This window comes from Cellvibrio sp. ATLC23 (genome assembly GCF_057196725.1).
Map to the genome: position 1 here is coordinate 1 of NZ_JBXUOS010000016.1, position 57,671 is coordinate 57,671.

The 57,671-nt window shown below is 47.2% G+C and carries 39 protein-coding genes and 1 pseudogene (1 of these 40 running past the window's edge); 16 read left to right on the forward strand and 24 right to left on the reverse strand.

Translation table 11 applies throughout. The features are described 5' to 3' along the window. Positions 1–264 precede the first annotated feature (264 nt). The 5 genes and pseudogenes from AC2CG4_RS19475 to AC2CG4_RS19495 all read left to right on the forward strand — a co-directional run bounded on the left by AC2CG4_RS19475 (position 265) and on the right by AC2CG4_RS19495 (position 5,549). Positions 265–1,850: pseudogene (locus tag AC2CG4_RS19475) on the forward strand (IS1182 family transposase). A gap of 177 nt (positions 1,851–2,027) precedes the next feature. Continuing rightward, a complete protein-coding gene (locus tag AC2CG4_RS19480) occupies positions 2,028–2,636 on the forward strand; it encodes a hypothetical protein (RefSeq protein WP_484487847.1) in 609 nt (202 codons plus the stop codon). 626 nt (positions 2,637–3,262) lie between these two features. Further along, on the forward strand, positions 3,263–3,574 hold the full coding sequence (locus AC2CG4_RS19485) for a chorismate mutase (protein ID WP_484487848.1): 312 nt from the start codon (positions 3,263–3,265) through the stop codon (positions 3,572–3,574). Between the two features lie 292 nt (positions 3,575–3,866). After that, positions 3,867–4,052, forward strand: coding sequence for a hypothetical protein (locus tag AC2CG4_RS19490; protein WP_484487849.1), 186 nt, complete (start codon positions 3,867–3,869; stop codon positions 4,050–4,052). Positions 4,053–4,742: 690 nt separating this feature from the next. Next, positions 4,743–5,549, forward strand: coding sequence for a type 1 glutamine amidotransferase domain-containing protein (locus AC2CG4_RS19495; protein WP_484487850.1), 807 nt, complete (start codon positions 4,743–4,745; stop codon positions 5,547–5,549). Positions 5,550–5,711: 162 nt separating this feature from the next. On the opposite strand, the gene AC2CG4_RS19500 is transcribed toward AC2CG4_RS19495, so the two are convergent. The 4 genes from AC2CG4_RS19500 to AC2CG4_RS19515 form a co-directional block, all read right to left on the reverse strand. Next, the gene (locus tag AC2CG4_RS19500; protein WP_484487851.1) at positions 5,712–6,482 is read right to left on the reverse strand and encodes a Crp/Fnr family transcriptional regulator; all 771 of its coding nucleotides are present in this window, start codon (positions 6,480–6,482) and stop codon (positions 5,712–5,714) included. Continuing rightward, positions 6,451–7,311 (reverse strand): response regulator, encoded by an 861-nt coding sequence (locus tag AC2CG4_RS19505; protein ID WP_484487852.1) that lies wholly within the window; start codon positions 7,309–7,311, stop codon positions 6,451–6,453. Before AC2CG4_RS19505 ends, AC2CG4_RS19500 begins: the two co-directional genes overlap by 32 nt. Next, positions 7,308–9,014, reverse strand: a complete 1,707-nt coding sequence (locus AC2CG4_RS19510; RefSeq protein ID WP_484487853.1) for a PAS domain-containing hybrid sensor histidine kinase/response regulator — start codon at positions 9,012–9,014, stop codon at positions 7,308–7,310. Before AC2CG4_RS19510 ends, AC2CG4_RS19505 begins: the two co-directional genes overlap by 4 nt. Positions 9,015–9,261: 247 nt before the next feature. Continuing rightward, a complete protein-coding gene (locus tag AC2CG4_RS19515; protein ID WP_484487854.1) occupies positions 9,262–10,749 on the reverse strand; it encodes an OmpA family protein in 1,488 nt (495 codons plus the stop codon). Between the two features lie 351 nt (positions 10,750–11,100). On the opposite strand from AC2CG4_RS19515, the gene AC2CG4_RS19520 reads away from it, so the two are divergent. After that, positions 11,101–11,388: a hypothetical protein gene (locus AC2CG4_RS19520; protein ID WP_484487855.1), complete on the forward strand. Its 288-nt coding sequence runs from the start codon at positions 11,101–11,103 to the stop codon at positions 11,386–11,388. Positions 11,389–11,533: 145 nt separating this feature from the next. Here AC2CG4_RS19520 and AC2CG4_RS19525 read toward each other — a convergent pair whose 3' ends face one another. Both AC2CG4_RS19525 and AC2CG4_RS19530 read right to left on the reverse strand, forming a co-directional pair. Then, positions 11,534–11,884, reverse strand: a complete 351-nt coding sequence (locus tag AC2CG4_RS19525; protein WP_484487856.1) for a BON domain-containing protein — start codon at positions 11,882–11,884, stop codon at positions 11,534–11,536. Beyond that, positions 11,885–12,034, reverse strand: coding sequence for a hypothetical protein (locus AC2CG4_RS19530; protein WP_484487857.1), 150 nt, complete (start codon positions 12,032–12,034; stop codon positions 11,885–11,887). Between the two features lie 336 nt (positions 12,035–12,370). Between AC2CG4_RS19530 and AC2CG4_RS19535 the strand changes: the two genes are divergently transcribed. The 7 genes from AC2CG4_RS19535 (at position 12,371) to AC2CG4_RS19565 (ending at position 26,780) form a co-directional block, all read left to right on the forward strand. Continuing rightward, positions 12,371–13,261, forward strand: coding sequence for a type 2 periplasmic-binding domain-containing protein (locus AC2CG4_RS19535; protein WP_484487858.1), 891 nt, complete (start codon positions 12,371–12,373; stop codon positions 13,259–13,261). Positions 13,262–13,447: 186 nt separating this feature from the next. Continuing rightward, positions 13,448–14,605 (forward strand): MdtA/MuxA family multidrug efflux RND transporter periplasmic adaptor subunit, encoded by a 1,158-nt coding sequence (locus tag AC2CG4_RS19540; protein WP_484487859.1) that lies wholly within the window; start codon positions 13,448–13,450, stop codon positions 14,603–14,605. A gap of 1 nt (position 14,606) precedes the next feature. Further along, entirely contained in the window at positions 14,607–17,684 is a 3,078-nt protein-coding gene (locus AC2CG4_RS19545) for a multidrug efflux RND transporter permease subunit (protein WP_484487860.1), read from the forward strand. 144 nt (positions 17,685–17,828) lie between these two features. Further along, positions 17,829–20,933: an efflux RND transporter permease subunit gene (locus AC2CG4_RS19550; RefSeq protein WP_484487861.1), complete on the forward strand. Its 3,105-nt coding sequence runs from the start codon at positions 17,829–17,831 to the stop codon at positions 20,931–20,933. Between the two features lie 44 nt (positions 20,934–20,977). Next, entirely contained in the window at positions 20,978–22,837 is a 1,860-nt protein-coding gene (locus tag AC2CG4_RS19555) for a glycoside hydrolase family 2 protein (RefSeq protein ID WP_484487862.1), read from the forward strand. Positions 22,838–23,161: 324 nt separating this feature from the next. After that, on the forward strand, positions 23,162–25,975 hold the full coding sequence (locus AC2CG4_RS19560) for a sensor domain-containing protein (protein ID WP_484487863.1): 2,814 nt from the start codon (positions 23,162–23,164) through the stop codon (positions 25,973–25,975). A gap of 94 nt (positions 25,976–26,069) precedes the next feature. Continuing rightward, positions 26,070–26,780: a FadR/GntR family transcriptional regulator gene (locus tag AC2CG4_RS19565; RefSeq protein WP_484487864.1), complete on the forward strand. Its 711-nt coding sequence runs from the start codon at positions 26,070–26,072 to the stop codon at positions 26,778–26,780. A gap of 92 nt (positions 26,781–26,872) precedes the next feature. Here AC2CG4_RS19565 and AC2CG4_RS19570 read toward each other — a convergent pair whose 3' ends face one another. The 6 genes from AC2CG4_RS19570 to AC2CG4_RS19595 all read right to left on the reverse strand — a co-directional run bounded on the left by AC2CG4_RS19570 (position 26,873) and on the right by AC2CG4_RS19595 (position 31,005). Next, positions 26,873–27,280, reverse strand: coding sequence for a GNAT family N-acetyltransferase (locus tag AC2CG4_RS19570; protein ID WP_484487865.1), 408 nt, complete (start codon positions 27,278–27,280; stop codon positions 26,873–26,875). A 123-nt stretch (positions 27,281–27,403) separates the two neighbouring features. Then, positions 27,404–27,853, reverse strand: coding sequence for a DUF3291 domain-containing protein (locus AC2CG4_RS19575; protein WP_484487866.1), 450 nt, complete (start codon positions 27,851–27,853; stop codon positions 27,404–27,406). 135 nt (positions 27,854–27,988) lie between these two features. Next, the gene (locus AC2CG4_RS19580; protein WP_484487867.1) at positions 27,989–28,666 is read right to left on the reverse strand and encodes a hypothetical protein; all 678 of its coding nucleotides are present in this window, start codon (positions 28,664–28,666) and stop codon (positions 27,989–27,991) included. A 74-nt stretch (positions 28,667–28,740) separates the two neighbouring features. Continuing rightward, a complete protein-coding gene (locus AC2CG4_RS19585) occupies positions 28,741–29,574 on the reverse strand; it encodes a S1 family serine peptidase (RefSeq protein WP_484487868.1) in 834 nt (277 codons plus the stop codon). A gap of 200 nt (positions 29,575–29,774) precedes the next feature. After that, the gene (locus AC2CG4_RS19590) at positions 29,775–30,452 is read right to left on the reverse strand and encodes an HNH endonuclease (RefSeq protein ID WP_484487869.1); all 678 of its coding nucleotides are present in this window, start codon (positions 30,450–30,452) and stop codon (positions 29,775–29,777) included. A 121-nt stretch (positions 30,453–30,573) separates the two neighbouring features. Then, positions 30,574–31,005 (reverse strand): hypothetical protein, encoded by a 432-nt coding sequence (locus tag AC2CG4_RS19595; protein ID WP_484487870.1) that lies wholly within the window; start codon positions 31,003–31,005, stop codon positions 30,574–30,576. Between the two features lie 513 nt (positions 31,006–31,518). On the opposite strand from AC2CG4_RS19595, the gene AC2CG4_RS19600 reads away from it, so the two are divergent. After that, positions 31,519–31,707: a hypothetical protein gene (locus AC2CG4_RS19600; protein WP_484487871.1), complete on the forward strand. Its 189-nt coding sequence runs from the start codon at positions 31,519–31,521 to the stop codon at positions 31,705–31,707. A 721-nt stretch (positions 31,708–32,428) separates the two neighbouring features. On the opposite strand, the gene AC2CG4_RS19605 is transcribed toward AC2CG4_RS19600, so the two are convergent. The 5 genes from AC2CG4_RS19605 to AC2CG4_RS19625 form a co-directional block, all read right to left on the reverse strand. Then, on the reverse strand, positions 32,429–35,647 hold the full coding sequence (locus AC2CG4_RS19605) for a glucuronyl esterase domain-containing protein (protein WP_484487872.1): 3,219 nt from the start codon (positions 35,645–35,647) through the stop codon (positions 32,429–32,431). Positions 35,648–36,030: 383 nt separating this feature from the next. Further along, positions 36,031–37,149 (reverse strand): helix-turn-helix domain-containing protein, encoded by a 1,119-nt coding sequence (locus tag AC2CG4_RS19610; protein WP_484487873.1) that lies wholly within the window; start codon positions 37,147–37,149, stop codon positions 36,031–36,033. 273 nt (positions 37,150–37,422) lie between these two features. Then, positions 37,423–39,318 (reverse strand): family 43 glycosylhydrolase, encoded by a 1,896-nt coding sequence (locus AC2CG4_RS19615; protein WP_484487874.1) that lies wholly within the window; start codon positions 39,316–39,318, stop codon positions 37,423–37,425. Between the two features lie 189 nt (positions 39,319–39,507). Beyond that, positions 39,508–41,454 carry a glycoside hydrolase family 97 protein gene (locus tag AC2CG4_RS19620; RefSeq protein ID WP_484487875.1) on the reverse strand — a complete coding sequence of 649 codons (1,947 nt, stop codon included), beginning with the start codon at positions 41,452–41,454 and terminating at the stop codon, positions 39,508–39,510. A gap of 79 nt (positions 41,455–41,533) precedes the next feature. Next, a complete protein-coding gene (locus AC2CG4_RS19625; protein WP_484487876.1) occupies positions 41,534–42,898 on the reverse strand; it encodes a family 43 glycosylhydrolase in 1,365 nt (454 codons plus the stop codon). A gap of 224 nt (positions 42,899–43,122) precedes the next feature. Here AC2CG4_RS19625 and AC2CG4_RS19630 point away from each other — a divergent pair, with 224 nt between their 5' ends. After that, positions 43,123–43,314, forward strand: coding sequence for a Thivi_2564 family membrane protein (locus AC2CG4_RS19630; RefSeq protein WP_484487877.1), 192 nt, complete (start codon positions 43,123–43,125; stop codon positions 43,312–43,314). 84 nt (positions 43,315–43,398) lie between these two features. Here the strand turns inward: AC2CG4_RS19630 and AC2CG4_RS19635 are convergent, their stop codons facing one another. Both AC2CG4_RS19635 and AC2CG4_RS19640 read right to left on the reverse strand, forming a co-directional pair. Then, the gene (locus AC2CG4_RS19635) at positions 43,399–44,469 is read right to left on the reverse strand and encodes an aldose epimerase family protein (RefSeq protein ID WP_484487878.1); all 1,071 of its coding nucleotides are present in this window, start codon (positions 44,467–44,469) and stop codon (positions 43,399–43,401) included. A gap of 44 nt (positions 44,470–44,513) precedes the next feature. After that, entirely contained in the window at positions 44,514–45,566 is a 1,053-nt protein-coding gene (locus AC2CG4_RS19640) for a glycoside hydrolase family 43 protein (protein ID WP_484487879.1), read from the reverse strand. Positions 45,567–45,679: 113 nt separating this feature from the next. On the opposite strand from AC2CG4_RS19640, the gene AC2CG4_RS19645 reads away from it, so the two are divergent. Beyond that, positions 45,680–46,714, forward strand: a complete 1,035-nt coding sequence (locus tag AC2CG4_RS19645) for a family 43 glycosylhydrolase (RefSeq protein ID WP_484487880.1) — start codon at positions 45,680–45,682, stop codon at positions 46,712–46,714. Between the two features lie 38 nt (positions 46,715–46,752). Here AC2CG4_RS19645 and AC2CG4_RS19650 read toward each other — a convergent pair whose 3' ends face one another. The 5 genes from AC2CG4_RS19650 to AC2CG4_RS19670 all read right to left on the reverse strand — a co-directional run. Next, the gene (locus tag AC2CG4_RS19650; RefSeq protein WP_484487881.1) at positions 46,753–49,140 is read right to left on the reverse strand and encodes a beta-L-arabinofuranosidase domain-containing protein; all 2,388 of its coding nucleotides are present in this window, start codon (positions 49,138–49,140) and stop codon (positions 46,753–46,755) included. A 28-nt stretch (positions 49,141–49,168) separates the two neighbouring features. Continuing rightward, entirely contained in the window at positions 49,169–50,632 is a 1,464-nt protein-coding gene (locus AC2CG4_RS19655; protein ID WP_484487882.1) for a family 43 glycosylhydrolase, read from the reverse strand. A 176-nt stretch (positions 50,633–50,808) separates the two neighbouring features. Continuing rightward, positions 50,809–53,601 (reverse strand): TonB-dependent receptor, encoded by a 2,793-nt coding sequence (locus AC2CG4_RS19660; RefSeq protein WP_484487883.1) that lies wholly within the window; start codon positions 53,599–53,601, stop codon positions 50,809–50,811. Positions 53,602–54,218: 617 nt separating this feature from the next. Beyond that, positions 54,219–57,002: a TonB-dependent receptor gene (locus AC2CG4_RS19665; protein ID WP_484487884.1), complete on the reverse strand. Its 2,784-nt coding sequence runs from the start codon at positions 57,000–57,002 to the stop codon at positions 54,219–54,221. Positions 57,003–57,113: 111 nt separating this feature from the next. Beyond that, on the reverse strand, positions 57,114–57,671 hold the end of the coding sequence (locus tag AC2CG4_RS19670) for a LamG-like jellyroll fold domain-containing protein (RefSeq protein WP_484487885.1). 2,841 nt of this gene lie beyond the right edge of the window; 558 of the gene's 3,399 nt are visible here — the last part of the coding sequence; its start codon lies off the right edge, out of view; it ends in the stop codon at positions 57,114–57,116.

Consider the following 57,671-nt stretch of genomic DNA (forward strand, 5'->3'; position numbering starts at 1 on the left):
CGGTAATCTTCATCACATTACTTTTTATCGGGCGCATGTAGTTACTGCTTCAAAAACTCATGCTTTCGTTTTTTAAACCACCAAATACTTAACAAGGCGTTGCACCAGACGCATTGTAAGTAGCGCTTTTGCAATATCGCTGCGCGAAGTTTATCGCAACGCGCTACTTACAATCCGCAGGTGAACGCAACGTTGAAGCTGTAGAAAAACCCCACAAATCGAATAAATTTTCGTAAAATAACGCAACCTCACAGGAGTGCGCTTATGCCGGAGTTTATTCCTTACAATCATGACCAAAGTGCAATGATAGTGATTAATTTTCGCGACCAATTGCAGCCCGGTACTTTCGAGCACGCCATTCATTACCTGATTCACGAAAAACTCGATCTTTCCATATTTGATTACGCCTACAACAATAAAGATGGCGGTAGGCCCGCTTACAATCCTGCAATTTTATTGAGTATTGTTTTATTCGCATATTCAAAAGGCATTACCTCCAGCCGCGAAATAGAATGGTGCTGTACGAACAACATTATCTTCAAAGCCCTTTCCTGCGATACAGTACCTCACTTCACCACTATCGCCAGTTTTATCAGTAGTCACCCTCAAGCCATTGAATCCCTGTTCGAACAAATCTTACTGGTGTGTCATGAGCAAGGTTTATTGGGGAATGAGTTATTTGCGATTGATGGCTGCAAAATGCCCTCCAATGCATCGAAGGAATGGTCGGGCACTTTTAAAGAGTTGCAGCAGAAGCGCGCCAAATTGAAAAAGCTGATTCGCCACCATATGCGTGAGCACAGACGTATCGATAAATCGGAATCCGCCGATGCGGAAAAGCAAAAGCGCACAGCACAAGCCATTGAAACCCTGAGCAAAGCGCACGACAAGATTGATAAATTTCTAAAGACAGCAACCCCAAGGATGGGGCAGGCAAAACGCCCGACTGAAGTCAAAAGTAATATCACCGATAATGAATCGGCCAAAATGACGACCAGCAAAGGCACCATCCAGGGTTATAACGGTATTGCGGCGGTTGATAAAAAACATCAGATCATTATTGATGCGCAAGCCTTCGGTGCAGGGCAGGAGCATCACACCTTACAGCCTGTTATTGAAAGTATTAAGGTGCGTTACCAAAAATTGAAAATTGCGCGCAACATCTATCGCAAGCAGCCATTGCTCACAGCGGATACCGGCTTTGCCAATGAAGCCAATATGGAATATCTCTACACCAATAAAGTTAACGCCTATATTCCAGACAATAAAGTTCGCAGTCGCGATCCCAGGTTTGTAGAACAGAAAACCAGGTACGGCAAGCGCCAGCCCATCAATAAAATAAAAACCCGCTATAAAGACGTCATCCCCGCCAGTGAGTTTCACTTTGATGCGGAGACAAAAACGTGCATTTGCCCTGCGGGTGAAACGATGTGGTTAAAGCGCGAGGGCAAAGATCGCAACAACAATCACCACAAGTTGTATTTGAGGGAAGGCTCAGCAAGTGTCGGGTATGCCCGTTAAAGGAACAGTGTATGCAAAATCCGGATTCAGCCAATCACCGCACCGGCCATGGGCGGCAAGTGTCCTTTATTATCGATAAGGAAGTGAAATACAAATATACCGAATGGATGAAGGCACGGGTGGATAGCGAATTGGGGAAAATGGTTTATAGTCACCGCATGTCAACCGTAGAGCCAGTGTTCGCGAATATCGGTACCAACAAAGGGTTAAAGCGGTTTAGTCTGCGAGGTAAGGCCAAAGTCCAGGGGCAATGGCAGTTGTTCTGTCTGATCCACAACATAGAAAAGTTAGCGAATTACGGTGATTTAACTAAAGCAAAACGAAAATAACAGCGAATGCGGGCAGATAAGCCGCTTTTTGAAATCCCAATGTTATTATTGAATTAGATCAATTGAAAATCTGAAAATAGTTAGGCAAAGTTGGCTAATTAATTATTAATCAATTGGCTGTAGGTAAATTCAGTGGTTATTAGGTTTTTCTACGGCTTCGTTAGGTAGTGCATTAAAATGACTGAAATCCCAAGAGAGGTTTACGTAAATGCTTGTAAAGAAATTGCAAAATTGATTGAACCATATGGTTTAACTTATGCTAAAAGTGGCCCGCATTTGACAAAAAAGTATAAAGATCTTAATTTTAAAATTAGCTTTTCCTCCAGTTATTATGATGTTGCCGAATATAGTATAAAAATTCAGGTTTATGTCCACGTAGAGTCACTTGCTTTAAAAAAATTTCGATCTAAATTTCATAAAAATCATCAAGGAATACAAATTGCAGTTGATAATATTTGTTCAATAGAGCCTAAAGCAGAGATTTATGAATGGAACCTAGCTGATACTTCGAAAAGATCTTTAACTATTGAACAAATCGCAAACCGAATTCAATTTTCCGCTTTTCCTTTTTTTGAAAGCTTTCAGAATCCAGTTTCTATGGCAAGCAAGTTAATTACAGGGAATGTCGATTGCATTGGCTCAATGAATCGAGTAATTACTTATTTACTGTTTTATTCCTCAGAAATCATGGCCAAAAAATCGGTGGAAGCAGCTCTAAAGCGCAATCCCAACTTAATTGAACCTTACAAGAAGCTATGTCTACCTTTAGTAGAGAAGAAAACCTAGAAAATACTAAAATTTGTGGTTTTGCAGAGGATATGGCGTACTATTCATTAGCAATGGGATGGGGTGATCTAAGTTAACCTAACAAGCAATCAAACGGTTACAACGGCGTTATGCAAAAAACAGGAATTACCAATGAGGGCTGGATTTCATATAAATATAGTTATTTTTTTTAAATATTAATCCCTATCGCATTTCCGATTGCATTTATTTTTATTACCAAGCCGAACTCAACAAGCTCAAATGAAGCGGCTCTTATTTTTATTTTCCAAATTGTTGGGCTATATATCTTAGGAAGACTTATTGGTCGTAAAATTCCGGCGAATTGCAACACTTGCTTTTCCAAAGTAACACCAAAGGGAACCTCTCTTATAATCTATAAATGTGAGAAATGTGGTTATAAATATGCAAAAAAAATCAACTCTACAGATCATTATCATAATTAAAATAATTTATAGTTATTTCAACTTGGTAACATAAAGCTTATTGTCTACTTTTTTTAAATAGAAGCGCATAACAAGCGACTGCGGCTAAAAAACGATACCTGCAACGCAAAAATATTCCACAAAGCCACAGCCCACAAACTACCGCTATACCCTGCGTCATAGGCACAAAACAAGGAGTTAAAAATGAACAATATCGTAGCCTGCTGCTCTCTTGAGGAAGTTCGGTCTAATATTGATGCCATCGATCAAAAAATGGTCGACCTAATTGCTCAGCGTGGGGGTTTTGTTATGCAGGCTGCTCGCTTCAAAAAAACAACTGATGACGTAAAAGCTCCCCAGAGAGTCGAAGAAGTTATTTCAAAAGTACGTGCTCTTGCAGTTGAATTAGCAGCAAATCCCGACGTTACTGAAGCAGTCTATCGCGCTATGATTGCGGCCTTTATCAATGCCGAGCTTGCAAAGCATTCGTCTCTTGCAGGTAAAACGGCAAGATAATAAGCGCAGCATGTGCACTTATCTCCACTTAAAAATGGAGAAAAAAGTAACAATCTATAGCAATGCATTGCAAGTGAACGAAATCATATTGAGAATTACCAATTGACCATAATCGTAATAGTTTCGGAGCTTATTTCGCTTTATATTCTATTCCTAATCTGGAGTACCTCCGGACGTTTTGCATTAAGAGTATTTCTCTCGCTAGTCGTGCTAGTTCCAGTAATTGGCCCAATTTTCTACTGGGCATCGGCACCACCGCCAATTCAACGCCGGCACTTGAAGGACAAACCGAATGATATTAGTCATCTTGGCGGTTATGGAAGATATTCGGACTGGTGGCGTGAAGAAAAACCCAGAATGGAAAAACGCATTAGAGATGCAGAAGCTCAAAATCAGTTACATGAAGAAGAGAAAAGCCAATAGCAATGCGGTCAAACATCATTCCGCTTCGTTTCACTCGAAAGAATTTACGTTGTAGTTTTGCTGCGCAATAGTATTCCACAAAACGACGACGTAAATTCTGCCGTTTACCTCGGCGCCAAATAGGCCAGGTGAAAAAGAGCATGCAGGATTGGAAGCTATGAAATCGAAAAAATCGCTCTTCTGGTAGCTAGGATCTCATCAATAATTTACACACACAGGGCTGCGTGTTAAGAGCGGGAGACCTTAACATCTGATGAGCAAACACAAGGAACAAAATCTGTGTCATTTTCTGAATCTGAAAAAGCGGTATTACTAAGTGTTAAAGGCGTTGGCCCAAAAGTTGTAGAGCGCTTGGAGTAAATCGGCTTTATAACGCTTACTCAATTGGCTAAGGCTGACATAAACACTATTCTGGAACACGGCGCAAATATCACTGACTCAACTTGCTGGAAGAATAGCCCTCAGGCCAAAAATGCTATTGCTTCTGCAATTCAAGCTGCACGTAGTTTTTCACAATAAAAGCCCTCCTCACTGCCCGCTCCTACCTCAATAACCTGTCTGCATTTGCTTAAAAGGCAGCAAATAGGTTCAAAATACATCAGGTTAAATAAATGCCTTTGCGTTAAACATTACAAAAAAGTGATGTTAGGTGAATCCAAAGTGATCCTAGCTGAGTCTAAGGTTGGTCGTAGCGCTATATGTTATGAATTGAATCAGTATTCTAACCAGCCAAATAGGACACTACATGTCGTTAAAATTATTTATTACAGCTATCACTTTATTACTCACCTCGTTCCCATTTTCTCAAACTGATTTACCCAGCGCGCACGCTTATGCAGGCAATGCAAAGAAAATTCTCATTATTGCTTCAAACGTGACAGATATGGGTGACCCGGAAAAACACGAGGCGAGGAACGATCTCTGGGAGTACGCACCGCCCTACCATGTATTTGTTTCCCATGGATACGAGGTGGACTTTGCTTCACCGCTGGGTGGTGCCGTGCCGTTTATGAGAGATCCATTGGGAATCAGCAGCTATACCATCAAATATGAAGGATTCTTGAGTAAAGCCAACAACTCCTTGACGCCCAAGCAGGTTAATCCAGGCGAGTACTCAGCAGTGTTCATCGGCGGGGGCTATGGGAATATGTTTGATGTAGCCTCTAATAAAAGTTTGCTCGACATCATCGCGAAAATTTATGAAAGTGGAGGTGTAATTGGAAGCGTTGGCCATGTGGCTGGTGCCTTTGCGAACGCAGTGCTTGCAAATGGGCAGCCTCTGGTTAAGGGTAAACGCATTGCAGGTTTCCCCAACTCAACCGAAAAAGAAAAGGACTGGGCAAAACAAGAGAGCCTACTGCCTTTTTTAGTTGAAGATAGACTCAAAGAAAAAGGTGCGATTACAGTGAACAAAGACAATATTCCAGACAAGCATGATGTCATTATTGATGATCGTATTGTCTCGACTATGTTCCTGCCATCTGCTGCATTGGTTGCGAAAGAAATGCTTATTGTGTTTGAGAAAAGCGGAAAACCTAATAAATCTAAATAAACTACGAAAAAGTATAAAGAGCGACTGCGGTAGAAATCTGATCAAATTACCTGATCTGCTTCCACTACCGACCGGAGTAAGCCCTATGGCGGCTTGCTTCGCTAAGCGCGCCCTACCTCACAGGAAGGCGCTGCACTTGCTGCCGAACATCTGTTTTGTTAGCTAACCCCCCAACAACCGTTGCATTTCTTTACGCACCACCGCATAACATTCACAAGAGGATTGCTCCAATCCTTTGCGATTAATAACCGACATGTGCCCGCGCCGGTAGCTGATGCAGCCTATGCTTTGCAAACTGGCTGCCGCTGCCGTCACGCTTTCGCGCCGCACGCCGAGCATATTGGCAACCAATTCCTGGGTAAGTACAAATTCACCAGAGGTGATGCGATCTAGCATAAGCAATAGCCAGCGGCTGAGTTGTTGTTCCACTGAATGATGACGATTGCATACTGCAGTTTGTGACACCTGCGTAATCAGCGCTTGAGTGTAGCGCAACAACATTTGTTGGAATTTTTCATTGCGATTAAATTCTGTTTTTAACTGGGCTCGCCCCAGGCGATAGGCGTAACCACTGGTGTGTACCATGGCCGAACTGGGCGTAGTATTGCCACCGGTAAATAAATTAATTCCCACCATGCCTTCATTGCCTACACCAGAAATTTCAGACGATGCACCGGATGCAGTGACATAGTGCAACGACACTATCGCACTGGTAGGAAAATATGCGTAATGCAATTGCGTATTTGGTTCGTAAAGCATATCGCCAAGGCGCAAGGGCACTAATTCCAAATGTGCAAGCAGTGGTTCCCTATCCGCAACTGACAAAGCACCTAACAAATAATTCAAGCTGGGGCTCTGCACATTTTCAGCAGCGACAGTGTTAGCTTTACGCACCACCGGATTAAGAACTGGCGGTATTGTTAATGTTGGCATTGCTGTACACCATTTTTTTGCATTCCACACCTATGCCGCGATAGCCAATAAAACGACATGCTTGATCAAACATGGGCTCACCACTCACACGGTAGTGGTGTTGAGTACCATCGGGATAGGTGCGGCTCAGTGCAAAATCAATAAAAGGTTGGCGAGCTTCAATCGCCGCGTGTAATTGCGCGCGCTCGGCTGCATCCCAACCGTCACCACCATCATCTTCGGTACTACTATCAAGAGCATCAATACGAATGCCGAGCATGTCCAACACCGGGCCGGATACTTTAGTGAAATAACCGCGCTCGTCTTGCTCCCAATACCAGTCAGATGCCAACTCAGTCAGGCTGCGAAAACGCGCTTCACTTTCACGCAATTCTGCAGTGCGCTCAGCGACCGTAACCTCCAGTAGTCTATTGTGCTCTTCCAATTTTTTATACAGCAAACGTACTTCCAACATATTTCTGATGCGAGTTTTCACCTCGATTAAATCGAAGGGCTTGCTGATAAAATCCTTCGCTCCCGCTTGCAGCGCGCGCAGTTTATGCGCGGGCTGCGCAGTCAGCACAATCACTGGTAAATAACTGTCGGTAATACTGGTGCGCAAACCGGCCATGACTTCAAAACCATCCATACCGGGCATTTGTAAATCGAGCAAAATTAAATCGTATTGATGCTGACGGTGCAGGGCGCAAACTTCCGTTGAATTAAGCGTTGCCATGACATTGTTGTAACCCGCCTCGCTCAGCAGCTGCTCCAACAATTGAAGATTGGTGAGCTGATCGTCGACGATCAAAATTTTAGCCTTAAGTAAATCCACAGTGGCGAGCGTCATAGCGATGAACCTGCTGGTACTGCTGACGCAGGATGAGTGTCAGCATATTTGAGTGTGAGATCGAGCGTATTCATAAATTCATTCACTTTAATTGGTTTGGTGAGGTAGCGATAAAAGCCCGCCTCCAAGCCTTTGGCTATGTCCCGCGGCATTGCATTAGCACTAAGCGCGACAATTGGAATATGTTTGGTGGCAGGATCTTTGGCGAGAATAAGTAACGCAGTAATACCGCTGATGCCGGGCAAATTAATATCCATCAAAATCATATCGGGTAAGGCGCTGCGCGCCAGTGCTACACCTTCAAGACCATCGCGCGCGGTAATTAATTTAATATCCGGACGCCGTGCAATCAGATCTTCCACCAACATTAAATTCGCAGGGTTATCTTCTACATAAAGCAGTAGATGCTGTGCCGCGCCAGAGTGGCGATAGGTTTTAACCGGCTCTCCCATTATTTCATCCGCATCCTGCACCCGGGTATTGGTTAAATCCATTTCAAACCAAAAGGTACTACCTTGGCCAACCGTACTTTCCAAACCAATAACACCGCCCATTAATTCAACCAATCGCTTGGCCATTACCAACCCTATGCCGGTGCCCTCTTCCGTGTTGGCCTCTTGCCCAAGCCGATTAAATGGCTGGAATAATTGTTCGATTTGCTCGGGTGCCAAACCTGAACCTGCATCTTCAACTGCGATGCGAATGCGCCCCGGGATTCGCTCTTCACAGGTTACGACCACAGTGCCGCCAATACTGTTGTATTTAATGGCATTGGAGAGCAAATTAATCAGCACTTGTTTCACCCGCGTGCGATCTGCCTTAACAAAATGTCGCATACCCAACGGCGGAAAAGTCACGCTAATACCGCGCTTGTGCGCTTGCGGTTCAATCATCGCTGCGCACTCCAGCATCACATCGGCTAAACCCATGGGTTCGAGCGAGAGCGATAATTTTCCCGATTCAATTAATGCGAGATCAAGAATTTCATTGATTAATTCCAATAGATACCAACCCGCTTGCAGTATCTGCTCGATACTGCGCTTTTGCGTGGCCGTTGGTGGTGGATTGCCCGATTCAATCAACTGGGCAAAACCCAAAATTGCACTCAGTGGTGTGCGCAATTCGTGGCTCATGCTGGAGAGAAAATCCGATTTGGCGAGATTGGCTTTTTCTGCCACTGCCATCGCATGGGTTAATTTCAATTCAGCCTGTTTGCGCTGGGAATTGTCGGTGCCAATTAATAAATACCCGATTAATTCATCGTTGTCGCGCAGCGGGGTAATCGACACTATCGCCGGAAAACGACTGCCGTCTTTGCAGATGTAAGTGAGCTCGTAAATATCTTCAATACCGCGCGATGCCTTGAACGCGAGCGCTTCAAAACCGGGTTTAATTTCAACCCCCAGCTCCAGACTCAGCGCCTGTGCACGCTGTAACTCCTCCTGCGGATCGTGAATATCACTCGGAGTAATTTTATTAATTACATCCGCGGCAGCGTACCCTAATGTGCACTCAGCACCTATATTGAACAACTGAATAATGCCTTTCTCATCAGTCGCGATAATAGAGAAATTGGCACTATTCAATATCGCATTTTGCAATGCACCGGTTTTCAATAGTGCCTGCTGCCGCTTTATTTCACTCATAGCCTCAGCGCTGCGTGTATTGGTGGGGGAAACGGTATTCTCTTGCGCGTCATTCATGTACCAACCCCTAAAAATCACTAATGATCCAATTACACCCGGCATGGAACAATGCAAATAGCACATTCTCTTAGGCAACTGGGTATTATTAGGCTTTCTTACAGCCGTGTCCGTACGCTATCGAACCTAGAGAAGAATAGATATAGCAAATGGATAAGCCATAAAATTAAAAAAGCCAGCAGATTGCTGGCTTGTTGAGCTTTTACCCAGTGCAGCAACACTATGTTACCAACACATCGCAGAGAGATTACTTCTTGGGATAGGTAAAAATTACATTCACACGGCTATTATCTTGTTGACCTGCAACACTAGTGTTGTACGAATAACGACGCGTTTTACCAAAACCTTCCGCAGTCAAACGTGACCGCTCAATACCCTGATTAACAACCAGATAATCCACCACATTTTGCGCGCGTTTTAGTGAAACTTCCTCTGCGCGTGCCGATGTGGCCTGCAAGTTAGCGGTGTGCCCTTCAACTGTTGCGGTAACAGATTTATTTTCGCGCAAAAATTTTGCAACCTTGGCCAGCTCGTTGTGATACTCAGGCTTTACGTTGGCGCTATTAACATCAAACTCAACCAACATGCCCATAGTCACGCGCGCGGCTACCGGTGAAAGACCTTCAATATCGTTAGCACAGGCGATAACCGTATTAATGCGGCGGTTTGCGCGCTTGCCATCTTCAGTGGCGTTGCTCGCAACCGGGCGTGTATCACCATAGCCAACCGCTGAAATACGATTGCTCGCAATGCGTTGCTCGCGCACTAAATAAGCCACCACACTTTCAGCGCGATCGCGCGATAATGTTTGGTTCGCCGCTGGCGTGCCGACATTATCGGTATGGCCTTCAACCACGGCTTTGCTATCGGGATATTTTTTTAGAAAGGTACCGACTACAGCAAGCCGCTCTAAATCTTCGCGCTGTATTTCGTCATTATTAATTTCAAATTGAATGTCCAGCATGCTGCAATATTGTTCGGTTAATTTTGCACTGCGTTTGGTCACCGGCTCGGCTACCACTCTGACTGGCGCAGCATTTTGCTCACCGAAACGATAGAGCGCACCGAGCGAATAGAGATTAATGCTGCCATTGTTATCCATCACATCATTGATAGCGTAGCGTTCCTCCTCAAGGCGCATGCCAAATTTTTGCGTGAAGTCATATTGCAGACCGCCACCCCACTTAAAATTCACATCGCGATTACGGCGATGACGATCAGTAACGATTACACCACCACTGCCTTGAAAGCGATCTTTTACTTCACTGTAATGCACCCCAGCACGCGCAAATGCCGATAATTTTTCAGTCATCGGCAAGGAACCGACCAAATCAAAATTAAAGCCTTTGGTTTTGGTTCTGGTTTTTAATGCGCCGACTTGATCTTTAACGGCACGCGAACCAAATTGACCCAAGTCAAAATATCCGCCCTCCAATGCAAAATTATCGTTTAATTGATAACCCGCAAATAACTTGTAACCATTATCTCGATGATCATCGGTAAGCGATGTTAAACCACCGCCGATTTCATTATTGGCAATTGTACCATCGTTAATACTTTCATCTGTCTGGCCGATGTTTAAACCGCCGTACCAATTAGAAGTGAAGTCGTATTTGTTGTCATCTTGTGCCAGCAACATCGGGCTGGCCACCATCGCTGCAACACTGATCGCCAATGCGAGTCGGCTAGGTTTCAACAGTTGTGCAGCAAATAAATTAAGTGGTGTGTGTTGCATGTATAACTCCAGGAGATGTGCCGTCTATGATTGCGCAGTTTGCGCAGACTGACCTTAGGCTCAATAAGTTGAGCGGCTTCTTCGGTGGGTAGTATCGGAGTTATTATTAGACGGGTCGGTGCGCTGGCAAACGCACACCCTTTTATTTCACACGAGCTAAATCGTGTTTGACATTACACGGCGCCAGCCAAAGACAGAAAACTACAATTATGTGTGATCGCGCACCGACGACCCTTGACATGCACGACAAGCTAAGACGGTCAAGACCGCAGCAAGCTACAGGCGCTTCATTTATATGAGAGACAATAGATTATTGGTTTTTGTACTGGTCGCAGCCACAAGTGCGTTACCATGGCGCAGGGACAAGTTTCACCGCAGTTAATCCCCCACTTTATTATTGTTATTTTTGAGTTAACCAATATGGGCACCACTAAAATTATTGCCGTAATACTGCTGAGCACTGGCGCAGCAAGCCTGCTCTATGCGGGCTTGACCTATACCAGCGAAGCAGAGAATAGCGCCCTTACATCACTCCAAACGAGAATGATGAAAGAACAAAAAATTAATATTCCCATCACCCTTGGAATTGGCTGCCTACTTTTTGGCAGCTTACTTTTCACCCTCCGGAACAAACTTTAACTCATTAAAAATACATTCTGAATTGGAGATAGTTAACCCACCCCAAAATTTTGTTAAGGTTCTTCTGGGAAAGTGAACGTTGAAATTAAAAAACTGAACATGGTGATTTAATCCACCAATAGTGTATGCAGCCTTGCAAACTAAACTAATAGGGCGACTTTATTGTCAATTTGTTCGAGACCGATTCCACACCTTCAATGGCCAATGCGATATGTAAAGCTCGATCCCGCTGATATTGGTTATTAACGAATCCAGTTAACACCACATCGCCATATTGCGCCAAAACAGCGATATTAAGGCCTGCCAATGTCGCGTCCTCAGCGAGCGCCAACCGGATTTCACGCGCCAGTTGCAGATCATTTAGTTCAACAGTGTCGGTAAACAATGCATCCTCCGAGCTGACAATAGCGCCAGCGTTGTTACAACCCAAGATACCGGCAACCAGCATTAACGCCACAGCAACAGTTAATAGATGAGATTTTTTTTGACTCAACATTTATTGACGTAAATCTCGCCGCTCAGACTCACTGCAAAAAAAATAGCCTGACGTATTGGGGCAGTCGGTCACCAACCCATAGGCCACAAAGCCCACAATCAGAAACGCTACGACCCCCAAAACCAATTTAACTTCCTTAGGCACATTCATTACTGTTTCCTCGTTCCAGCGTCAGTCTAACTAATTTTACGCAACCACTCGGTCAACACTTCGTTGACTAAATCAGGCAATGACTCCACATGTGTGTAAGACACACCTCACATTGCGCCGCGCCATTAGTAGTTTTACTGAGTTATTTTGCTGTTATGCAAGTGACATCTCTGTGCGTCACTACACAGAGAAGAGGTAAGATTGCGACGAGTATGAGCATATTGTTTTGATCAGCGCGATATTTCACCTACACTAACCTGACCGGGACAGCATCAAACCATCTTGAAAATGACTAAACGATAATGTCAATTTTCTTTCGATTTCAGGTTAAGCGGAATGCACAGATTTATTGGGGCAATGTTACTAGCAATTATGGTTATAACTGCGAACGCGCATTCGTTAGAGAAACCACTTCAAAAACCGCTGGTAATAACCCACAAATTACCTGAATTCGGTGATTTAAAACGCAAGACTTTTGATCGGCAAATTATTCAACTCGCACTGGAAAAAACTCAAGGCAAAACCGGCGCTTTTGAAATGGTGCCTATCAATATCATTTCCCGCACCCATGCCATCACCGCGCTAAACCAAAACCGGTATGAAAACTTTGTCATGGCGCTGAGCTATGAAGATATTTTATTGGAAGAGGGCAACTTGATTTATATCCCTTTTCCAGTCGAGCTGGGCGCACTCAGTTATCGCATTTGTTATGCCAATGAACGCCTAAAAGATTCCATCAAGAACATTGATCAGCTAGAAAAGTTGAAACCGCACAAGCTGGGGGTAGGTGAAGGCTGGTTAGACGCAAAAATTATGCAGCAGGCAGGCTTGCAAATCGTAACCGGTAGCAACATCACCAGCTTATTTCGCATGACCCAAGCGGGGCGCGCCGATATTTTCTGCCCCAGCCCCACCGAATATTTTCATGAGCTGGCAATAGAAAAACAAACTGATCTGCAGCTGGATAATAAACTCGCGCTTTACTACCCACTGCCAAAATTTTTGTTTGCGCACAAAAGCAACCAAGCCCTGCTGGATCGCATCCAACAGGGGATTGAGATCGCTTATAAGGATGGCTCTTATATCAAACTCTGGCGCAGTGTGTACGTCAGAGATTTACAACGCGCAAAACTGAATGAGCGGCATTTAATCAAGTTGGACAACCCATTTATTAGCACCCTGCCGGATGACTACAAACAGTATCTGTTTGACCCACTGAATCTTTAATTATCTTCCTTCAAAAAACCCCATTTAGCCTGTCTCTGTAACCAAACGTCGGGAAATGTAAAAACCGTTGCGGGCTTATTCCTTGCATACTAGCCTCAGGGCTTAATGCGCCAAGTTTCATCATGCCGGGTTATAAACAGCTTCCTAAGAAAACTGCGCCAATTCAATCAACCGATGGATGTCTTCATGTTTGCTCCTTTTAATCGCCTGTCGCGCGGCCAGCGCTGGTTAGCGGCTATCGCTCTTGTTGTGGTGTTATTGCTGGTGTGGTTTTTTGGTTTCCGCGAGGCGGCTGATAAACGACCGCCACCACCCAACCCCTGGATGGGACCAACACCGGTGCATGTGGTGAGCGTTACCCAGGAAGATTTAAAGGTACATATCAAAGCCATTGGCAGTGTAGTGCCACTCAATACAGTGACGGTGCGCAGCCGGGTAGATGGCCAATTGCTGCGGGTGTTGTTCGATGAGGGACAAGAGGTAAAAGCGGGGGATTTGCTCGCCGAAATTGACCCAGCCACTTACAAGGTTCGCCTTGCACAGGCCGAGGGCACATTGCAGCAAACTCGCGCGCAACTTAAAAACGCCGAAGAAGATTTGCGCCTCTACGAGCAACTGCTCACTAAAAACTCCATCGCCAAACAGCAGTTCGATAAACAACAAGCGCTGGTCGAACAATGGCGCGGCACATTGAAAAATCACAGCGCCCAGCTGGATGACGCACGCTTGCAGCTGTCTTATACCCGTATTACCGCGCCTATTGGCGGCCGCTTGGGTTTGCGTCAGGTGGATGTGGGCAATCTGGTGAAAACCGGCGATAGCGAGGGCTTGGTGACCATCACCCAAACCCAGCCGATTGCGGTGAGTTTTACCATTCCGGAAAACCAGTTAATGGCAGTGCGCGATACCTATGCTGCAGCACAAACAGGCAAAACCCAGCTGAGCGTAGAGGCTTGGGATCGCAGCGAGCAACAGCAACTGGCCAGTGGTGCGCTCACCACCCTCGACAATCAGATCGATACCGCCACCGGTACGCTGCGCCTCAAAGCCGAGTTTGATAACAGCGACGACCGCCTCTTTCCCAACCAATTTGTGAACGCGCGTTTACATCTGCAAACGCTCGATGGCGCCCTGACCATTCCCGCCGATGCAGTGCAATACGGCTCCAAAGGCACCTATGTGTACACCGTGATTGACGTTAAAGCGCAGATGCGCCCGATTAAAGTCGGCGCTCTGGAAGGTGACCGGATTGCGGTGCTGGACGGGCTTGAAGCCGGTGAACAAGTGGTGCTGGAGGGCATCGACCGCCTCTGGCCGGGTAAAGATGTGAAGGTCATGGAATAACATGAGTATCTCCCGCCCTTTTATCCTCCGCCCCGTTGCCACATCGTTGGTAATGCTGGCGGTTTTGCTCGCCGGCATTCTGAGCTATCGCTTGCTGCCGGTCGCGGCCTTGCCGCAGGTGGATTATCCGATCATTCAGGTATTCACCTTTAACCCAGGCGCTAGCCCCGATGTAATGGCGCGCACCATCACCGCGCCGCTGGAGCGCAGCCTCGGGCAAATCCCCGGCTTAAAACAGATGTCCTCCACCAGCTCTACCGGAGCCTCGATCATTACCCTGCAATTTTCGCTGGAGGTGGATTTGGGTGTGGCCGAGCAAGAGGTGCAATCTGCCCTCAACAGCGCCAATAACCTGTTGCCCAATGATCTGCCCACGCCGCCGATTTACCGCAAAGTAAACCCCGCCGATGCGCCGATCATGACCCTTGCGGTCACCTCTGCCAGCCTGCCGCTGCCGGAAGTTTACGATTTGGTTAACTCGCGCATGGCGCAGAAGCTCGCGCAGTTGCCCGGTGTCGGCATGGTAACCCTCGCGGGCGGCCAGCGCCCGGCGATTCGCATCAAGGTAAACCCTCACGCGCTGGCCAGTACCCAGTTGAGCCTGGAACAGGTGCGCAGCGCCATAGTCTCTGCCAACACCAATCAACCCAAAGGCAGCTTTGATGGCGAATACCGCTCGACCATGCTCGATGCCAATGACCAAATGCGCTCGGCGCAGGAATACCGCGACTTGCTTATTAGTTGGAAGGATGGCTCGCCGCTGCGTTTAGGCGATTTGGCGACCGTAGAAAACGGTGCGGAAGATCGCTTTCTCGCCGCCTGGGCAAACGAGCAGCCGGCGGTGTTAATTAATATTCAACGCCAGCCCGGCGCCAATGTGATCGACGTGGCCGACAGCATTCAGGCGCTGCTGCCCAAGCTCACCGTCACCCTGCCAGCGGCGGTCAATGTCGCGGTGCTGACCGATCGTACCCACAGCATTCGCTCCTCCATTCGCGATGTGCAAAAAGAGCTACTGTTTGCGATTTGTTTGGTGGTGGCCGTGACGCTGGTATTCCTGCGCTCAGTGCCCGCCACTATTATCCCCAGCCTCGCGGTGCCGCTATCGCTCATTGGCACCTTTGCGGCCATGTATTTTCTGGATTTCTCCATCAACAACCTGACCTTGATGGCACTCACCATCGCCACCGGCTTTGTGGTGGACGATGCCATCGTCATGCTGGAAAACATCGCCCGCCACCGCGAGCAGGGCGAGTCGCCGATGAATGCGGCACTTAAAGGCGCGGGTGAAATTGGCTTTACTCTGGTCTCGCTCACTATTTCACTCATCGCCGTGCTGATTCCGCTGCTGTTTATGGGCGACCTTGTTGGCCGCTTGTTTCAGGAATTTGCGATCACCCTCGCGGTGGCGATTGGTATATCGCTGCTGGTCTCGCTCACCCTCACCCCCATGATGTGCGCACGCATGCTCAAAACTGCGCCGCAACACGGCAGCGAACCGGACTTTTTAGAGCGGGTGATTGCCAGTTACGGGCGCGGGTTGGACAAGGTACTGCAGCACCAGACCGCCGCCATGCTGGTGATGATCAGTACAGTAGTGCTCACCGCCGGGCTTTACCTCGCCGTACCCAAAGGCTTTTTTCCGATTCAGGACAGCGGCGTGATTCAAGCCGTAACCGAAGCACCGCAAGACATTTCCTTCAGTGCCATGGCGGAAAAGCAGCAGCAGTTGGCGGAGCTGATTCTGCAAGATGAGAATGTCGCCAGCCTTTCCTCGTTTATCGGCGTCGATGGCAGCAATATCACCCTCAATTCCGGCCGTTTACTCATTAACCTTAAAGATCATCAAGCGCGGGATGCCAGCGCCAGCGAGATAATTCAGCAGCTCAAAACACGCATCGCCGGTGTCGTCGGTATTACTGCCTGGTTCCAGCCGGTGCAGGAATTGAGTATCGAAGATCGCGTCAGCCGCACCCAATATCAGTTCAGCCTCACCACCCCCGATGCCGATTTACTCGACCAATGGACCCCACGCCTACTGGAGCGCTTGCGCCAAGAACCAGCACTGGAAGATATCGCCGCCGACTTGCAAAACAGCGGCCTGCAAGCCTATGTGGAGATAGACCGGGACGCCGCCGCGCGTTTGGGCGTGAAGGTGAGCGATATCGCCAACGCGCTGCAAACTGCCTACGGCCAACGCCAGATTGCGACACTCTTCACCCAAGCCAACCAATATCGCGTAGTGCTGGAAGTAGACCCGGATTACGCAAAGGGCATAGCGGCGCTGCAAAATACTTATATCGCCACCAGCAGCGGACAACCGGTACTGCTCTCAACTCTTGCGACGATCACCCAACGGCCAGCGCCACTGCTGATCAATCACCAAAGCCAATTTCCCTCGACCACTATTTCGTTCAACTTGGCCGGCGATGCCTCACTCGGCGCGGCGATTGCGGCAATAGAAGCGGTGCAAGCAGAAATGGATCTGCCCGCCTCAGTCGAGCTGCGCTTTCAGGGCGCCGCCGAAGCCTTCCGCGCCTCGCTCAGCAATACTCTCTGGCTGGTGCTGGCAGCGATTGTGACCATGTACATAGTGCTGGGGATTTTGTACGAGAGTTTTATCCACCCGGTGACGATTCTCTCTACCCTGCCCTCGGCGACAGTCGGCGCCTTGCTTGCCCTGTTACTCACCGGCCAGCCGCTGGATTTGATCGCCGTAATCGGCGTGGTACTGCTGATCGGGCTGGTGAAAAAGAACGGCATTATGATGGTGGACTTCGCCCTCGACGCCCAGCGCACCCTCGGCCTGTCCCCGCGCGAGGCGATTCATCGCGCCGCCCTGATGCGCTTTCGCCCGATTCTGATGACCACCCTCGCCGCTTTGTTTGGCGCCATCCCCCTGATGCTCGCCAGCGGCTCCGGCGCCGAATTGCGCCAACCTTTGGGCTTGGTGATGGTGGGGGGATTGTTGGTAAGTCAGGTATTAACCTTATTCACCACACCGGTGGTGTATTTGTTTTTTGATCGCTGGGTTAACAAGCCAACCGCGAATGAATTCTCCGAGGAGGCACAAACGTAGGTTGCTGGTGAGGAACGAACCGCAACATGACCATTTATCCACCCGCGCCAAAACCTGCTTATAAGCGCCATTGGGCTTTTGGTTGGCGCGGCGAGATGGGCATGTTGCGGTTCGCAAGCTCACCAGCAACCTACAGATCATCTTATGAACATGGCAGAACCTTTTATTAAAAGACCGGTGGCCTCATCGCTGCTGGCGACAGCCATTGTGCTGCTTGGCCTATTGGCTTGGCGCATGCTGCCGGTTGCGCCCTTGCCGCAGGTGGATTTCCCTGCAGTACAAATCTTTGCCCAGCTGCCCGGCGCCAGCCCGGAGAGTATGGCGGCGACCGTGGCGACGCCGCTGGAGCGCGCGCTTGGTAGTATCCCCGGCGTAACCGCGATCAACTCCAACTCGACTCAAGGCTCTACGTTTATCTGGGTGGAATTCACCCTCGACCGGGATCTGAATTCCGCCGCGCGGGATGTGCAAGCCGCGCTCAATACCGCCCGAGGCCAATTGCCCGCTGGTATGCCGGGCAACCCAAGCTATCGCAAAATCAGCCCTTCACAGGCGCCGATTATGGCGCTCGCACTCAGTTCGCCCAACCTATCACCCAGTGCGCTGTACGATGCGGCTTCCACCATTTTGGCGCAGAAGCTGGCGCAGATTCACGGGGTTGGCCAAGTGGGTATAGACGGTGCCTCGCTACCTGCGGTGCGTATCCAACTCAACCCCAACGCGCTGGCCAGCTACAAAATCGCGCTGGATGAAGTGCGCAATGCGATCAGCAACGCCAATGTGTTGCGTCCGCTTGGCATTTTGGAAGAAGACGATACCCGCTGGCAGGTGCGCACCAATGAAAGCCTGCGCACTGCCGCCGACTACCAATCACTCATCATCCGCTATGCCGAAGACGGTGCGGTGGTGCGCTTGCAAGATGTCGCCACAGTGAGCGATTCGGTCGAAAACCGCTATACCGATGGCTTCCACAACCAAAGCTCGGCAGTGACCCTCACTGTGAGCCGTCAGACGGGTGCCAACATCGTAGAAACCATCGATGCGATTAATGCCCAACTGCCCGCCCTGCGCGCACTTATGCCCGCCGACACCCAACTCAAAGTAGTGATGGATCGCTCCCCCGGTATTCGCGCCACCCTCAAAGAAGCACAGATCACACTGGCACTTTCCGTGTTATTGGTCGTGGGTGTGGTCTGGGCGTTTCTCGGCAGCGCACGTAGCGCATTGATTCCCAGCCTTGCGATTCCGGTGGCGATTATTGGCTCCTTCTCAGCCATGTATTTGTACGGATTTTCGCTCAACAACCTCTCGTTGATGGCGCTGATTGTCGCGGCGGGATTAGTGGTGGACGATGCGATAGTCGTGCTGGAAAACATCAAGCGCCATATCGAGCGCGGCACGCCGCCGTTTGAAGCGGCCATCAAGGGTACCCGCGAAGTGGGCTTCACCCTGTTGGCAATGAATATCACCCTGGTGGTGGTGTTCGTTTCCATCCTATTAATGGGCGGGGTGGTAGAAAAGCTGTTCCGTGAATTCTCTATTACGCTGGCCGCAGCAATCATTATTTCCCTCGCGGTATCGCTCAGCCTCACCCCTGCACTCTGCGCTCAACTGTTAAAAAGCGAGCCGAAGAAAGAACATAAGCCAAGTATTTTCGATGACATCAAACAGGCCTACTCCATCGCCTTGGGCTGGGCGCTGCGCCATAGCCGCATAGTGATGTTGATTCTCGCCGGAGTAATCGGCCTGAATATTTACCTCTATATCGCCATTCCCAAAACTATGCTGCCCGAGCAGGACACCGGCCAAATGACCGGCTGGATTCGCGGCGACGATGGTTTCTCGTTCAAATTGATGCAACCCAAAATCCAGCAATTCCGTCAGCTGCTCTTGTCCGACCCTGCGGTGGAAGATGTATTTGGCGCGAGCGGTGGCGGCAATGGTGTGAGCAATGCGTGGATGCGTATCAGCCTCAAACCTATGGCCGAGCGCGGCGTATCAGTGAATGAAGTGGTGGACCGATTACGCCGCGATATGCCCAGTATTCCCGGCGCCATGTTAATGGTCGGGCCGGATCAAGACATCCGCCTATCATCCCCCTTTAGCCGCAGCGAACAAGAATTGATGTTGCTATCGGACGATTTAAAACTGCTACACATCTGGGCTGCCAAAATTACCACCGCCATGCAAGATATGCCCGAGCTGACCGAAGTCGATGGCGTCAAAGAGGAAGGCACGCAACAGGTGGTACTCACCATCGACCGCGAAGCGGCGCAGCGCTTGGGTGTGAATATGAACATGGTGGCCGGCATGCTCAATAACTCCTTCTCCCAGCGGCAAGTCTCGACCATGTACGATGAGATGAATCAGTATCGTGTCGTGATGGAATTGGCACCGGGTTTTACCGCCAGCCCTGCCGTGCTTGAACAATTGCAGGTCATCACTTGGGACGGCAAGCGAGTGCCGCTCTCGGCCTTTGCCAGTTTTGGTTACGGCCTCGCCGAAGATCGCATCCGCCACAGCAACCAGTTTGCCTCCGAGAGCATCGGCTACGGCGTCGCTGAAAACTTCACTGAAGAACAAGCTCGCAGCGCCATTGAAGTCAAGGTCGCCGAGTTGATGGTGCCCAATAAAGTCTACCTCGCTGCTGCAGGCAGTACTCGCCCCGGTTGGGGGCCAAGCACACCGGGCATGGCGCAAGACCCCGCCGTGCTCATCGCCTGTGTACTGCTCGCGGTTTATTTGATTTTAGGGATTTTGTACGAGAGCACCATTCACCCACTGACGATTTTATCCACCCTGCCCTCTGCGGGAATTGGCGCACTGCTCGCGTTGCGTTTGAGCGATACACCGTTCAGTTTAATCGCCATGCTCGGTTTATTTTTATTGATCGGTATAGTGATGAAAAACGCGATTCTGATGATTGATTTTGCGCTGGAGTTAGAGCGCAAAGAGGGCTTGTCATCGCGCGATTCCATCTTCCAAGCCGCACTGCTGCGCCTGCGCCCAATCATGATGACCAACCTCGCCGGTCTACTCGGCGCGGTGCCGCTGATCCTCAGTTTTAACGAAGGCTCGGAACTGCGCACGCCACTCGGCATCACCATCATCGGCGGCCTCGCCGTCAGCCAATTGCTCACGCTGTTCACTACACCAGTGGTGTATTTGTATATGGAGAAGGTGCGGAATTGGGGGCTAAGAAAAAATAATTCTGACAAACAGCTCGCACAGACGAGCGACAACCATTGATAACACCAATAACACAAGTCATTCGACAACAAGAGAACACAAACATGAAAGGATCAATAACTCGCTGGCTCTGCTCCAGTTTGCTTGTACTTTGCACGGGAATTTCACCCCTCACCTTTGCCGCTGATTCACCCTTGCAGGCCTACACACGCAACGCCACTCCTCTTAGCGGCGAATGGAAAATCATTGTCGACCCCTACGAAAACGGTTATTACAACTACCGCTATGAACCCTTTGACCAGCAGGAAAAACCCTCGGTTAATGCATTTTTTACCGATTCAAAACCAAAGCTTCCCTCTGATTTGATTGAATACGATTTTGATAAGGCAGCCAGTTTGCAAGTACCGGGCGATTGGAATACACAGCAAGAAAAACTCTATTACTACGAAGGCAGTGTCTGGTATCGCAAAACATTTGCGGCGCCTGCGGCGAAAAAAACGGATCGCCAATTTATTTATTTCGGCGCAGTAAATTATCGCGCCGATGTTTACTTGAATGGTAAAAAACTGGGTGTGCATATTGGCGGCTTTACCCCATTCCATTACGAAGTAACCGGAAAATTAAAATCGCAAGGCAACTCACTGATTGTCAAAGTAGACAACAAACGTCACGCCGATGCAGTGCCTACACTCAACACGGACTGGTGGAATTACGGCGGCATTACCCGCGAGGTAAAACTGCTAAACGTGCCGCACACCTTTATTCGCGATTACCGCATAGGGCTCACATCGCTAGCGCAAAAAACTGTTTCTGGTTCAGTGATGCTGGATGGTGCAAAGGGCGGCGAAAAAATTCAATTGCGCCTACCTGAATTAAATATCCAACAAATACTCAAGGCCGATAAAAATGGTAAGGCAAACTTTTCCTTTACAGTGCCCAATGCGCAATTGTGGTCGCCAGAAAACCCAAAACTCTACGCAGTTACAATCGGCAGCGGCACAGATACACTGACCGACACGATTGGTTTGCGCAGCATCAGCACCCAAGGCAAACAATTATTGTTAAACGGCAAACCGATTTTTCTACGTGGCATTTCAGTACATGAAGAATATTCTGCTGAAGGTGGTGGCCGGGTTAAAAACGCCAAAGAAGCACAAACATTATTGAGCTGGGCAAAAAAGCTGAATGCAAATTTTGTCCGCCTCGCCCACTACCCGCACAACGAAGATATGGTGCGCCTCGCCGATCAAATGGGTTTATTAGTCTGGTCAGAAATTCCTGTCTATTGGACCATCAATTGGAAAAATGAAGCCACCTACCAAAATGCCGAAGCACAATTAAGCGCAATGATTGAGCGCGACAAAAATCGCGCGGCAGTAATTATTTGGTCGCTCGCCAATGAGACGCCGGTGTCGGAAGCGCGCAATCAATTTCTCGGTCGCCTTGCAACAAAAGCGCGAGAGCTGGATAACACGCGCCTATTAAGTGCGGCGATGGAAAAACACTATCGCAGCGACAACGCGAATATCGCCGTGGTGGAAGATCCACTGGCCGAGATTGTCGATATGGTGAGCTTTAATCAATACATCGGCTGGTACGATGGCCTGCCGGAAAAAGCAGATAAGGTGACCTGGGAAATCAACTACAACAAACCGGTGTTTATTAGCGAATTTGGCGGCGGCGCTAAAAAAGGCTATCACGGTGATACAAATACGATTTTCACCGAAGAGTTTCAGGCGCACCTCTACCAAAAGAGTTTGACCATGATTGATAAAATCGATGGCTTTGTTGGCACCTCACCCTGGATTCTCGCCGACTTCCGCTCGCCGCGCCGCCTGCTCAATGGCATTCAAGACGACTACAATCGCAAAGGGCTCTACTCTGAAAAAGGCGAACCCAAAAAAGCATTTTTTGTATTAAAAAACTTTTACGATAAAAAACAAAAAGCCACTCAGGCCAATTGATGACATCTCTACACCATGGCTCACTGATGTATCAGTGGGCCATGTAACATTTTTTTATTACACCCTATTACATCTAAATCCACATAACTCAATTGAATCGTTATTAACCCTTGTAAAACAGCGATAAATAGCGATAAAAACTTATCTTCTTATGGGTTAAAAAGCACAATTGCACTGCGGCGAAATCATTTGGTTCTAATAGATGCTAAGGTCAGTGATTGTTAATTTCTATCGCTTCGACAGCTCGCCATTGCACTGCTATATTTTTTAACATTCAACGTGCGCACGCACGGGAGAGGTTCACAGAAGGATTGGTTAAGGTATATGGCATCCAAACCACTATTTGATAGCGCGGAGTTTTATCGCCGGGCACAGGTGCAACTACAACAACTGTCGGCACGCCCTCCCATATTGGAATTAACCCCACTACAAATTGCCGAGCGCGAGCTGCAGGTCTATCGCCTTGCACTGGATTTGCAGCGCGATGAATTACAGCAACTGCAGCAACAGATGGATGAGCTTAATCGCCAGGAAAATGCGCAACTGGAAGCCCTGCGCACCAGTGCGCGGATATTGGAAGCATCGCAAAGTATCGCCAAGGTTGGCGGAGTGGAAATGGATGTTGCCACTCGCAGTATTTATTGGACTGATGAAACCTATCGCATTCACGACACCACCCCGGAAGAATACGTACCTGCTCTCGATGAAGGATTTGGCCTCTATCTACCCGGCTCGCGCGAACGTATTGCACAGGCACTGCGGCACGCCATGGCAACTGGCGAAGTGTTTGATATAGAAGTTGAAAAATACACTTTTAAAGGCAGAAAAATTGACGTACGCACCACCTGCACCGCACAAATGGAAAATGGCAAAGTGGTGCGCTTAACCGGCATTTTTCAAGATATTAGCGAACGCAAACAAGCCGAGCGCCGGCACCAACATCACAATCGTATTCTGGAAATGTTGTTGGCCAAGGTGCCACTGCAAGAAACATTAATACAATTAGCAATGGACATAGAAACTCTGCTGCCGGGTAGCTTTTGCAGCATCATGCTAGTTGATAACGACGACAAACATTTACACAGCGCGGCGGCCTATGGTCTACCCGATTTTTTTATCGACGCAATAAATAAATTGCCTATCGGCGAAGGCATGGGCGTATGTGGCAGCGCAGCATTCTTTTGCCATAGGGTAGTCATCGTCGATGTGCACTCGCATCCATGGACAAAACGCTTTAGCGAAATTGCCGCGCGCGCCAATATTAATTCCTGCTGGTCGCAACCCATTTTTTCTGCGCAGGGTACGGTATTGGGCACCTTTGCGCTCTATCATCGCCACAACCGCAACCCTTCCGATGCTGAAATTCATTTAATCGAAAGTGAGGCGCGCCTGACGTCACTCGCGATTGAACAATCCCACGCTGAATCACGTTTACATTTGGCAGCAAGCGTTTTTACCCATGCCAACGAAGGTATTTTAATTACCGATGCGCAAGGCAATATTATCGAGACCAATGAAATTTTTAGCCAAATTACCGGCTATAGCCGCGATGAAGTGCTCGGCCAAAATCCGCGTCTATTACAATCCGGGCGGCACGACGCTGATTTTTATACTGCACTCTGGAGCGATTTAATTAACAACGGAGACTGGCACGGTGAAATTTGGAACAAACGCAAAAACGGGGAACTTTTTGCGGCATTAATGACAATTAGTGCGGTGCAAGACATACACGGTGTTGCGCAAAACTATGTGAATTTATTTACCGATATCACGCCGCTTAAAGAGCATCAACACCAACTGGAATATATCGCCCACTATGATGCTCTCACCGGTTTACCCAATCGCGTGCTCTTGGCCGATCGTTTAAAACAAGCGATTGCCCATTGTCATCGCAATGAGCGGTCACTCGCGGTGGTGTATCTCGACCTGGATGGATTTAAAGCAGTCAACGACCAACACGGTCACGATATGGGCGATCAACTTTTGGTAAATGTTGCGCATCGGCTTAAAGAAGTGCTGCGCGAAGGCGATACGCTGGCGCGCATTGGCGGCGATGAATTTATTGCCATCATGGCGGATTTAGAGGGCGCCAATGATCACAAAACTGTGCTAAATCGTTTACTCAGCGTCGCAGCAGAACCGATTCTGCTCGAGCAACAATTGCTGCGTGTATCGGCCAGTATCGGCGCCACACTCTATCCGCAAGACAATGCGGATGCAGATCAGCTGCTGCGTCATGCCGACCAAGCCATGTATATCGCCAAACAAGCGGGGAAAAATTGTTATCACCTGTTTGATGTCGCCAAAGATATAGCCACCAAACATCACCGCGAATCGCTTGAACATATTCGCGTAGCGCTGGATAAAAAAGAATTTGTGTTGTTCTATCAACCCAAAGTGAATATGCGCACCGGTGAGATTATTGGCGCAGAAGCCTTAGTGCGCTGGCAACACCCCGAGCGCGGCATCTTATCACCCTCCGCATTTTTACCGGTGATTGAAGATCACCCGCTCAGCATTGAGCTCGGCGATTGGGTCATCGACACCGCTCTACAACAAATTTCACACTGGCAAACCCAAGGCTTAAAAATGCCAGTGAGTGTGAATGTGGGTGCGCAACAATTACAACAGAACAAATTTGCCGAGCGCCTCGCGCAACAACTTGCACAGCACCCGGATGTCGCCGCCGATTTTTTAGAATTGGAAATTGTGGAAACCAGCGCGCTGAAAGATATAGCCGAAGTCGCCGAATTAATGCGCGAATGCCGCGCGCTGGGAGTTCATTTTGCAGTAGATGATTTTGGCACAGGCTATTCGTCGCTCACCTATTTAAAACGCCTGCCTGCGGGACTATTAAAAATTGATCAGACCTTTGTGCGCGATATGCTCGACGACCCGGATGATCTGGAAATCGTAAAAGGCATTATCGGTCTAGCCAATGCCTTTCACCGCAAGGTTATCGCCGAAGGTGTAGAAACTATCGCACACGGTGAGCTATTGATTCCTCTTGGCTGCGAGCTCGCTCAAGGTTACGGCATAGCCCGCCCTATGCCAGCGGCAGACCTACCCGAATGGGCGGCGAATTGGCGACCTCACACCCGCTGGACAGCAGCACAACCAGCGCGCGCCGCACATTAAATCCTATTTATAAACGCTAATTCTCAGATTGTATTATTAACAATAAATCGTTACCCTTCGTTCATCTTTTTGCCTCTTTTGGACGACAATAACGATGGCCATTCTTGATCGCAACTTCAACCTCTCACAGCGCATGGTGCAAGAACTGGGGCGCACGATTATTTGCGGCGAATTCGCCGATGACAGCCTGCCTACTGAAGCAGAACTTTGCGAAAAATTTGGCGTGAGCCGCAGCGCAGTGCGCGAAGCGGTAAAAATGTTATCCGCCAAAGGTTTGATTACCAGCAAACCGCGTCAGGGCATTCGCATCCAACCCGAAGATCAATGGAATATTTTTGACCCGGATTTACTGCGCTGGACCCTAGAAAGCCGCCCCACCCTCAAAGTGCTCAAAGAATTTTTACAAGTGCGCATCGCCATCGAACCCGAAGCAGCATCACTGGCTGCGCGCTACGCCGACGATAAAAAAATTGAAGCAATTGAACACGCACTGGAACGCATGCGCAAAGCCGAAGAAAACAGCAAAGAAGATCTGGAAGCCGATATCGCATTTCACATCAGTATTTTGTACGCAAGCAACAACCGTTTTTATATTCGCTTGCGCGATTTTATTTCCACCGCCCTGCGCGTCAGTATCAGCCACACCAGCCCCATCAAAGGCAACCACGAAGGCATTGTAGAAGACCACGCAAAAGTCTTTAACGCGATTAAAAACCGCAACCCCGAACGCGCCAAACAATCCATGCTGGCATTGATCGATGAAGCATTGAATTTTATCGAAGACGCCATTGCCGCTGAAAAATAATTTTCTTGTTTTCAAGAAATTCGCAAAAACAAAAAAGCCCAAGTTGTGAATACAGCCTGGGCTTTTTATTAACAGTGCATCGCTACGAATAGTTAATGTTCTGTGCCTGCATAAATCCACATAGGTTCCGTTCTTCCTGCACGGACAAAACCTACGGCTTTATAGAATTCAATAGCTTCACCATCAGCTGTCAACATTTGCTGATGGAAATTGCCATAAATTGAATTTAAGGACAAAACCATTCTTTTGCCGATACCTTTCCTTTGGTGTTCGGGATGCACAAGCATATGCGGGTAATATACAACCAAATATCCATCAGAGATGGCATTAGCTATACCAACAAGTACACCAGAAACTCTAGCAGTAACAAGCGAATGTGAATTTCTTAGCGCCGCCAATAATTGTTCTGGCTTTTCGGCAGAAGACCAATTATTAGCTCGATAGAGCTTAATGACTTCGCGATCTTCGATAGAGCCATTTACTTCAATTTCAATGTCCATGATTTGCTTTCCACTTGATGATGGCAATTTTTAACGCCACGGTGCGGAACAATTGCGAGTGGCAAGCAAACTAGATTTGCGTTACAGGTATTGATTTTCTACCACAGTCGCTTGTTATACGATTTATGACTCATACACAAATGGCTTTGCAAATGTAAAGGCGGCCATACTTGACCCCGCCTTTTGCAAAAGCTCTAACCTTTCCTTTCCTTCCGTGACAGATGGAATGTGCCCCATTGGAACCCACCACAGCGCTTGGTGAGGCTTTGTCATTTTATTAAACCATGCATCGCGATCACGAATTAGTTCAACGTGAAGTGATTTATATACATAATTTTTTAATGCATCAATATTTTCCCAAACACTCATATTGACAAGCAATAATGGATCGTCGAAAGCTTGTAGTGCAGTAGCGTCGCCCTCTTCAGTTTGGAGCCGCCAGACAAAACCGGGCGAATTATCCGCGAGTGCATTAATTTCAGCCAAACGATCAACAAACCCTTTCATCAAAGCAGAGTCCATTGGAGCTTGCGCATGAGCTATATTAATTTGTGCCAAATGATACCGATTCATGTCATTCCTTACTCTTCGTATAACGCTAGCATTAACTGGCATTTTTCCGCAGTGTTTTGGTTATGTGTGTTTCACCTCTAATAATTCAAAATGACTACCATTTTGCCATCATATATTCGGGAATTAGGAGTGTTTTTATTGATATAGATCCCAAGGTGCATCGGACATACTTCTTGGATCTTCTCCCCTTGCAATCTTCCAACCGATATCAATTATATCTGATGGCCCATTTTGCCAAAATAGTTTGATTGCTTTAGTGTCACTTTCTTGAACCATAGCCGTAATAATTTTACCGTCATTAGCAATAGCAAGAACTATCATCTTTCGAGCCGTTACAGGAATGCGTACTGTCGATCCTCTGTCGTCTTTGACTTGATAAGCTGTATAAGTGCTGCTTTTTATTGCTTGAAATAAGATATCTGAAATAGACCCTTTCCACCCCCTTCTCGCTGACACATTTTTTATCTCCTGAGAGTGCTTCTCAGCGTGAATGTCGCCATACTTTTCGTTACCTTCTAGTAAATATATATAACCACTTGATGTCGATATTCTCACAGGATTGGCTGCTAAAAACCTAACATCATTTTCCTTCAATTGAAGTATAGTGGTACTATTTACAATTCTCTGAAAAGCTTTCGCCTGCATTGCCTGTGGACTATTATTAGCCATCTCTTGCGCTTTTCTTTGTGCAGTCGCTTCGGGACGGTTGTCGACAAATTGAAAAGCGTGCCCACAACCATTCTGATTTTGAGAAAATTGATTTGCAACTGGTCGATTTTTGTTTTCTTGTGTTTTGTTTGCGTGCGTATTCATTTCTGTAATCCTCTATCTATCAGATGAGAACTTGGGCCGAGTGGACAAATAACGTCGAGCTAATCGGCGATTTGTTAGGCTTTTGCTTTTGCGGTACGCTCTGCCATATCAATGGCAGCCACTTCTAGAATTTCTTGAATTGCACTAATATGCCAAACCTTACCTAAATCTGATTCTGCGTTTACTCTACCTGAATAAATACCAAGAAATTCCCAAGCCTTATCAGAAGTTAACTTTGCCACAATTTGGTCATTTTCAATTGTTCTATATCCGGAGGGTCTAAAAGCAATTACAGCTGAACCAGATTGTCCTTGACGTGTGCGACAATCAATAAAGAACACAGGGTTATCGGGGGTAATAAGGTCAAGCTCTTGAGCCAAAAAGCCAGTTGCCCAAATAGGAAAACGCTTTGCCGAAGAAAGCCCAAACGGATAGCCAATTACACTAACAGGTTCGGCAGGGCTTACTAAAATATTTTTTCGATCAAGGTCTGTTTGGAGATTATATGCAAAATTATTTATATCATCTCCCCATGTTAAGTTAAGCGCGACAACATCTACTTTAGCGCCCAACCTCGGATGTTCGAACCAATAAGGAGAACCGTCATCTCTATAAAGTGGCAATTTAATTGGTAGCCACTCATCAACTTCATCTGTATTTTTATGGAAATATATAACTATATTATCTGGAATAGCTAGAGCCTTACTTATACATAAATCTGTTTCTTGATGCCTACCGGTAACATTGTGGCGATTAGTAATTAATGCACAATGTGATTCTCTATTGTTAGCGACGGTAAAGGCTGTACCGCTACTAAGTAGTGTCTCTCCAAAAAACATTTCAATATATAATGATTTTAGTGTGGGAATTTCTAAACTGTATTTTTTGCAAAGAGATTCTTCGTCCATTGATGATTTACCTTAATTTGAAAACACAATATTTCTTATTGCCGATACACTCCAACCGACGGCTAGCCTAACGCCGAGTTCAGCCACAGTGTGTAAGTTGGTTTTTTGTGGAATACTTTTGCGTAGCAAAACCACAAAAAAGCGACTTACACTCTGTCGAGCGCACGAAGTGCGCGGTGCTGGAACGACTTGTTATAAATTTACTTGTTATTTTTTAACTCCCATAAATGTTCTATAGGAGATTCGTGTAAAATATTACAAAGGGATGCGCTCTTCTTTCTATTGCACCCTTTATGAATTACCCGTAAATTTTCGACAGTTGATCTGCCACCCTTAGAAAAAGGGATTATATGATCAAATTCTACTTCATTGTCTTTTACTGGCTCATTACATTCTTGACAAATTTGCCCGTCACGACGAACAACTTTTAGCATTACATCTCGTGGAATGTTTCTGGAATGCTTTCGTCTTTCTTTTGTTTCAGTCAACGGCTCTGCCACAAAAAACACAGGACATACATGGCCAAATACACGACAAGAAGCTTCTAACAGCACCTTCGGTATTTCGGTAGGATAATTTTCTTTATTAAAGTTCTGCACTAATTCAGTAAACCACTCCTTTCTCGCATCATCAATTGGAGCACCAGAACCCAAAATTCCTGTCTCTAAACACTTTGTTAGATATTGATTGTGCTCAACTGCCGCTTCTTGTAAAACGGGCAACAAAGGAAATTCTTCTACTACAGGGCCGTACGGACAATAATGCAATTCCCAACAAGGCTTACACAACTCTCGCGTTCTTTTTTTCCAATCATCAAGAAGTTCTTTTTCATCATCTGAAGGATCATATCCAAGTGACTCTTTAATTGAAGGATGCATTCTCGATTCTCATTTTTATAACGTTGCGTTCACCTGCGGATTGTAAGTAGCGCGTTGCGATAAAATTCGCGCAGCGATATTGCAAAAGCGCTACTTACAATGCGTCAGGTGGAATGCCTTGTTAAGGATTTTGTTTGGGAGTCAGTGCTTTGTATGCCTTGTAAAGTCCCACACAAATTAAGATATATGATGGATATATAACATAAACCCCCAACTGCCGAACAGCGAATGAAGCACCACCACCCTCTACATTCGAAGCAACAATTATTGCGATAAAGTAGAGAGCATAAAGAATCAACCCAGCAACAATGAAAGCGGTGCCAGGCTTTTTTGAGGGGAGCCGATCAGCAAAATTTTGATGTTTAGTGAAGATATGTGCCACCAAATAAAGAACCCCAATACTTATTATTAATAGCATTGACATAATAACTGAGGTTGAAATTTTCATACTTTTTATGTTTGATTCAAAAAGAACCAAAATCGGCATAATAAAAGCACTTACTGGAACAAACTTAGATAGCAAAATGGTAAGACCCATATTTATATAGAACATTCTATTTTTCCTTAACGCCAAGTTCAGCCGCAGCTTGTAAGTTGATTTTTTGTGGAAATCTTTTGCGTAGCAAAACCACAAAAAACGACTTACAAGCTGTCGAGCACACGAAGTGTGCGGTGCTGCAACGCCTTGTTATAAATTTACGCATGAATGAAGGGACGAAGAAAGATGCCCGTACGAAACATGCGACCAATTAACCAAAACTCGCACGGACTAGATGGAGCTGCATCCGAGCAGAACAAACTTTAAGAAGCCAATAAGGCCAATTAACACTGCGCTAAATTTAGCACATTCTAGTAACCGAGAAAATTGAAAATCTCGCGACCAGAGGCTCGAACAAAGGCAGATAGACTTTTTAAAACTACGTTGCTTTAAATTTTTAGAATGCACGTTAACACGAGGTGTTCTTGTATTTATAACGCCAAGTTCAGCGAGTGCGCTGACTAAACCAACTAAAAACCAAGGCTTACCACGCATCCGCTGGAACGCCTTGTTATGTGAGGTGACGAAGTGCAAGAGTTAGTTAAAAAATTAAACGATTTACCGCCAAGCGATCAGTTTTGGCGCAACGAATGGCAGTTTACAAAGCCAGTATTTACACAGAACAGCAGGCAAGGCACAGACCCGCAAATGTTCTTTGTTTTCTTTGAAAGATTGCCTGCAAAGCTGAAAAAGCACATTAAAAGCGCCAGCACATAACGTTTAGCACAACGGCAGTTTGTAAGTTGTGCGTTGTGGAATACTTTTGCGAAGCAAAACCACAAAAGCGCGACTTACAAACTGTCCAGCCGCGCAGCGGCGTGTTGCTGCGCCTTGTTATGGCAGCGACGGTTTGAACTGTTAGAAACTACGTTTCTACAAAACCAACCGAAACTACCGATTAAAAACACTGCTGCGATTATTCACAGCAAACTAACTTAGTGGCAAGCCACAATGCGAAGTGCGTTTTGAGCGATACAACTATTAGCACCGGAACGACACTGCATACTTTGAAAATTACGATAAAGCCAAAAAGTATGTGCTTGCGATGATATTTCTACGAAGCACGTTTAAAAACAATTCGCACGCTATAACAGTTTATTCAAAGGCCTAAGCCGTATATTTGCGAAACACGCCCACTTTACATTACCGAAATATGCCTAGCCATCGATAAGTTAGATTGAAGCAAGAAATAGATTTGAAGATATACGGTTCAGTATATTTGAACATATACGGCCAACTAAATTTAAGAGCCTAACGTCCGCGTCAGGCACCTTACTGCTCTTATAAGCTATGGGAATTAGAGACTATTACAGCATTTTCTGCCAGTCTGAATTACAGGCTATTACCCCATTACTCTTCCCGTAAAAAAACAAAAAGCCAACATTGCGTAAACAATGTTGGCTTTTTGTTTAACTCGCCCTCCTTGGTGGCAACACAATTAATTCAACGTTGGTGTAGTCCAATCTACCCAGTCGTTGATATTGGCGGATGCGTTTGCGCGCGCATTAATTCCGCCGGTAGTCGCCGATTCTTTTTTCAGGAAGCGGCGAATGTTTGCTTGCAGTGGCGCTTTGTGTTCCGGGCGGATGGAGCAGTGTGAGCCATCGGCTACGTTGGAGTGGTAGGTGATGGAGCTGGTTGCGCCGAGGGCTTTGTACACTTCTGCACCCGCAAGTGCCGCTGCGTGTGCTGATTTCGGCCCGAGGTTGGCGATGTGCGGGTTGTCCATGATGAATAATCCGCGCGGTGCTACTAGTGCAATTATCTGATGCGTGTCTACCGGTAAACGTTTTGTATCTGCAGTGTAATTACCGAAGGCATCGCCCAACCAATAAGTTTCACCGTAGGCACTGCTTGGGCTTTGTGCGCCTTCGCCGGGAATACCGCGCCAGATGGGAACGCCGCCGCTGCCGGATTCAAACGGCATAGTTAACGCGATGCGCTGATCCAATGCGCCAATAGCAAATGCACCTTTACCAAAACGTGAACAACCGGTTACGCCGATGGCATCGGGTTTCAATACCGTAGTACCAGATTGCTCCAGCACGTCGATAATACGGCTCACGCCCCAGCCCCATGCGGCTAACAAACCTGTTGAACTGTTGTTGCCATAAATGCTGTAGAAAGCGCCGGTTTTGTTACTGCGGCTGCCCGACTCGGCGCCAACCACGTAAGGATCGTAAACAATAACTGCAACACCTTCCGCTTTAATCGTTGCGGTGTCTGCACCAAAACCACCGAGCACAACCACAGCGGGCACCGGCCCACTGGTATTGCTTGGCATTTCTACTCGCGCGCTAAAACTTGCCGATTTACCTTGGTGCTGCACATTCACGGTAATTTGTGAATTGCTCACAGTGCCAGTTACGGTTTGTGGTTTGCCCGGCTTAGTGCCGTAGATTGATGCTTCAACTTGCTTCAAGGTTTCCTGCCGCTGACAGCGCCAATCTGCTTTGGATGCAATGCGCGCGCCGTTATATTTTTTAAACGGATCAGGCAATTTTGCATTGCTGGTTGCAGCGGGTGGATTGCCCAAAATGCAATCTGCACCTTCATTTTCTTTACTGGCAGTACCGGGGTTCGTAGGAGGTGTCGTTGTTTCCACCAACTTGCCGCCGGTTGATGAATAAATCGCAAAGCCTGCAAGCGTTGCGTTATCTACCAACGTCGTTAAATCGATATTCAATTTGCCATCGGTCACTTGCACATTATCCACAGTGTAGCTGTATGCCGCGTTCGCACCGATCAATGAATAAAGATCTACTTGATACATCTCTTGCTTGCCTTCAACCGATACGTTGAACGAACGACGGCCCACCGTTGTTTGATAAATTTCCGCGAAGTGCAGTTCGATAGAGTAAGTCGAATTAGTGACTGGAATTTCATAACCGTAAGTGCCGTAGCGTTCACTTTGGAACAGTGCACCTTCTGCGACGTTGCTGATGCTACTCGTGGTGCTGTGTGCCGTTCCGCCAGTGCTGTATTGATCGGTTTTGTATTGCACACCGTTGTAATTCACTTGCGCACCGCCCGCATTAATCGCCACCACCAACTCCGGTCTGGTTGAAATAATTGAACTGGAACTGGATGAACGCGCTGAGCTGGTGGATGACAGCGAACTGCTGGATGTTGCGGGAACAATCACACTTGACGATGAGCTGGAAATAATCGCCGATGATTGGCTCGATCTGGATGAACTGGCAACCGAACTCTGGCTGGACGTTGCATTAGTGGCAAGGTAATTCATCAACCAGGTCATCGCTGGGCGCGGTGTACCGTTTTCTTGAATCAGGCCGGTGCCATCGCGCCAGGTTTTGCCCACTACATAACCCCACAAAGTAATCCCTTTGACCGAAGGATGGTTATAGAACAGCGGGAATTGCTGTTGCATCACTTGCAGCTGCTCCTGGTCATTGGTTTTTTCGATGTCATATTCTGAAATATAAAGCGGTAAACCCAATGCTGCGATTTGATTCAACTTGCTGGTGGTTTCTGACAATGGGCGATCCGCGAGGCCGTGCGCCTGCATACCCAATGCATCTACCACACCGGCATTAATCGCAGGGGTTGCCATGGTGATAAATTCAGCGGTGTTCCAACTCAGCACGTTGTAATCGTTCAAAATCAATATTGCGTTAGGGCAATATTGGCGCGCCAGCTGGAAGGATTTAATAATCCAATTATTACCAAATGCATTTTGTGCAAAGGCTGCCGGGGCATGGCCGGGGGTAGCTTCATTGACTACATCGATCATCGCGGTATCCGGGTAGCGCGCGCAGTAGTCGCGAATCCACTCTTCAATTTCCGCCGCTTGCTCCGCTGCACTCAAATTATTAATCCAACTCGGGAATTGGCTACCCCACACCAGAGTATGCGCTTTCACCGGAATATTGTGCTGCCGCGCATACGCGTAAATACGGTCGAGCGGCGCCCAGTTATATTGGTCGCGTGTGGCCTCTACCGAGCCCCACTTGCCTTCATTTTCCGGCGTGATTTGATTCCAGTAATTAATAAAATCAGATCGCACTGCACCTGAGGTAGTGATATTGCCGACAAATTTGCGCGGTGCCGGTGCCACTGAAGATCGGCTGCTGGACGTCACTGCAATCGAGCTGGGTGCTACAGAACTGGGAACGGAACTGCGGCTTGAGCTGGGCGCAATCGAGCTAGGAGCGACAGAACTCGGCGCGACGGAACTGGGAGCGACAGAGCTTGGCGCAACACTGGATCGCACCGAGGACACAGCGCCGCCATTACAGGCTGCGCCATTAATGGTCGGGCGCTCAGCTGCTGCGCCATTATTTTTATTTCCCTGAAAGCCAAAGGAGATAGATTGACCCGGAGCTATATTGCCATTCCAGCCCAGATTGCTTGCTGTGTAGGGGTTCGAACCAGAAAGATTTGCATTCCAGGAGTTGGTGATGCGGTTGGCGGAATAACTCCAATTAATATTCCAATTATTAATCGCCGCACCTGTATCATTTTTGATAGTGATGCTCGCGACAAAACCGGTATTCCATTCATTATCAATATTGTAGGTACACGCTGCAGAGGCGCCTTGCGCCGCAACGGCCAACAAAGCACCAGCAGTAACCAGATGGCAAGTTCGTTTAAGAGCCTGAGCAATGTGCCCAGGAAATATTGTTAAGCTGCGCATTATTTTAATCTCCGATAAGAGTAGCGATGGAGCAATAGAAAGTGTTTCAGCCAATGGTTGTTGGCCTAACGCTGTAAACCCAATGTGAGGAGTGAGTAAAACTGCATTTATTGTTATGTAGTTGCAAACCCGCAATTAAGGGGTGGAGAGACGAGGAAGATAGCGAAATTTGACTAAAAATCTTTTCATTTTTCGCACAACCTCTTTCAGCGTGAAAAAAATGAAAACAATAATGCGAATAATGAAAGGGATTTAAGCTGCTGGAAGCACCAACCAATCTCCATATAAAATATTTTTTGCCGATAAAATTATCGCTGTGTGCTTTATTAAAACAATTGTGTGCTTTATAAAACAATCGTGTGCTTTACCGTGGATGATCTGCCCTATTGCAAATCATTTGACTGGTACAACGTTTTGAAGGTTTTTGGCGCACAGCCATATTCTTGCTTAAACAACTTATTAAAGTACGGCACATTGTTATAACCCACCGCATAAGCGATTTCAGAGACATTCACATGGGTGCTCTCGGTTAATAGACGCGCCGCCTCAGTCAGGCGCAGCTTGTTAAGATAACCGGTGAACGTCAGCCCCAACTCTTCTTTTAATAGGTCATTTATCTTATTCCGATTCATATTGAGCGATGCAATTGTCGCCTCAAGACTTAAATCGTGATTGGTGTATTCCGTCGCCATATAACGCAGCAGCGCTTCTTTTTCTTTGTCTTTTTGTGGCGCGATAAATAATTTTTTATAGGCCATCAACGGCTGATCATCCTTAACGCGCGCGCGTATCTCCAGTGTCAATTCCCTTGTGTAACGGCGCAGTTGCCACACAAAAAACAGCAGCCATAAACACGCCACCAAAATACTGGCGCCATAAATATAGCGCGGCGCCGAACCAGACAATTGAATGTCGGTCAGTTTTACAGTAGACAAGGTATCAACCGGACTTTGTAAGGAATTCACCCAGGCAAAGCCCATGGTTTTATCGAGCCGATAGCTTTTTTCACTGTAATCAAAACCGTATCGCCCCAACCACCATTGCGGCGTTTCCAGATCATCCAACTCAATGGTGACCTTATTCCAGGCTTGGGTGCAGGTGAAGGCAGTTGAAGATACACGCCGGGTGACCAAGTTAGTTAAATCAGTCACCTTGTCGTCAAAACTAAACAGGGTAAATAACAGCACATTTTTGGGGTCACAACTAATACTGAACGACACAGTTTGATAAGCGGTTAGATCCACCTGCAGTGCAGTTTGAATGGCATCGACAAAATAGAGGGAATAATGGCTATAGGGAAACTTCTGCGCCGGATCAAGCAGAAACTCATATTCCAAATTTCCCACTTCATTTTTTACCTGTAATTGGGTTTTTCCTTTTGGTTGTTCCGGCTCTATCGCCATCTTCCATACCAAACTTTGGTCGCGCTCAGGAAACAATGGCAGGCTCAGCTGGGATTTTTTATAACCTAGATAAAAAATGCATGCGCTCAAGATCATCATAATAAATGACCCAATCGCCACATTTCGATAAAAGCCTGCCATCGCTGAAAAACCAGATAGAAATACACAAAAATCCCGGTAAAAATCAGCACACGTATAGCCGCCAACAGAAAATGCCGGGAACGAATTATTATAATTGAACAGTTAGTGCACTTGTATACATGTGACAAGTACTATTGTCAATGAGGACCAGGGATGGGAGTGGTAGCTAAAAAGCGGGGAGTAGGGGAATAAACTCCCAGGCAGAGCCTGGGAGGCAAGTTGGATAATTCGCTAGTCGATTGGCTTCAATTGAAATTTTTGGCAGTTGGAATCTGACCATTGGCTCTGTGCAAAATTGGTGTAATTGGCCAAACCGCAGTGGGCCAAATCCAGAGCCAGATTACTTTTTCGGTTCGCCAATTTAACCGTGCCATCGGCAAGAAAATCTACTTGCCATTGAGCGTGAATATCACCACAGGCAGCCAGTTCGGCATTGCTGCCCGGCACTATAGATTGATTCGCAACCGCGATGCATAAAGCAGAATCGTTACTGGATTGAATTTGGTAATAGCCCTCTTGTGTATTGACCAATAACCAACGCTGGCTCGCCTTGTTGTGCCATTCGTCTTGCTCGATGTTACTACCCGCTTTCGCGGTTGCGGCAGTAATAGCCTTACCACTTTGCACACTGGTAATCGCTACTTGTTGTACCGGTTGAATACGCCACAAATTACACGCGGGTTTTTGCGCGATAAATTGCGGCACATCTTCTACGGATTTTTTGCCCGCTACGGCGGGGGCAGGTTCTTTGCAATCAGCAAATTGTAATTCCTGTTTGGTTTGCGCATTCACCAGCGTTGACCAGCCCTTGTCGTGCGGCATCAATCGCCATTGTTGGCAGGGTTGGTTGTACCATGGAGCCGCATTTAAATCTGCCGCTTTACTTGCACTGCATTGCTCACCGCCCTGCCCTAAAAATAATCCGGTCGCATTCACCAAACGGTAATTACCATTGGTGGTGTAATCCAGTGTCCAACTTGCCGCGGCGCTATTGCAATCTGCGCTGTTGATCTTGCCGTTTGCATCTGCCACGCATTGGTGATTCGCTTTGCTAACTAACTGTACTTGTGTGCCTTGTACCCTGGTAATCAGCGGGCCATTTTCGCCGGAGGGAGAAGTGACTTTTTCACCGGCTGCCACTGGCTCGCCAAAATTAGGGGTACCGTCATCATTCCAGGCAAATTTTTGTGCACGCAGCGAGCGCGTTGAACTGCAACCTTCTAACTCACTGGCGTTGCCGTGATAAATCAACCAATCTTCACTGCCATCGGGGGATTTAAAAAAGCCATTGTGGCCGGGGCCGTAAACACCATTGGCTTTGCTAAACACCGGTTGATCGAACTTATGCCATGATTCAGGCTTGAGCGGATCATTACCCACTAATTCAATCAAACCCAATTTGTAATCCGGTGTATTACAAAAGCTCGCCGAGTAGACCATATAGGTTTTGCCATTACGTTTAATCATTTCCGGCCCCTCATTGACTTTCATACCGGAAAATTCCCATTCGTATTGCGGGCGCGAAATCATTACTCGCTCACCGGTCACCGTCCAGGGGTTAGTCATTTTAGAAATCCAAATCGTTTGCTCGTCTCTCACCCATTGCGACCAAAGCAAATATAACTCGCCATTATGTTCAAAATAATTACCGTCGATATTCCAGATATCCGGCATTGGTGAGCCTTTATAAGTGTAAGGACCAAGCGGATCATCACCCTGGCTTTCAATCACACTTAAATGTTGGCGATCATAATTTTCCGCGACACCCGAGGTATACATCACATACCAGCGATAACCTTTTTCTGTTTTCAGGCGATGAAATTCAAACGCCCAAAAATTACAGCAGCGCTCCAATTCGCTTTCAGACCAAATATGGATTGGCGTTGCGCTGGCAAGCCCTGCAAGCGTAGGCGACTTACGCATGACTAGCTGTGAGGTCCAGGTTGTGGTGGTTAAATAATAATTGCCTTGGAAATATTCCAACCACGGGTCGGCACCATTGGGAAAAATGGGGTTGGTGAAGGTGTTGGGATCTTGCTGCGCAGCTTTCTTTGGTTCAGTTTGTTTGCCTGCGCAGCTCAAGATACACATTGGCAGCAACAGGCAGGTTAATACTTTTTTAATCATTGTGTTTTCTCTCTCACTTTTACATTTTTTTGTATTTTTTTGTAGGTTGCTGGTGAGGAACGAACCGCAACATGGCCATACCGCCGCGTAAACCAAAAGCCAAGTGAAGCATTGAACTAGGTTTCGGTAAGGGTTGATCGATGGTCATGTTGCGGTTCGCAGGCTCACCAGCAACCTACGAGTAAACATTTATTTCAACACCATCACAAATCCAGCACTTGGGCGCAGCGTAAGGGTGTGTGGTTTTTTGTTATCAATATTTTGCTGGGAGAAATCGCGCTCTGCTTCACCACTGGTAATTAATTCGCCAGTTTTATCGCCCACAAAACTCAAATCCAACGTCAGAGTTTTAGCTTCAATTTCCGCATTAATACCGGCGATATACCAAGCTTCGCCCGCTTTACGTGCGATCACCACAAACTTGCCCGGATAGCCATCAATAAATTTCACATTGTCCCACTCGCGCGGCAATTCGCGCAGGAAATTTTTAACGTACTCGGGCGCAGTCGCCATGCCCTCTGGAATTTCGGCAAAGTGTTGAATGCCGGAAATCATCAATACCGATTCAGCCAACTCAAATGAGTTTTCGGTTACACGCTTAATGTTGGGAATATCGCCAAACGCCATAGGCGTGTAATCCATAGGATCAAATAAATTTCGCACGAATAATGCGGTGACAACATGTTGCGCAACCAGGTCTTGGTCGGCTTGAGAAAATGTAGTGAATTCAAAACCCTTGATCGATTCCATAGTCATCAAATTGGGATAGGTGCGCTGCCAACCGCGCGGCAGAGTCGCGCCGTGAAAATTGACCGATAGATGATGGGCTGCCGCATCGCGTAAAATATCAATGTAATACTGCATAAAGGATTGACCGTCACCGCCGAAGAAATCAATTTTCACTCCCTTAACACCGATTTTTTGCAAGCGGGAAAATTCTGCTACGCGCAGCTCGTGGGAAATTAATTGGCTCTTGGGCGTGTAGGGAGTTTCATTCCACGCGCCCGATGAGTTGTACCACACCAATACGCCGATATTTTTTTGTGCGGCGTAATCCACCAATTCCTGCAATTTTTCGTAACCGATTTTTTTATCCCAATCGGCATCGATCAGCGTGTAGTCCCAGTGCATATCAGCGGCATAATCGATGAACTTTTTCTGCACCTCGAAGGTGGTAAAGTCATCTTTTAAAATTGCCCAACTCCACGAACTATGGCCGGGTTTAATAAAGGACTGATCCATCGCAATGGCGGGCGCAGCTAAATCTGTACCCAAAGTGGATTCCATTAATTGCGCCAAAGATCCCAACGCAATAATTCGCCATGGGGACTCCAATGTGTCAGCTGCATTCGCCAATAGCGCACCTTTTTCACCCGTTGCTGAAATAAATACTTCTGCTGGTTGCGGTGGGGCGAACCTGTACTCGCCGGTGTTTTCACCTAACTGCAAATGGGAGCCGTGCCAGCTGCCATCCATACCTGTTTCAGAAATCGCTACCCAGGTTTCGCCTGAATTAAACAATGCAGGAAAAACCCAGCCCTGTTTTAACGTCGATTCGGTGCCCACTGGCACGCCGGTTTGATAATGTTCTTCATAAGAGGGGTTGGTATTGCTCCAGCCAGTTTGCGCGACGGACATGGGTTGCAACCAAGCCTTAGCAGTAGGAGATAAATTAAAACTGGTGATCTCTTTTACAAATTGTTTCTTGGCAATAACAGGATCATTCACACTATAGCGAAATGCCACACCATCATTGGACACACGAAATCTAATCTGCAGTTTTTGTTGTTGCGCGTTTTTAACAACAAATGTCTGTTCATTGGCCTGGTAACTAATCTTGCTCTTTTTACCTACGCCCATAGTGTAATCGTCAGTTACCTCAACAACTGGCGATTGTGATTCAATCGCTAGATTGCGAGTAAAATCTGCTGCGGTTAATTGCAAGCCCAAATCCGATTCGAGTACAACCGGCTGTGCCCCACGCGAAACCGAATAGGCCATTGTATTCCGCTCAGTGATATAAACCTTTACCTGTAGTTGTTGATCGGGGCTGGCCAGAAAATCGGGAACCGATTTACTGCATCCCGCCAATATACAGATACCGAGCATGACCAAATAACTGCCTATTTTTTTCATTTTTTGCCTCATCTTTATTAATAGCCAATAAAAAACTACAGCGCATTTAATACGCTGTAGTTTTTCAGGTGCCAAAAAATTATTTCAGCCGGGTCAAACTAAATTGTTGATTGGTTGCACCTGTTGCATTCCACTGGATCACTTGCGCACCATTAGCGGTACTCAAATTAAAAATATCCAACGGCAAATTGCTCAGTTGCGATTTAAGCGTGTAATAACCACTGCTATTGGTCAGACTCCACTTTTGCCCTGCACCGCCCCAGTAATCCCACTGTGCGATGTTGGCGCCTGCAGCGGTTGAGTTGTTATACACATCCATACTTTTCAAACTGGCCGCATTAATCAGACTGTAATATCCGGTGCCCTGATTAATCAGATACCACTGCTGCGCGCGGTAATTATTCCAAGTTTCTTGCTGGATCATGGCGCCGTTAGCGCTAGATTTTGCTGCGGGCATTAAATCTTTATTACTGTGACGTGCAGTGATGCGATACAAACCATCACTCACCCCACCGCAACTGGCTACTGAAAAATTGCGCGTCAAGGTTGGCCAGCCATTGCTGTAAGTCATTTTTAAAATGTCGAGTTTGGCTGCACCGTTATCATTCAAATCGTAATAGTGAGTGGACACATAGTTACAGCCGTCTTGCTTCAACACACCAATATGACCCGGGCCTTTGTATTTGCCATCGGTATTGGGCATGAGTGTACGCACACCAGTGTAGGGGCCGTAAATTGAAGTAGAGCGTGCAACCTGCACGTAATAGGTGCTGCTCGCCCCCTTACAACAAGCACCGCGATTGATAAACAAATAATAGTAATCGCCATTGCGAGAAATATAAGGCGCTTCAATATCGGCGTGATTGCCGCCGTAAATTTTGCTCACACTGCCATTTAATTTCCCACTACTTTGATTAATTTCCGCAATGCCAATACCGCCAAAAAATGAGCCGTAACTCATATACACTCTGCCGTCGTGGTCGCGATACAGCGCTGGGTCGATCGCGTTAATTTCTGCACTGCCGCCCCATGATTCGACCACAATGCCCAAATCGGTCCAACTGGGTGACGTGAGTGATGCAGTGCGCGTAACACCAATAGCCGACACCGAAGTTCCGAAAGTAGATACCGAGTAATAGAGGTAGTAATAGCCATTCATATGGATGACATCCGGCGCCCAGAATGATCCGCTGAAGTTGGGAACCTTGCTGTAAATCCATGAAGGGTAAGTAGTAAATACCGGGCTAGCCGCCCCAGTCCATGTAGTCAGGTTGGTCGATGTTGAATACCAAATGCCGGTACCGGTGGTGAAATGAAAGTAGGTATTGCCGTCTTTAGTGATAGTGCCAGGGTCGTGCGAGTTGATTAAGCCAGAGAGAGTAATCGCCGATGCGGTAAAGCTCAGCACCCAAAGGCCAACGCCTGCGAGTAAACGTGTAAACATAGTAGTCACCTGCAAATTATTGTTATGAAGTAGGTTGTGATTGATCTTGTCTTAATATTATAAGACAAATAAAGTGTACCCAGAATTGGCCGAATTGGCCAAGGTTTTTTGCGGGTATTTTCAGCCAAGCCCTTCTGTGTGCTAGCGCACCGCCTCCCGGATCAGCCTGCCCTATGCTGCACCTAACAATTACCAATCAATGGTAGTGCTCAAAGGAGAAAAACATGGATCTTATTATTAACCTTACCGTCTATCTGGTCATATTTGGCTTGATTTGGTGGCTGGTCTCAATGCTGCCTTTGCCCGCTCCCGTGGCGCAAATTGTCCGGGTGCTATTCATCATCATGCTGATTCTGATCATTCTCTCAGTATTTGGAATTGTCCCCGGCGGCTACCTGCCTAGGCTTAATCTATAGTCCCATTAGGGAGTGAATACCTGCCAAAAAGAACGCCCAATACTTTTCAGTACTGGGCGTTTTTATTAACACTCAATTAAGCCGCTATTTTACCGATAACTTAAAAATAGTACGGGTTTTATATTCCTCACCCGGGCGCAAGACTATCGACGGAAATTGCACTTGGTTGATGGAATCGGGCGCGTGTTGTGGCTCCAAACAAAATCCGCTGCGTCTTTGATAGGTAATACCTTTACCGGTTAAGGTGCCATCTAAAAAGTTACCGGAATAAAACTGTACCCCCGGTTCTTCAGTAAACACTTCCAGTACACGGCCAGTCGTATTTTCTTCAACACGCGCGGCAAGCGTTATCGCTTTGTACGCTTTTTGATTGATTAAAAAATTGTGGTCGTAACCAAAACCGTTTTTAATCTGCTCGTGCTCGGTGTTAATTAATTCACCTATGGCGCGCGGGCTGCGGAAATCAAACGGTGTACTGGCGACGGGCATGGGTTCGCCGACCGGAATTTGAGCATCGTTAACTGCATTGATGTGATCCGCAAAAATGTGCATCTGGTGATTAAGAATATCGCCATTGCCAATTCCGGCAAGATTAAAATAAGTGTGCTGGGTCAAATTAACCGGCGTGGCTTTGTCGGTAGTAGCGAAGTAATCCACGACGATTTCATCATCATGAGTGAATTGATAGGTGACGGTCACATCCAAATTGCCAGGAAAACCTTGGTCGCCATCTTCGCTCAATAAATGTAGTGTCAAAATGGGGCCATTTGTATCTTCTGCTGTGGTTGCGCTCCAGATTTTTTTATCAAAACCGATGGGGCCGCCGTGTAAATTGTTGCTACCGTTGTTTGCGGCAAGCGAATAGGTTTCACCATCCAGAGTAAATTGTGCATTGGCGATGCGGTTGCCCACGCGGCCAATCAGCGCACCAAAATAAGGGCCGACCTCTAGATAAGGTTCGAGGGTATCAAAACCTAATACCACATCGGCAAGCACACCATTTTTATCGCGCATGTGCCACTCGGTGATGATGCCGCCGAGGGTAATAATTTTTATGCTACTGCCCTGCTTGTTGGTCAAGGTGAATTCGGTTACCGCTTCACCTGCTGGCGTGGTACCGAATAATTTTTGGGTAATTGCCGTGGTAGTTGTCATTAAGAATATGCTCTCAGATTCTGTTTACTTTGGTAAAAATTGGATCATTCCGCGTCCGATTTATTCTGCCCAAAATCCGGAAAACCTTCGCTGCTCCAATTGAGGCGGCGAATATAGGTGTGACGATTCGGATCGGTAAGCGGTGTGCCCTGTAATGCTAAATAATCGCGCGCATGATATACCATAATGTCGGTATGACCATCATCCGCCAGTGTAAAGCTGTTATGACCTGGGCCGTAGCGCTGTAGCGTTTCATTGCTGGCAAATACCGGCTCCGGCAATTTGTGCCATGAGGATGCAGCGAGTAAATCGCTATCGGCGTCGGCCCACAACAAACCCATCGCATAACGATGATCGGTCGCGCTCGCGGAATAGCTGATAAAAATTTTACCGTTGCGCACAATTACTGCAGCGCCCTCATTCACTTTATAACCTTGAATTTCCCAGTCCAGTTGCGGGCGGGAAATTTCCTCTTCTACTTCACCTAGTTGCGTGGGTGAAATTAATTTGGCGATATATAACGCAGAATTTAATTTCTCTTCGGGATCTTTTTGCGCCCACACCAAATAGCGCTGGCCGTTGTGTTCAAAACTGGTGGCGTCAAGCGCAAAGGAATCGCGCGCGGTTTTCACTCGCCCCAATTCTTGCCATTCGCCGGTTAATGGATCGGCCGACTCATTAGCCAACACATACATACGAATCAACCAGGGTTGTTCTGCGTCGCCCGCAGCAAAATAGATGTACCAGGTATTGTTGAAATAATGTAATTCTGGTGCCCAGATATTAGCGCCCATCGCACCGCTGCTGTGTTTACGCCAAACCGTTGTTGCGTCTGCGGATTTTAATTCGGCCAGCGAATTGGCCGCACGCATTTCAATGCGATCAAACTCCGGTGCTGTGGCGATAAAGTAGTAACGGCCTGCAGGCGTGCGATGAATAAAAGGGTCGGCGCGCTGTGGGATAAATATTTCAGGCGCTGCTGCTGCAACACGGTCACGCTCATCGGGCATATCGCGGCAAGTCGCCACACAGGCCGATAATGTGCACACGGCCAAGACAATCGCTAACACCAACCCGGATCTAACAACACACTTCATGGCACACTCCTCAGCCTAAATCCGCATCGGCGAACTTAACCCTAGTTAACTATTATTCTCGATGAATTAATATTATATTACATATTCTAAGAATTAGACCAAGAGAACTTACCATGTCTTTACACAACCTCATCAACACTAGCCTGCGCTTGATCAGCTTGAGCGCCCTGCTCTGCCTCACCAGTTTTTCCCAAGCCAAACAAGTGGATGTACACGACCCGGTCATGGCGCGCGAGGGCGACACCTGGTACTTATTTAGCACCGGCCCCGGCATCACCATTTATAGTTCCAAAGATCGGGTGAATTGGACTTTCTCTGATCGCGCCTTTGCCACTGAACCTGTGTGGGCCAAAGCGGTAGCACCTGAGTTTAACGGCCACCTTTGGGCGCCAGATATTATCCAGCACAACAACCAATTTTATTTGTATTACTCCGTTTCCGCCTTTGGCAAAAACACCTCGGCGATTGGCGTGACAGTGAATAAAACCTTGAACCCTAAATCACCGGATTATCGCTGGGAAGATAAAGGCATAGTGATTCAATCGGTACCCAACCGCGATATGTGGAACGCGATTGATCCGGCAATTGTTGTGGATGACCAGAATCAAGCCTGGATGAGTTTTGGCTCTTTCTGGAGCGGACTAAAAATAGTCAAACTCAATGATGACTTAACCCGCCCCGCTGAACCACAAGAGTGGCACAGCATTGCCGCACGCGATCAGGTGCCAGCAAACACCGGCAGCAATGCGGGCCCCGGTGAAATTGAAGCGCCGTTTATTTTCAAAAAAGGCGCCTACTATTATTTATTTGCCTCTTGGGGATTGTGCTGTAAGGGCGCTAACTCGACTTATCATTTGGTCGTCGGCCGCTCCAAAAACGCAACTGGCCCTTACCTCGATAAAACCGGCAAAGATATGAATGAAGGCGGCGGCAGCTTGTTGCTCAAAGGCAATAAAAACTGGGTCGGCCTCGGCCACAACAGCGCATACACCTGGAATGACAAAGACTATTTAGTGCTGCACGCCTATGAAACTGCCGACAAATATTTGCAGAAGTTGAAAATTCTCAATATCACATGGGATAAAGAAGGCTGGCCGATAGTAGACGAAAAGGAACTTGATACTTATAAAAGTAAGCGATTGAAATAAATGGGGCACGGAGAATAAAGAATCGCGCGAGCGATTCTTTATTCGCGCAATAGCCTCACACCATAAATTCCGCCCGCAATCGAACCTGGCGCCGCGACAAACTTCAGTGTGTATTTTCCCTTGGCTTTTTCAACCAGTGCTGCCGGAATGGCATAATCCACCGCAAAAAACTCTTGTGCATTGCCAGTAGATTCGACTTTGGCAATCACTTCGCCATTTAATTGAATTTCAAATGCTCTACCAGCATCGATACCGGCATATGTAATTTGTAAAATTTTTGCTTCCCTCAGCTTGTCATTCAACTCATAACTAAACCACGCGCGAGTGTGACGCCAGTGACGGCCATTGTATAAACCCGCTTCACTTTGTTCACCTTGGTAAAAATGATCTGATTCCGGTTGTTGTTCACCGGGGGCAACTTGATCGATAGTTTTTACTTGCAAATCCAAACGCGCCTTTTCATCTGCCGCCGCTTTTGCACGCGCTTTTTCTACGTCGGCAGCGGTGGTGTGCGGCCAATAAATACTGTAGCGCGACTCGTGCAAACGGAAGAAAGGGATCAGTTCGACATGCGCCATTTGTTTACCGTTGATTAAACCCGAGGCATCAAAGGTCAGGGGTTTGCCTGCAACTGGTTTTAATTTTTGGATAAATTCTTGTGAGTTGCCCAATAAAAACGGCGCTGCTTCTAGCGGGCACATTTGGCCGCTGGCGATATGCCCCATGCGTGAATCATCCGCAAAGTAATTAATCTTTTCCGCCGCAAACGGCTGGGTTTTGGCAGCAAGCACAATCGGCCCATGCAAAATGGCGTAGTAATTGGACCCGTCCGGCATTTCTTCCAGGGTCGAACGCATCGGCAAGGTCAGCTCAACCTTGTCGCCTTTTTTCCAGTGGCGTTCAAGCGCGATAAATTCGCCCGGTTGTTGGGTAACGCCTACTTTCTTACCATTAATGCTAAGCGATAGTTTTCCTGCTTCTACCCACCCAGGGTAACGCAACTGCAAACGGAAACGCGCGGATTTATCGATAGTGATCGACGTAGTTTCTGCATCCGGAAAAAGTGTATTTTGGGTAATCTTAATGCCCTGCTCTTTCCACTCCATGTGCGATGGAATAAATAAATTGATAAAAACTTCCGGCAGCTTTTTTGATTTTTTATCGCGCGCGTAAATAAATTCAGCGTATTTGGAATGACTTTCCAAACCTGAGCCCACACAGCACCACATGCCGTCGTGCACTTGCGAGTACACACGGTAGTGATTGGGGCGCATGGGCGTAAAATAAACAAAGCCGCCCGTGGTAGGATTTTGCGAACCGAGAATATGGTTGTAGAGCGCGCGCTCGTAATAATCCACGTACTTCATTTCCGGCGCAGCTTGTTCACCGGAAGACAAATACAACATTTCAGTGAGCTTAAGCATATTGTAAGTGTTGCAGGTTTCCGGCCCTTCCACTTCATTGATCATGGGCGAAAAATCTGCCGTATCGTGAAAGTGTTCTTTTACACTGTTACCACCAATCGCCACTGTGCGTTTATCTATAACAGTTTGCCAAAAGAACTCAGCGGCTTTCTTCCACTCTTCATTGTTAGTTGCATCACCGTAGTGTTTAAAACCAATCACTTTGGGAATCTGGGTATTGGCGTGTAAACCAGTGAGCTGATCTTGAAATTTTTCCAGGGGTTGCAAAATCGCCTGCTGGGAAAAGGATTCTGCAAGTTTAAGATATTTTTTATCGCCAGTAATTTTTGCTACATCGACAAACACTTCGTTCATGCCGCCATGCTCAGTGCGCAGCATGGTTTGCATTTGTTCAGGCGACAGATTCTTGGTTAAATCGATTGCCCAGTCGGACAATTTGACCAGCATTTTTTTTGCGTCTTTATTGTCTGCATACCAATAGGCATCGCGCAGGCCAGCGTAAATCTTGTGAATATTGTACCAAGGCACCCAGCGCTCGTTGGTGGAAAAATTGTCTGCACGAATATCGCCCTTAGCAATTTCGCCCCACATCTTTTTACTGTCAGGAATGCCGCCGATATAACCTGTGCCTATTTTTTCCTGACATTTTTTTAATTCGCTTACAACGTAATTCAACCGCTGCAATACCGCTTTATCGCCTGTAGAGGCATACATCAATGCGAGGGCCGACACATAGTGGCCGCCCATATGGCCATCCAATCCGGTGGATTCCCAATTGCCGTAAGTCTCTTTAAACGGCAAACCGGCTTCGCGGCGAAAGGGCGCGAGAAGTTTTTCAACGTCCAGCGCCATTAAATACACTTTATTGGTATTTTGCGCGTGTAAGAAAGGGCTATCGAGTAATTGCACATTGCGCAGAGGAACCAACTCCAACGCCGCTGTTGGCAAACAACTCCAACTGGCGCACAAGGCCAATACACAGTAAAACGTTTTCAACCTCATCGATAACCCCTTTTTTCTTAGCGTTAAATTATTGCGCTTCTAGTGTGAACATTTGGTTGGTGCTATTGGCGACGCACTCCCACTGCAATAAATTTGCACCATCTGCTGTAGCAGCCGCAGAAATATCCAAACATTTTTCACTGTTGCGATTCACTATGCGGTAGCGGCCTGAACCTGCCGATTGAAAACGGAATTGTTGCGCATGATTAGTATAGGAATTCCACAGCATTACATTAGCGCCATTTGCGGTTGAAAAGGAATTCACATCAAACGCCAAACCTGAAGCACTTACTGGTGAAATTTTATGCCAGACACCATCAACCGAGGTGATGGAAAATTTCTGGCAATTATTATTCAGCCAAGCCCACTGACGCAGATTTGTGCCTGCCGCCGTTCCGCAATTTTCAACATCGAGCGACTTGCCGGAATGTGCAGGTGTAATGCGATAAGTGCCGTTCACGCGCACATTGTTATCTGACTTGACTGAAAAATTGCGGCTTAATACCGGCCAACCATTAGAAAAGCTCATTTGCAATAAATCCAAACGCGCAGGCCAACCGTTGGCAGTAGTGCCGTCGTAATAATGGATGGACGCTAAATGCTGGCCGTTATTGTAGACATAACCAAAATGACCAGGGCCGATATATTTTCCATCGGTCATTAAAATATTACTGCCACCATAGTTCCACAGATTCACACCATTTTTATCGAGGAATGGGCCGGTAGGGCTCGTCGAGCGACCAGTGACAATGTAGTAATCGCTATTGCTACCCTGGCAACACTCACCGAGGTTTACAAACATGTAGTAATAGCCGTTGATGTATTGCACCTGCGCCGCCTCAAATTCATGCCAGCCATAATTATTGCCCACTACAGGATAACGAGTGGAATTTAATAGTTTCCCGGTTGTGGTATTTATTTGCCGCACAAAAATTCCCGCGTAGTGCGAGCCGTACACCATCCACACATTATTTTGCGCATCGCGATATACACCTGCATCAATGGTGTTTACCGGCTGGCCACCTAATGTGCCCTCATCCACCGTTGAAACAACCATACCCAAATCTGTCCAGCTCGGATTATTCAGTGAATTAGTGACCATCACACCAATTGCGGAGCGCATACCGGACGTGGCAGAAAATACTGAATAGTACAAATAATATTTGCCATTCATTTCAATTAAATCGGGCGCCCAAAAGTTTCCGTCAAAACCCGGCACTTTGCTGTTAATCCAACTCGGAAAAGTATTGGCCGCCACTGGCGATGGGCCGCGCTGCCAATTCACCAAATCCGTTGAATAGAGCGCGTTAATGGGGAAATTACTGGCGCCACCGCCCGTACCAAAAGTCCAGTAGGTATTGCCGTCTTTAACAATGGTGGATGGGTCGTGAATATCGGTAGTGCCACTGATGGTGATGGCTGAAGTGTGAAAGCTGCAACAGACCGACACAACAGCGACAACATTTTTTAACAAACGTACAAAAGTAAACATAGAAGACCTCTCCGTTATTAATTATTTTTTAAGGCTAAAAAAATGAGTTTCCCCTTTGCCACTAAAGTTAAATAGCAATGGTGAAACTCAACGGCAAAGACCAATGAGTGGTCTTTATGAGTTTGTTAAAACACCTGACAAAATTACCAAGTGTTTTAACAGAGACGAGTCAGAACCTAGAAGGTCAGGCGCGCACCAACTGCAAACGTGCGACTGTACAGAGATGAACCGAAGTTGTTGGTTGTTGCACCATTTTCACCGTAGTAACTTTGATAAATCTCTTCAGTCAGATTGGTGCCGTCAAAGGTTAATGAGAGATTGTCATTCACCGCGTAGCTAATTTGCAGGTCCATACTGGCTTCTGGTTTTCTCCACATTTCTAACGGATTTGCAAACAACGCAGCCTCGTAGTTATTCAGGAATTCACTGCGCCAGGCATAAGACAAACGCATACCCAAATCACCTTTATCATAGGCTAGAACGACGCTGTAAGATTCATCTGACACACCAAATAAATCCGTTTCTTTTACTTCGGTAATCACACCAGTAGAATCGGTAATGGGCGTTGATTGCGATGAATCCAATGCGGTATAGCTCGCTTGAATACCAAAGCCATCTAACACACTTGGCAGATTTTCCGGGAACCAAACTGCGCCCAACTCCAAGCCGGTCAACTCACCATTGGATGCATTAAAGGGTTGGCTAAGGACATAGGTTCCCATTTCGCCTGTTGGGGTTTCGTGCTGAACTTGACGGCGAAAATCAATCACAAAACCTTCAATTTCGCGTTTGAATAATGTTCCGTACAAAGAACTTGCGTCGGCAAAATACCACTCCAACGAGAAGTCATAGTTTTGCGACTCAGTAGGTTTTAAATCCGGGTTTCCACCACCGGCAGTGCCATAGCCGATACCGGTAACATCTTCGTTATATACAATGCGCGAGTTTAATGAAGCAAAGCCCGGGCGACGTAAAGTTTCGGTGTACGCCAAACGTGCATACAGGTCATCTGTCAATGCGTAGCGAAGCGATAGGCTGGGCAATACTTTAGTGGTGCTCGCCGAATCTTTGTAAACATCTTTATTTGCAGAGGCGGTATCGGTGAACTCCATATCGGTATCTGAACTGGTGTAACGCAGACCAATTTCACCATCCAATTTTCTGCCAGCTATTTCAGTCTCATATTGTGTAGTCATGTAGGCAGATGCCGTTAACTCATCAATATTAAAACTTTCAACCAGCGCTAATTTTTGTAAGTTATACACTGCGCGCATATCATCGGCATTTGCACGCAAGTAATGGCCGTCGGCCACTGCCCATGTTGTTGGAACATTGGCATTACCGTCAAAAAAACCATTGTTAATGTAAGTTAACTCTTCAGTAATAGTCACATTAGGATTAAAGCCGTCCTGACGACTGAAAGATTCCGCTGCAGTGCGCTGATCGATACGCACACCTACATTAAACTGTTTGAAAAAACCTGAATCAGTGTCATAGGTAGCATCGGTGGTAAAAGTAACGGCATCACCGGTATTTTTATTGGCGTTGTCATACAGCTGTGCGGTTCTCCAATTGGCCACATCCGCAACGTCCGCCTCGTTAAGCTCCACCGTTTCTGGATTATCGATAAAGTTAAATGCTGGAATTCCGCCACCCGCATTGAAATCAACATTCAAACCATAGCGAGCATTTTCAAAACGCGCGGCGATAAAATCGGATTCAAAGGTGCTGTCTTGATAAACAACTTCTGACTTCACTTTGAAGTTATCAGTCAACTCCCAATCACCATCCAGCGCATAGACGAAGCTATCGGTCTTGCCGGTAGCCAAATCGCCACTGGTGAATGACCAGTTATTTTTTACGCTGCGCGATTTAACAATATTGGTGCCTGGAAACAACTTGACGTTTGCATCGGCCGCTGCTGTCGGACTGTCAGCATAAGATCCCCACCAATCAGCAAAGGAGAATAGCAGTGAGTTGAAGGATTCATTGCGATAGCCATTGTAGAAAGCTTCAAAGGTATATTCGGAGGTATCGTTGGGTGCAAATTGCAAAGATACATTGGCGGCCGAACGCTCACGCTTGCCGGTAAAATCGCTCGCGAAAATAGCATCGCGACCGAGGATATATTCCATTGGTTGGCCGTTAACATTTAATGTGGAACCAGGGGCAGTTGGCAAACCATTGAGCAGACCGGGAGTCCAGATAGGATTCTCAGCAACACCACCTTTGTCGAGAAAAACACGTTCGTAATTACCAAAAGGAGCGACTGGGTTGTCTGTGGCAAATGGAACCATCGCACCGGCAGTAATACTTTGATCGCGATAATTAGTTTCGGCGTAAGACAGATTTACCAAAGCACCAAATTCACCTGAACCTGTTTCCCAGCGATTACTCGCAAGGCCACTGATATTAGGATCAATTTCGTCAGCCTGTTCTTGATTGATCGCGCGCGCCGCTACTACAACTTTTGCCCCGGAAAAATCAAAGGGGCGCTGGGTTTTAATATCTACCGAACCGGCAATACCATTTTCAATTTGCGACGCTGAACGGGTTTTATAAACATCAACTTGTTTGATTAAACTGGCGGGCACATCTTGCAAGGCAACCGCCAAACCAGAAGCGGTAAAAATATTACGGCCATTGATCGTTGTGTTTATATCGGTCAACCCGCGAATGGAAATGCCGGTGACTTCACCTGAACCACGGTTGGTAACTTGCACACCGGTGATACGCTGCATAGATTCAATAACGTTGTTGTCGGGGAACTTGCCGATATCTTCCGCAACGATCGCATCGACGATTTGAGAATTGTTGCGCTTCACGTCCAAGGCTTTGGTCAAACTACTGCGAATACCCGTTACGACAACTTCTTCGATTTGTTCGTCTTCCGGCGCGGCGGCAACATAGGCACTGCCCAATGCAGCGACCATTGCGATGGAAAGACTGAGTGTTTTTTTCTGGAACATGTGTGATCTCCCGTGTGCGACCGACTCCTGAATGCAATTCAATTCGCGGAGGCAATCGTTATTATTAAATTGCACATTTATTGATTTTCTTGGTTACCGGGCGCAGCTACCGCCTCAGCGAGCGACTTACTACTGCAACTTGACGCATTCAGCGCACCAATTGAGCATATTGTAAGACAATATGATGCTAATCTGCTTAGACTTGTGCGTCAACAGATAAAACTCATTTACTATGTGAAAAAGTTATCGCGCGGGAGCGGCCGCCAACTGAAATAGCAGCCAAAAAAAAAAGCCGCTACAGGAACCTGTAACGGCTGAAAAAGTGGTGTAGTCAAACAACTCCACACCATCCAACGACAAAGGGGTCGGGGCTTCATACAAGACACAAAAGAGTACAGCAACAAGCTGCGCCCTATTTGTAATATAATATATTTATTTATAGCGAATGCAAGTGAATTTTTGGACCGAAGTGGCGGCTACAGCAATCATCCACAAAAACATTGGGTTTAAATTGCCCATAGCTTGTGAATCACACAGCGCTAAAAAAGTAAAAAGCCGGGCAAAAGCCCGGCGTTTTACCAACAGGTGGCTGACACAACCAACCGGTGAATAGCGCCTTAAAACGAGTAGCGCACACCCACTGCATAGGTTTTGGAATAGATACCATTACCGAAGTTGAACAGGCTTTGGTTACCTTCACCGTAGTAGTTTTGGTAGACATCATCCAACAGGTTGGTGCCGTCAAAGGTGATCGCCAAATCGTCGGTCACATCGTAGCTCAGCTGGAATGACAGATCCTGCTCTGGACGGCTCCAGAATTGGATCGGGTTAGCGAAGATTGAGGCTTCGTTGCCTTGGAAGAATTTCTCGCGCCATACGTAGGACAAGCGCGCACCAAAGCCCGCTTTCTCGTAGGCCAATACCAGGCTGTAGGATGAGTCAGACACACCGCTCATTTTGGATTTGTTGTAACCGCTGATACTGCCGTCCACCCCAAACTCGGGGTTCAGCTGCTCTGAGTCCAACAGGGTGTAGCTGGCTTGCACCCCCAAACCATCCAGCATGGCAGGCAGGTTGTCCGGGAAATACACCAAGCCAATTTCCACCCCGTTCAACTCACCATCGGCAGCGTTAACCGGCGCATTGAGCACATAAGGGCGCGTGACTTCATCATCGCCTTCGCGAATAACCGTTTTCTTACCGTTAATCACCAAGCCGTCGATTTCACGTTTAAACACAGCGCCATAAAGCGAGCTGCCTTCGGCGAAGTACCACTCCAGCGACATATCATAGTTTTTGGAGTAAGTCGGTTTGAGCTCTGGATTGCCGCCGCTACCGGTACCATAAGGCGTGCTGGTTAACGGGTCTTGCCAGGTTTGATAAGGGTTCAATGAACCGTACTCAGGCATACGCAGGGTTTCGGTGTAGGCGACACGGCCAACAACGTCATCGCTAATGTCCCAGTTCAATACCAAACTCGGCAATACTTCACTGGCGGAAGATTCACCCGGAACCAGCACGCCGTCTTGCCAGAATTCCAGGTCTTGCTGGTAATCCACCGCACGCAGACCAAACTCACCGCTCAGGCGATCGCCCACATGGAATTTAGTGGTGGTGTAGAGCGCAGCGGCATCTTCATCCACGCTAAAGTTTTTGGCCAGCGCCGGCGCTGCATCCAAACTGTAAACACTGCGCACCGCTTCTTTGTTATTCAGCATGTAATAGCCGTTAGCGGTGATAAAGCTATCGAAAATAGTCGCGCGACCATCAAAGTAATCGGTCGCGGTATAAACGATGCCAGAACCATCGCCCGATGCGCCGGCGGCACTCAACAATTGCATCAACTGGGTTACGCTGGTGCCGCCAATGCCCGCACTTTGATCGCGCGACATAGTTTCAGCGGCGCGGATTTGATAGCGACCGCCCACCTTAATGCTGTCGATAAAAGCCCCCTCAAGCTGCCAGTCCGCGTCCAGGGTAAATGCGGCGGAATCACCGGTACTGCTGCCGCCATTGTCGTAGACCGTACCGGCATTCCAGTTGGCTACCGACGCTATATCGGATTCATCCACCGCGGTGGATGGGTTGTCCCAAAACACCACGGAGGGCACGCCGTCGCGATCGTTATAATCCACATCCAAACCATAAGCAGTGCGATCAAAACGCATCGCAAAGAAGTTGTTAGTGTATTCGCTGTCTTGCAATACCAGTTCGGAGTTCACGGTCAGCTTGTCGCTAGGCATCCACTTAGCGCCCAGCGCCCAGAGGTAGCTGTCGGTTTTGCCATCGGCATAATCACCGCTTTGAAAACCGCCGTTGCCGCGCCCCTGATGTTCTTTGACGACATTAGTCCCTTCGTACACCAGTGGGATATCGATATTGCCGTGTTGATGTTCAAGGGTATTGGTGAACCACATGGCATTTTGTTGGGTGTTGCGATAGCCGGTATAGAAACCTTCGGCGAGGAACTCCCAGGCATCATTGGGCGCCCACTGGAGCGAGAAGCTGGCCGCAGGACGCTTGCGAAAACCGGAGAATGAGGTGCCAAATACCGCATCGCGCATCATCAAATAGTCAACGGTTTCACCATCCACATTCAGGGTAGAACCCGCCGTGTAGGGAATACCGTTTTCCAAACCTGCCTGCCATACCGCGCTACCACTCGAGCTGTTGGGGATCATTTGATAGGGCGAGTAATTCAATGCAGGCTCTGCTGAGAAATAGGGAAATACCGCACCCGCAGTCATAGTGTCATCGCGGTAGTGGGTCTCGGCATAACCTATGTTGACCAGCGCACCAAATTCGCCGCCACTTTCCAGCTCCCAGCGAGTGCTGTAAAGCGCGCTGACATTGGGATCAATTTCGTCTGGCTGATCGGAATAAATACCGCGCGCCGCTAACACCACTTTTTCACCGTCAAACATAAACGGGCGGTTGGTTTTTACATCGATAGAACCGGCAATACCGCGTTCAGTGCGATCAGCCGAGCGAGTTTTGTAGACGTTAACGCTACTGAGCAAACTGGCGGGAATATCCCAAATTGCCACATCGCGGCCGGCGCCGGTAAATACATCGCGACCGTTAACCGACGTATGTACGTCGGTGAGACCGCGAATCGATATGCCGGTCACTTCACCGCCGCCACGGCCAGTGGTTTGCACACCGGTAACGCGCTGCAGTGCTTCTACGACGTTGTTGTCAGGAAACTTGCCGATGTCTTCAGCAACAATCGCGTCGACGATTTGGGTGTTGTCGCGTTTGATATCCAACGCTTTGGTCAAACTGCTGCGAATGCCCTGCACTACAACTTCTTCAACTTGTTGGTCTTGCGTTTGCGCGAAACTGACTTGGGCCATGATTGCGGCGAGTACCGCTGTGGCCAATGCTGTCTTTTTATACATTTTTTAAACTCCAAAATTTTTTATAAATTTTGAGTTAATGTTTTCTGCATTAACTCCATCAAAAAGAATTCATGACGCGGGAGAATTATTTTTCTCCCGCGCTACTGCGAATTAGTTGGCAGTGGAACCTTCTTGATACAGCGAGTTAATGCGTTCGTTGCTGATGGTGCCGGTGAACACTTTGAGTTCATCGATAGCGCCATTGAATGGGGTATCCCAATAGTTCACACCCAGTGCAAATTCATTGGTATCGCCCGCCACTGTCATCACCCGAGGGAAACCGGTGGATTCGAGTTGCTGCACGCCATTCATGTAAATCTTGATGGTGTTGTTATTCTCGCCATCGACCATGATCACCAAATGCGTCCACTTTCCGGCGGGAATACGGCTGCTTAATTCCGCGTTGTCGTAAAACGCCGGGCCATTGGCCCAAACACGGGTTTTTTCCGTGCCGTTCATGGAGGGAACCAAACTCAACCAATAGTTGGCATTGGCGCCACCAAAAAATGCGGTGGTGTAATTGGTAAACGCAGTGGGTTTTAACCAGAGCGAAATACTGTAGCTAGCCGTGGTAATTAAATTGTCGGGCAGACGAACACCGGAGGTGCCATCCAAATTCACTGCCGAACCTTTTACCCCTTGCACATAGCTCACTGCGCCACCGGTATT

Excerpts from the sequence above, each read along its gene's own strand:
- AC2CG4_RS19605 (WP_484487872.1), bottom strand. The coding sequence starts at position 35,647 with ATGCGCAGCTTAACAATATTTCCTGGGCACATTGCTCAGGCTCTTAAA.
- AC2CG4_RS19490 (WP_484487849.1), top strand. The coding sequence starts at position 3,867 with ATGATATTAGTCATCTTGGCGGTTATGGAAGATATTCGGACTGGTGGC.
- AC2CG4_RS19665 (WP_484487884.1), bottom strand. The coding sequence starts at position 57,002 with ATGTATAAAAAGACAGCATTGGCCACAGCGGTACTCGCCGCAATCATG.
- AC2CG4_RS19515 (WP_484487854.1), bottom strand. The coding sequence starts at position 10,749 with ATGCAACACACACCACTTAATTTATTTGCTGCACAACTGTTGAAACCT.
- AC2CG4_RS19520 (WP_484487855.1), top strand. The coding sequence starts at position 11,101 with ATGGCGCAGGGACAAGTTTCACCGCAGTTAATCCCCCACTTTATTATT.
- AC2CG4_RS19655 (WP_484487882.1), bottom strand. The coding sequence starts at position 50,632 with ATGTTTACTTTTGTACGTTTGTTAAAAAATGTTGTCGCTGTTGTGTCG.
- AC2CG4_RS19630 (WP_484487877.1), top strand. The coding sequence starts at position 43,123 with ATGGATCTTATTATTAACCTTACCGTCTATCTGGTCATATTTGGCTTG.
- AC2CG4_RS19650 (WP_484487881.1), bottom strand. The coding sequence starts at position 49,140 with ATGAGGTTGAAAACGTTTTACTGTGTATTGGCCTTGTGCGCCAGTTGG.
- AC2CG4_RS19495 (WP_484487850.1), top strand. The coding sequence starts at position 4,743 with ATGTCGTTAAAATTATTTATTACAGCTATCACTTTATTACTCACCTCG.
- AC2CG4_RS19635 (WP_484487878.1), bottom strand. The coding sequence starts at position 44,469 with ATGACAACTACCACGGCAATTACCCAAAAATTATTCGGTACCACGCCA.
- AC2CG4_RS19480 (WP_484487847.1), top strand. The coding sequence starts at position 2,028 with ATGACTGAAATCCCAAGAGAGGTTTACGTAAATGCTTGTAAAGAAATT.
- AC2CG4_RS19565 (WP_484487864.1), top strand. The coding sequence starts at position 26,070 with ATGGCCATTCTTGATCGCAACTTCAACCTCTCACAGCGCATGGTGCAA.
- AC2CG4_RS19535 (WP_484487858.1), top strand. The coding sequence starts at position 12,371 with ATGCACAGATTTATTGGGGCAATGTTACTAGCAATTATGGTTATAACT.
- AC2CG4_RS19525 (WP_484487856.1), bottom strand. The coding sequence starts at position 11,884 with ATGTTGAGTCAAAAAAAATCTCATCTATTAACTGTTGCTGTGGCGTTA.
- AC2CG4_RS19485 (WP_484487848.1), top strand. The coding sequence starts at position 3,263 with ATGAACAATATCGTAGCCTGCTGCTCTCTTGAGGAAGTTCGGTCTAAT.
- AC2CG4_RS19530 (WP_484487857.1), bottom strand. The coding sequence starts at position 12,034 with ATGAATGTGCCTAAGGAAGTTAAATTGGTTTTGGGGGTCGTAGCGTTT.
- AC2CG4_RS19625 (WP_484487876.1), bottom strand. The coding sequence starts at position 42,898 with ATGTTTACACGTTTACTCGCAGGCGTTGGCCTTTGGGTGCTGAGCTTT.
- AC2CG4_RS19560 (WP_484487863.1), top strand. The coding sequence starts at position 23,162 with ATGGCATCCAAACCACTATTTGATAGCGCGGAGTTTTATCGCCGGGCA.
- AC2CG4_RS19580 (WP_484487867.1), bottom strand. The coding sequence starts at position 28,666 with ATGAATACGCACGCAAACAAAACACAAGAAAACAAAAATCGACCAGTT.
- AC2CG4_RS19555 (WP_484487862.1), top strand. The coding sequence starts at position 20,978 with ATGAAAGGATCAATAACTCGCTGGCTCTGCTCCAGTTTGCTTGTACTT.
- AC2CG4_RS19660 (WP_484487883.1), bottom strand. The coding sequence starts at position 53,601 with ATGTTCCAGAAAAAAACACTCAGTCTTTCCATCGCAATGGTCGCTGCA.
- AC2CG4_RS19585 (WP_484487868.1), bottom strand. The coding sequence starts at position 29,574 with ATGGACGAAGAATCTCTTTGCAAAAAATACAGTTTAGAAATTCCCACA.
- AC2CG4_RS19510 (WP_484487853.1), bottom strand. The coding sequence starts at position 9,014 with ATGAATGACGCGCAAGAGAATACCGTTTCCCCCACCAATACACGCAGC.
- AC2CG4_RS19575 (WP_484487866.1), bottom strand. The coding sequence starts at position 27,853 with ATGAATCGGTATCATTTGGCACAAATTAATATAGCTCATGCGCAAGCT.
- AC2CG4_RS19590 (WP_484487869.1), bottom strand. The coding sequence starts at position 30,452 with ATGCATCCTTCAATTAAAGAGTCACTTGGATATGATCCTTCAGATGAT.
- AC2CG4_RS19550 (WP_484487861.1), top strand. The coding sequence starts at position 17,829 with ATGAACATGGCAGAACCTTTTATTAAAAGACCGGTGGCCTCATCGCTG.
- AC2CG4_RS19540 (WP_484487859.1), top strand. The coding sequence starts at position 13,448 with ATGTTTGCTCCTTTTAATCGCCTGTCGCGCGGCCAGCGCTGGTTAGCG.
- AC2CG4_RS19500 (WP_484487851.1), bottom strand. The coding sequence starts at position 6,482 with ATGCCAACATTAACAATACCGCCAGTTCTTAATCCGGTGGTGCGTAAA.
- AC2CG4_RS19545 (WP_484487860.1), top strand. The coding sequence starts at position 14,607 with ATGAGTATCTCCCGCCCTTTTATCCTCCGCCCCGTTGCCACATCGTTG.
- AC2CG4_RS19620 (WP_484487875.1), bottom strand. The coding sequence starts at position 41,454 with ATGAAAAAAATAGGCAGTTATTTGGTCATGCTCGGTATCTGTATATTG.
- AC2CG4_RS19645 (WP_484487880.1), top strand. The coding sequence starts at position 45,680 with ATGTCTTTACACAACCTCATCAACACTAGCCTGCGCTTGATCAGCTTG.
- AC2CG4_RS19640 (WP_484487879.1), bottom strand. The coding sequence starts at position 45,566 with ATGAAGTGTGTTGTTAGATCCGGGTTGGTGTTAGCGATTGTCTTGGCC.
- AC2CG4_RS19505 (WP_484487852.1), bottom strand. The coding sequence starts at position 7,311 with ATGACGCTCGCCACTGTGGATTTACTTAAGGCTAAAATTTTGATCGTC.
- AC2CG4_RS19595 (WP_484487870.1), bottom strand. The coding sequence starts at position 31,005 with ATGTTCTATATAAATATGGGTCTTACCATTTTGCTATCTAAGTTTGTT.
- AC2CG4_RS19570 (WP_484487865.1), bottom strand. The coding sequence starts at position 27,280 with ATGGACATTGAAATTGAAGTAAATGGCTCTATCGAAGATCGCGAAGTC.
- AC2CG4_RS19615 (WP_484487874.1), bottom strand. The coding sequence starts at position 39,318 with ATGATTAAAAAAGTATTAACCTGCCTGTTGCTGCCAATGTGTATCTTG.
- AC2CG4_RS19610 (WP_484487873.1), bottom strand. The coding sequence starts at position 37,149 with ATGATGATCTTGAGCGCATGCATTTTTTATCTAGGTTATAAAAAATCC.